Genomic DNA, 55,672 nt, shown 5'->3' on the forward strand with positions numbered 1-55,672 from the left:
AAACTCAAGATCATGGCTCTTCATGAGACAAAGTACGCTTTAGTCGGATGAACCTCTTTTCTGATCGTGAGGTGTTCATGAACGCCCTTCACGCATGGGATGTTTCGCCCTCGGAGGCGATCGAGATTCAGCAATCGCTTGTGAAGCGGATCGTGCGGCGGGGAGATTCAAGCGCCCGCCTGATCGCCGGCATCGATTGTTCGTTCGAAAAAACGACCGGCGAGGCAGCCGATCGCGGAACGATATATGCCGCTATTGTCATCTGGGACAGCAGGACGGGAACGACGGTCGAAGAGGCCTTCTCTGTCATGCCGGCCACGTTCCCGTATGTGCCGGGTCTGCTGACTTTCCGGGAGGGCCCCGCCGTGCTGGATGCCTGGCGCACATTGAAAACGAAGCCGGACGCGGCGATCTTCGACGGCCACGGCATCGCCCACCCCCGAGGCATCGGCATCGCCTCCCACCTGGGCCTCTGGCTCGACCTCCCGAGCATCGGCTGCGCCAAAAGCCGCCTGTGCGGCGAAGCCGAAGAACCTGGCCCCGAAGCCGGCTCGGTGTCGGACCTGCGCCTCGATGACCGCCTCATCGGCAATCTCGTCAGAACCCGATCAAACGTAAAGCCCGTATTCGTCTCAATCGGCCATAAGATTTGCCTGGAAGCCGCCGTCAGGCTCGTTCTTTCATCCTGTCGAGGCTACCGGCTTCCCGAACCCACCCGCCTCGCTCACATTGCCGGAAACCGCTTGCGTTTGGATTGATGGATGGAATAAGCAGCATGCTCCAAAGAAAGGCACAGGCCTCCGAACATATCCGAAGGCCTGTGCGTTGGGGCGAATCTCTTAGAACGTCAGCTCTTCTGAGCGGTAGGGGAGATTCTGGATAATCTTCCAAACCCCTTCTTCTTTGGCCCAGCCAACGACCTTCGTCACAGGTCCCACACTCGCGTTTGCTCCGCTCGTTTTGTTCGTCGCAGTTGCCGAGAAGCTTACCGTCACACTCGCCGTCGTTTCGGTGGTAAAGTTGATGTCCTGAACGCTGAAGGTGTAGGAATTGACAGTCCACTTAGTATACCGATCCTGCATCACCGTCCGGAAATCCTCATATCCATATCCCTGGGGTTTCGGTGAGGCTGTCGAGTCGAGATGTTCAGATATATACATGAGAGCTGTATTCAACGTCTCAGCCGTTTTCAAGTTTTGCTCAACGGCAGTGTTGTTCGTCTTGATAGCGGAATATTCCGTCTGCAGCTTGGTTTTCAGGGCATTAACAAGAGTGGTGATCGCGCTCAGGTCGGTAAGGGTTTTCCCAGCTTCCGGTGCAACCCCGAGCGCGGCTGTGATCGCGGCGACGATTTGCGCCACAACAGCATCGCTCAGCGAAGGCTTATTCGTCTGCTGCCAGGTCAGAAGCGCTTTTGCCGTCGAAATAGAATTCACTTCAATCGTTTTGTCGGCATTGAGCACACCGATATTGTATCGGAAATCAAAGCCATTCTCATTCGTGACCTTGATCAGGACGTCGTCATCAGGAGTGACCGTAAGGGTGAACGAATTTCCGGACAAGGCAACCTGCTCGGAGATCGAGGTTCCCGTTTTTCCATAGGCCCTCGCTTTCAGGCCTGTCGGAATCGCCCCACGAACGGATGCGTTCCAACCTGCAGCAATCGTGTCAGGGCCCGCAACGGTTCCGGTCACCGTATAGGAAGCCGGGGTCGAAGAGCCACCGCCACCGCCGCCACCACAGCCTGTCGAGAGGGTGAGAGCTGCAATAGCAAGAACCAGAAGAAGGAACTTAGAACGCATATTCATACCTCGCTTCAATGGAGTAGTATCCAAATCTGTCGTTTCGAAGGGTGTTGTAGATGGAAGGCAGGGTCTCCGGCGAATACAGGTCCGTCGAGACCGACACGGCGCCGAGGTCCGAGAAGCCCAGGTCGTAGTGACCAACACCGTTCATGAGGACTCCGCCTGCAATACCGACCTGGAGGCGTTTTCCAGCCTTGTAACGGAGAGACCCGGTGAACTCGTGCCGAAGCTGATACAGCTCGGGCTTGCTCGAGCGCCATTCGGCGCCAATGTTGAGGTCTTTATGGTTGAACCAGGACCAGCCCAGCCAGGCCGATTTTGCCTTCTGAACCGTCTGAAAGCTTCTCATGCGCCCATTCGATGCGCCGGCCTGGATGCGTTGCCGATGAGAAACCCAGTGGCGGAGTTCCCAGTATGACTTGTCCGTATCGGCATCAGCAAACTCGATCGTGGCATTTCCGCGAACCGAAGGATACGGGTCGATATAGCGTGTTTCCTTGCCGATCCAGAACTGGGTGCGGGCCGACGAGTCGGCCTGAGCGTGACAGTCCATGCAGGAATTGCGGCTCGGAATATCCGCGCGACTGCGCCAAAGCATTCCTTGAAGCGTATCGACATCGGTGTCGAAATCGAACTTGCTCACGATGCCCTTGAGCCGGGTTTTGATCTCGTCACGCCGGAATTCGATACGGTCGAACAGGGAAATCGCGTGCCCTTCAAGCGTGGCTTTGCCCCGTCTGCCCTGGAACGAGTCCGGGACAACGAGTTTCGAATACTCATGGAATCGCTTGATTCGAATCACCGGTCCATCGTATTCATCGCCATCGTGTGCAACCGTTCCAGAGGCATTTGCCGTCGCAGAAAACAGGCTGCACGCCGCAACGACGAACACCAGCAGAAGCCCTGATAAAATGCGTTTCATCGGGGTCAGATGTTATCACAAAACAGGAGAGAAAGGAAGGTCATCCAGCATCGCACGACAGCGCACTACCGAAGCGACTGTTCTGGTCAGATTTCTCTTGCAGCCCAGGGCGTTCGCCACACAGCTTGAACGTACATGTATATCAATGAATGTACATCACAGATTGAACTGGGACTTGAGGTATGGAAAATCCTGCCAGACCATCCAGCCGTTCGCTTCCTTGCGCCAACCGATCACCCAGTTGACGGGGCCATAAGAGCCCGAGATTCCCTCTGAAGAGGATTTTGGTGATACGCTGAGATACATGCTCACGGTAACCTTTGCCGTCGTCGGTGATGTGAATCTGACGTTCAGCGGGGTAAACGAATAATCTTTGATTGTAAATCGGGTATACCTGTCGTCCGTAACCGAGATGAAATTGCGTTTTGAAATGGTGATTCCTGATTTCGTCGAATGGAGCTGGCTGGAGATATAAACATACACGTCCGAGAGCTTTGCAGGATCTGTGTTTGCAGCAAGAAGAGCCGTTGCAATGCGTGAATTGTTCTCGATGATCGACCGATAGGCGGTTTCATACTCTCCCAGATCGCCTCTGACCTTATCAGCTGCCGCCTGGATAAAGCTTGCCATGCTTCCGATCGATTGCCACCCTAGAGCTTCGGTAATAGAGGCCACGATCGCCTTCAGATGTTCGTCATCGTCAGCAAGGTCCGCGAACCATCCCGTGTGATTCCAATTCAGAAATGCGCGCGCCGTCGAAGATGCGTTGATGACAATGCCACTTTTACTTTCAGAAAAGAATCCCAGGTGGAATCTGAAATCGAATCCTTTCGAGTTCGACGCCTTGATATAGGCGTCGTTGTCCGCCGGCAGGGTAATAGAGAAACGCCCCTGATCATCCAGCCGCTGTTCCTCGGAAATAGGCGACCCGCTTTTTCCAAATGCCCGAACTGTCAAGCCGAGATCCGACCGGCTTGCAAACCCACGAACAGAAGCATTTTTCCATGCATCGCTCACACCATCGGGAACAACCACAGTTCCGGCCACGGTGAACATCTGAGGAGCCGAGGCCCCGCCACCGCCGCCGCCGCACCCCAGGGAAAAAGCGAACATAAAAAGGCCAACGATGACGAGGAAAAGGCGTGATGCAGAGCGCATTTTCAAAACCTCATTTCATTTGAGCAGCACCAACGAAACGTGATACTCAAAATATCATAAACGCCCGCGAAATAAAAGCGCCCCGGCGTTCACCGGGGCGCTCTTAGCAAAGATCAGATCACTGTTCCGTTCTGAAAACCATCGGGTTTGGATAGACGGCAACGTCTGCGCCATTCGCATCCTTGATGGTGCCGCTCAGGAGATAGACTTTGTAGATCCGGTCAGGGGCAAGGGCCTTTCCGGTGGTGACGACGAGCGTGCTCGTTCCAGACAGAGCAACCGTTCCGGCGTTTCCGGAGCCGACATTGCTGGTGACGGCGACGTCGGTCGTGGCTTCCTTGGTGATGCCGTCGTTCGTATACCGTTCGTAGCGGAAAACGGCATTGATAAGCTGGGGGGACTGGAGTGGGCCGCTGAAAATCAGGTTCATCGTCGAGCCGCTCGAACAGGATACCCGGTGTCCGTCGCTTCCCGGCCAGGACATAAGACGGGTGGCATCCGTGGGCAGGGTCTTGAAATAGCCGGTCATCGGGAGCTTGAGCCCCTTCCCGTCGAGATTCACCGTAGCGGAGTTGATCGTCAGGGAATACTGCGTGCCGGCCGTGAGGGCAACGTTCTTCGTGACGGTGATGGTCAGTGTCTTGGTCGGCGAATCATAGGCGAGGGTCAAGCCATCCGCTTGTGTAAGCGTGACGTTGTTGACGGTTACAGAAAGGCCTTCCGTCACACTCGCCAGTCCGGCATCGCTGAAGGTGATCTTGATGATCGCCCCGTTCATGTCGGTAGCCGCAATATTGGTCGGGTTGGCAGCATTGAAAGAAATGCCTTGGAAGGCATTTCCACCGTTATCGGAAATCTGGATACCGGCGATGGACAGGTATTCATAAGCTTCAGTCGGCAGAGAAACCTGGCCCGTCGTCGTTCCCGCACTTGTATTCGTGGTCACCGTTCCACCGGCCACGACGATGAGATTGCCGGAGGTGCTCGTATACACGGTCAAGGAGAGATTGCCTCCGACGGTCGCATTTGCCGTGGCGATTTCAATGAGACACTCGCTCGTCTCCGCAGAAGCCGTAATTACGCCTGCAGAAAACGCGATCACCTTGGCGGGGTTGTATTTGTCCTCGATCATGAACTGAAATTTGCCAGCGCCATCGAGTTCAACCATATCGCTGGTGAGGGAGGTGATATAAAAAACGTATTTATTGCTGATATTATCAAAGGTTGAAGTCAGCTCCTGCCAAATGCCATATTCAGACTTCACTTTGACCTTCACAACGTAGTTCGAAGTCTGCGCAGCGGATCTGATGCTGGCGATATTGAACGCTGCCGGCAAGTTGATCGCCAACCGGAGATTGGCAGGAGCAGAAACCGCCGATGATCCATCGTCATCGTAGCCCCAGAGGCCGTCGATGCGGCAGCCGGTCAGGAAGGGAACGAGGGCGATAACCAGGAAAAGCGCCAGAATCTTTCTCATGGGTGGGTACAATCCTCCTTATGATGTTCCGTGGTCTTTCCGGCCACTTGAGAAACCCGAACAGTGAAGATGAAAGACGTCTCACGTTGTACCGCCGGTTTTTTCATTTTTCCTCTCGGCGGCGTCAGACGGCAATTTACCAAATCCCGGAACGAGGGTCAAGGGAACGGAGAACCGGGGGATGAAACGGTTGTCAATTGCACCATTTCAGATTCTCAGTCCGACCATGAGAAAAATGAACCGCCGGTCCTGACAAGGATCGGCGGTCGGGTACGGAAGATTTCGCGCTCCCGGAAAAGGGAGCTGGTTTATCGCATGGACCAGGGGAAGATGTTGATGAGGCCGGTGGCGTGCATGGCGATCAGGGGGAGGGTGAGGAGGGCGCCGGCGGTGAGGAGGGCGGTCCATTCCTCGAGGGCCATGAAAGCGTCCATGCGAACCGGGTCTTTCGGGAACATTTTCTGGCGGACCGAGTAGGGTACGATGCCGCGCCAGAGGGCGCGGCCGTTCATGCGCCAGAAAATGGCCTGCGTTGCGCAAAGGGCGCCGACAACGAGCAGAAAAGCGAATACATAGCCCGCCACCAACATCTTCGCAACTCCTGAGTGAAATCGATACAGATCATCATTCCTCTTTGTATCGACATTTCTCGGGATTTTCCGTAGGGGGCGGGTCCAAACCCACATTCTTGCCCACATCTTCTCAAAGGCCGTTCAAATGCAGACTTGCAGGGCGGGTCTCCGTTTTTCGAAAATCGCGCCGTGACACCTTTCCGCCAGCTCGAACCGATTGCCTCCCGCTCATCTCCATGGCTTTGCCAGAACCCCTTAGAATCGCCATCCTGGCGATCTGCGGGGTGCCCGTCCTTCCTGGACGGGCATGGCAAGCCATGGGATTCGCTTACGGATCGGTTCGGCCGGCTCCAAGAGTGTCACTCTGCGAATTTCGAAAAACCGTTTCCATCAATAGCCGGTGTGGCGATTGGTGAAGGTACCATTCAAGAGTATCCCGCCGTGGGTAAGAATCAGGGTTCCAAACCCACCCCTACAACCGCCATGACGTTATCCTGCGGCGCACTCGGTGTCGGTGAGATAGCAGGCGGGGTCGGGCATCCAGGGGTCGTTGTGGATGCGGAAGGCGCGGACGCGGAGGGAGCCGCCGCACATGTTCTGAAAGCGGCAGGTTGCGCATTTTCCCTTGAGGAGGGGAAGGCGGTTTTTCAGGCCGGCCATCAGGGGGTCGGTGGTGTCGGGCCAGATCTGCGAGAACGGTCGTTCGCGAACGTTGCCGAAGGTTTTGTCCTGCCAGAACTGGTCGGGGTGGACGTTTCCGAACCAGTCGACGTCGCCGATGCCGACGCCGCTCGAGTGGGCGCCGCCGCCGTTCCATTCGAGAAGTTTTCTCACGGCTTCGGCGCGTTGCGGGTCTTCATTCAATAGCTTCATGTATAGATACGGCCCGTCGACGTGGTTGTCGACGGTCAGCACGTCGAGATCAACGCCTGCCTCGACGGCCTGACGGGTTCGCCGGCAGATGGTGTCGAGGGCGCGACGCGACTCTTCGTGGGTCAGATCTTCACCTTCGATCGTCCGGCCGCGGCCGGAATAGACGAGGTGGTAGAAGCACGCCCGGGGGATCTTCTCTTCGAGAAGAAAGTCGAAGATCGCGTCGAGATCGGCGACGTTCCGGCGGGTGAGCGTCAGACGCAGACCGACGCGCTGTCCGACGGCGCGACAAGTCCTGAAGCCGCGCATCGCCGCTTCGAAGGCGCCTGCGACTCCGCGGAACGAGTCATTCGTAGGCCCGATGCCGTCTAATGATATTCCAACATATATAAAACCGATATTTTTCAACCGGGAGGCGGTCGTTTCGTCGATGAGACTGCCGTTCGTCGAGAGAACGGGGCGAAGACCGCGCCCCACGGCATGTTCCGCGAGTTCGAACACGTCCCTGCGCATGAGAGGTTCGCCGCCCGAGAAGAGCAGCGCAGGGATTTTGAAATCGGCGAGATCGTCGATGAAACGGCGCCCCTCTTCGGTCGTCAGTTCGCCCTCGTAGTCGAGATTGCACGAGTCGGTGTAGCAGTGGACGCATTTGAAGTTGCACCGGCGGGTGCAGTTCCAGACCACGACGGGGCGGCGGTCGGCGGCCGAGGTCGATACCGCATGCCCCTTGAAGTGATGGCCGTGGGAAACCCTAGCGGGGCCGTCTTCGCCGTATCTCAGGGGATCGCCGGTGGTGGATCGCCCGGCATACAGTTTCGTGATGTTGATCATCGCACACCGCCTTCCCGTTCCCGATTCGAGAACAGTTCATCGAGTTTCGCCACGAGCCCCGGAATCGTGTGTTCTTCGGACATGCCGATCAGGTTCACGCCGCGCTCGCGGCAGGTCTGCGCCGTCACGGGGCCGATCGCCACGCCGGGAATCGAGTCGGCCGCGATGCCCGCTCCGTCGATGGCCTCGAGAAATCGCTCGACGGTCGAACTGCTGGTGAAGGTCACGGCATCGACGACGCCGGAGCGGAGCGCATCTATCAGAGCCGTCGTATCGGGTTTTCCATAGACAGTTCGATATAATGAGATCACGTCCACGGCATATCCGAGCTTTTGCAGGGCGACGGGCAGCGTCTCACGAGCCTGCTCGGCACGCAGGATCGCAACGCGGCCGGGCTTTCGCCCCTCGAACAGCGGGATGAGAGATTCGGCCACGTAGGTCTCGGGAATCGCGTCAGGAACGATGCCTCTCGCTCTGAAGGCATCCGCCGTTGCGGGGCCGATGCAGACGATGCATTTCCGGGCAAGAATCCGGAGATCGAGGCCTCGTTCGATCACCCCCGCGATGAATCCTTCGACTCCGTTGACCGATGTGAACACGAGGTCGGCGTATGTTTCATGACGGTCCAGGAAGGCGTCGAATTCCGGGTTCGGCGAAAGGGGTTCTATCTTGATCGCCGGACATTCGATCACTTCCGCGCCACGCTCGCGGAGGGCTTTCGAGAGGTCCGAGGCCTGGGCGCGGGCGCGCGTGACGACGATGGTCCGGCCGAACAGGGGGCGGCGTTCGAACCAGGCGAGATGTTCTCGATACGTCACGACATCCCCCACGACGATCAGCGCAGGAGGCTTGATCCCGGCCTCCCTGGCACGGGATTCGATCGAGCCGAGCGTGCCCGCGACGGTTCGCTGACCGGGAGACGTCGCCCGCTCGATGACGGCAACCGGGGTTTCAGCCGACCTGCCCGCCTCGACAAGGCGCCGGGCGATCGCGCCGAGCGTTTTGACGCCCATCAGGAACACGACGGTTCCGATGCCGGCGAGGGAAGCCCAGGGGATATTGGAAGCCTCCTTCCCATCGGCTTCGTGGCCCGTGACGACCGCAAACGCGGGTGTGCAGGCGCGGTGCGTAATCGGAATCCCGGCATAGGCCGGGCCCGCGATTCCAGACGTGACGCCTGGAACGACCTCGAACTCCACGCCGGCTTTGGCGAGCTCTTCCATCTCCTCGCCGCCGCGGCCGAAGACGAGCGGATCTCCGCCCTTGAGGCGAACGACCATTTTGCCCTCCCGGGCGCGTTCGACGAGGAGGCGATTGATCGCATCCTGCGGCAGGGTGTGGTCGCCCGAGCGTTTGCCGACATCGACGAGTTCGGCGCCTGGCCTGGCCATGCCGAGGAAGGCGGGGGCGCCGAGTTGGTCGTGCACGATGACGTCGGCGGCGCGAACGAGTTCGAGGCCGCGAACGGTGATCAGGCCAGGGTCGCCCGGGCCGGCGCCGACGAGGAATACTTTGCCGCTCGCAGCGCTACATGTATTCTTATTCATATATTTCAGTTTTCCTTCGCGTTGAAGCGGAATGGGCGCATCGCGATGCGCCCCTACGATACCACTGCATATATCACAGCGGGGTGGAGGATACGATGTCGGCGGCGCCGGACTCGAGGAGGGTCTCGGCGATGCTTTGCCCCAGGCGGGCGGCATCGGATAAGGGGCCGGCGAGTTCGGCGCGGCAGTAGGCGACGCCGTCCGGAGATGCGGCGAAGGCGGTGAGTTTCAGGGTGGCTTCAGCCGACGGCTCCGCATAGACGCCCATGGGGGTCTGGCAACCGCCCTGGAGGCGGTGAAGGAAAGCGCGTTCGGACGTGGCGCATGCTCGGGCATGGGGATCTTCGAGGATATCGGCAAGAAGGCGGATGAGATCATGGTCTTCGGTGCGGCACTGGATGCCGAGCATCCCCTGCCCTGCAGCGGGGATCAGCGTTTCCGGGGGAAACGTCTCGACGATCCGGTCGGCCCAACCAAGGCGCCTGAGGCCGGCCGCGGCGAGAACGATCGCGTCGAACTCCCCTTCATCGAGCTTTCGAAGGCGCGTGTCGAGATTTCCGCGGCAGTCGGCGAAGACAAGATCAGGGCGCAGCCGGGCAAGCTGGGCGCGGCGACGCAGGCTCGAGGTTCCGATCTTCGCGCCCGCCGGCAGCTTCGAGAGCGTGAGGGCGTTCTTCGAGAGAAGGGCGTCGCGGCCGTCTTCGCGGGCCGTCACGGCCGCGAGGCACAGGCCTTCGGCTTCGGCGTGCGGAAGGTCCTTGAGGCTATGAACGGCCACGTCGATCCGGCGTTCCTGGAGGGCGCGCTCGATTTCGGCGACGAAGAGGCCCTGGCCGCCGACCTTGAACAGGGGCAGATCCGTAACGCGGTCGCCGAGGGTCTTGATGAGGACCTCCTCAATCGTGATGTCAGGATACCGGTCGCGAAGCAGCTTTGCGACGTGGCGGGTCTGCCAGAGGGCGAGTTTGCTGCCGCGCGTTCCCAGGCGGATGCTGAGCGCAGAGGGCGTCATCACGCTTCTCCCACCTTCGGAACGACATACAGGGGGACCTGCGGAAGCGCCGATTCGGGGAGACCGAACATCGAGGCGATCATCTTCAACTGGTCGCGTTCGACGGCGCCGCGGGCTTTGAGCTCGACGATCGGCTGGTGGAGCCACTTGGCCAGCATCGCCTTCGTGCACTGGTCGAACTGCTCACGCTGTTCCGGCGTCAGTTCAGGATGTTGCGCCAGGAAGCCGTCGAGTTCGGATTTCCGCATCTGATCCATTCGTTCCCGCAGCGATTTGATCAGGGGGACGAGAGTGAACGACTCGAGGACCTGCTTGAAACCCGCGGCCTCTTCGGAAACGATCGTGTCGCCCCGCTCGGCCTCCTGGAGGCGTCTTCCGAGATTTTCATCGACCACGTGCTGGAGGTCGTCGATATCGTAGAGAAAGAGGTTCTCGATCTCACCGGCGTCCGCAACGACGTCGCGCGGCACGGCAATGTCGATGACGAACATGGGACGATTCGGCCGTCTTCGCATGGCCGTTTCGAATGCGGAGCGGGAAAGAATCGGCCGCTGAGCCCCCGTCGAGGTGATCACGACATCGGCGGCAGCGATCAGGTCGCCAAGCTCATCGAACGGCCTCGCAACGGCGTCGAAGCGGGAAGCCAGCTCTTCGGCCTTTTCGAGCGTGCGGTTCGTGCAGACGAGGCGGCCGATTCCCGACGATTTGAGATGCACCAGCGTCAGGGAAGCCATCTCGCCGGCTCCGATGACGAGGGCTCCGCAGTCCCCGAGCGGCCCGAAGATCTGTTTCGCGAGATCGACGGCCGTCGAAGCGATCGAGACGGTGTTTTCGGAAATGCGCGTCTCGGCGCGCACACGCTTCCCGACCTCGAACGCTTTCTGGAACAGCGCATGCAGGCGCTTTCCGACCCATCGCCGGTCGACGGCGTGCTGATAGGATGTCTTGAGCTGGTGCATGATCTGGTTTTCGCCGACGACCATCGAATCGAGGCCGGCGGCGACCCGGAACAGGTGGCGGATCGCATCGAGAGCCGGTTTTCTGTAGAGGAACGGCTCGAACTCGCCGGGCGGCAGACCGGCATCGGCCAGCATGCGCTGGAACGAGTCTTCGACCTCTTCATAGCGCCCGTCGTAATAGAGTTCGACGCGGTTGCAGGTGAAGACCGGGACGGCTTCGAGGCCTGCGCCGTCGGCTCCCGGCACGGAGACGCCGCAGAGGCGGGCCAGCTGCTCGCGGATTTCGACGGGAGCGGACCGATGATTCAACCCGATCATCAGGAGAGGCATCGCATCATCTCCTCCCGCACGGCATCGACGCCGCGTCTGCGAACCTCATCGACAGCCTCCTCGCTGGCCCATCGGCGGAAGAAGTCCGCGCGGCGTTCCGGGGAGAACCGCCGCTCTTTCAGCATCGGTCTGGCGGCTTCAAGAAGTTCCGCAAGTTCGACCAGGGCCGGCTCGATGGTCTTTTCGAAGCGCTCGCGCACCAGGCGCGCCATCGCCGGAACTCCCGAGGCCGTCACGGCCGCGAGAACCGGCCCTCTCTTCACGACGCTTCCGGTCACGAAGTCGCCGTCATCGGGAAGGTCGCACCGGTTGCAGAGAACGCCAAGCTGTCGGCAGAGCCGTGCGATACGCTCCTGCACCGCTGGCTGGTCGGTCGCGAGAACCACGAGGCGGTATTCCCGCGTGATATCGGCATCGGCCACGGGCCTCGAAACGCAGCGCACTCCGGAAAGAGCGGCAAGCCCTGCATGTATTTCTGGAGCTATTATATGCACTTCGGCGCCGGAACCGGCCAGCATCTCCGCTTTTCTGAGAGCGACGTCACCGCCGCCAACGATCAGGACCGGCTTTCCCCGCAGCTGTAAAAATATGGGCATGTATGTATGCATCATCTCAGTTATTTCGGGTACCAGTGCATGCTGCTGTCGATGCCGATCACCACGAGCATCGAGAGGAGAAATCCTCCGATGACGCTCCAGGCGGCACGGGGTCCCGAGAGGGATCCCATCCAGGTTGCGACGGAGACTCCGCCGAAACCGAGAAGCACGAGCGTCGACAGCCCTTTCTTCGGTTCGAGCGGGTCGAACACGGCAAACTGGAGCCACGACCAGGCGAACCCGGCGGCAAGGCCGACGGCGAACAAGGCACAACCGGCGTTCAGGAAGCGCGCCATGAGCTTTTCGAGTCGCAGCAGCGGAGGAAAAAAGGACACGGCCCTGACGCGGTTCTTTTCCTTGAGGCGTTTCAGGGCGAACAGGTAGGTCGCCCCGGCGAGAGCAGCCATGAAGAAGAGGCATTCTCCCGCGATCGAGAAGCCGACGTGAAGAAAAAACCAGGGGCCGCTGAAATGCGAACCGAGCAGGAGCTTCTCGCCGAGGGCCGCGAGGCCGAACAGGGCGGCGGCCACGGGCAGGACGAACAAGCTGAAGAAGATCTCGCCGGACCACCATTCCAGCCATGCGCAGATGCCGGCGAGGATGAAACCGGCGATCTGAACGGCCAGAGGAATCGAGAATCCGGCGGTCGCGGAGGTCTTCTGCCCGTGGGTCAGCATCATCGCCCCCAGGGCCGATACGAGGCCGATCCAGAGGGCGATCGTTCCATGCCACGCAGGGGTCCGGCCGGAGGCCCGTTCGAGGATCCGGAAGAACGCCGCCAGCAGCAGGGAAAGGGCGGCAATACCGAGCGCGATATTCATAACGTCGAGATGCTAACACACATATCCCGGCACGTACAAGCCGCTACCGGGAAGGGGGTTTGCGTTTCAGAGCAGGACGCACCGACTTTCCCGCCTCTCCTGGTGAAGCGGCGTTTCGGGTTCAACCGGATCAGAAGCGGAACTTGTGGTCGTGGATGTCGTAGGCGCCCGAGGCGGTTTTGCGGGGGGCGTGGCAGGAGGTGCAGTTTCTGCCGGGTCTTTCTGAGGGGTGATCGGCGCGGTCTAAGTGGCAGGTCATGCAGTATTCGTCGTGCGTGAGGTATTCGCCGCCCGAGGCGGTCTTGAAGTCGCGGAAGTTCTGGCAGTAGTCGCAGGTGAGGCCCTTCGCGAGGAACAGCCTGTCGCGGAGGAACTGCCACTGGCGCCGCCGGTCGTCCATCGATTCGTCGCCGGCGAAGGTCGTGGAGTCCTGGCCCGGCTTCGGCGTGAGGCCGAAGAAGTGGCTGGCGAGATCGTCTCCCGGGCGATAGCCGACCGGAAAATGGTATTTTCCGCTTTCATCGACGCCGGAAGTGTGGCAGGACATGCACAGCATTTCCGCGCGATCGGCGGGCATCTTCGCGGGATTCGCCACGAGTTCGGGCGCTCCGCTTCGGGCGTGGTCGCGGGCCGGGCCGTGGCAGGCCTCGCAGCCGACGCCGGGCTCGACGAAGGTGTTTCCGTCGGCGGAAAAGCCCGTCGTATGACAGCCGGCGCACTGCTCGAGCCAACGCCGTTTCGTCCAGCCGTAATCGCGCACGGGGAGCCACTTTTTCGTCGCGCGGTCGAGAATCCGGGGCAGGACGACCAGGGTTCCCGTCGCATCGGCGACGAAGCGATGGACGTAATGCGAGCCGAGGACGTATTTCACCCGTTCGGGGGGCCATTCGAGATCGGCTTCGGTCAGTTTCGGCAGGTCTTTCACATCGCCGGGCCTGCGGGTCATCCGAGCGTGGGGCGATATATACCACTGACGATATATTTCCGCGTGACACGGCATGCACGACGTCGAACCGGCGTATCCGCGGCTCTCGAAACTGCGCGGGCGATGGACGGCCCCCTCTCGCATCACCGCGGCGGGGTCGGCATGGCAACGCCTGCACAGCTCGCCCGAGGTATTCCGGAACGGGAGCAGATACGTGAGCCAGAGGCCGTTCCGCTGTCGCTGCCGCTCCCCGACCGTCCAGGGCTCCGATGCGAGGGGCACCTGATGTGGCGAGTGGCAGGTCAAACAGCCGATGCGGTCGCCCGGCTCGAGCGGCAGGCCACATGCCGCTGAAGCGGGGATTCCCATGGGGTGGACATTCGCGGCCTGGTCTCCGTGGCAGGAAACGCACCAGTTCCCGGCCTTGGAGACGAGCAGGGCGGGCGCGGTGGCCGCAGCGACGTGGCAGACGGTGCAGTCGGTGCGGGAAGCAGCCAGTTGATGATCGAAGCCTGGCTCGGCCAAGGCCGGGCAGACAAAAGCCAGAATAATATATACAATAATATAATACAGACCGTCGCGGAACGAGGGTTCATTGCGCTGAACCCCTGCGGACATGCGGGAAGGAACGCTCATACGGGCCGTCAGGCGACGCGGGTGTCGTCGCCGTTTTTGGAGGCCTCGGCGAGGCGGATGTCGCGCAGTGCGTCGTTCAGAGCCTGGGAAATCTGCTCGTCGGGCACCTTGATGCCCATCGCCATCTTTTCCCTGAGCGCGGCCAGGGCCGTGAACCGTTTTTTCAGATCGTCCTGGAGCTCGTTGACGGCGTCGCTGAGCAGGGTCCCCTCGTCCCCGCGGCGCAGCCTGACGGGAGCGAGGTCGAAGCGGCCCTTCGCGAGTTCCTTGAGGCGGCCGGCGATCTTGAACATGGGGCCGACGAGCCTGTGCGTGATGAGAATCGTGACGAGCAGAAACGTCAGCGACACGAGCAGGAAGGACAGGCCGTTGGTGACGACGACGGCGGGCTTGAGAATCTCCCATGTCGAGCGGAGCCGGTTATGGGCGGAGAAGAAGCCCTCCTCGATATTGCGGGCCGTGATCCGGTATAGGAACAGGCCGTGCAGAAGCGATCCGATCAGCATGATCAACACCAGAAACGCGACCAGGCGGATCTGATACGAGGGAAGCACGAGATAATGCGTTCTGGAGACGTTCCTCATACAATACTCCTAGATATATTCATTCTTCACGGCCGCCGCAGCGAGGGATGGACGAACCAGGGGATGTTCGCCCTCGCGTTTTCCATGAACCGGTCGAGGGCACGCTGGCGGCGCTCGGCGCGGATCCTGCCGAGACGGCGGCGGTCTTCCCGGGCGGGGGAGGCGGCCGGTTTCGCCTCGACGAGGAAGAGATGAACGCCGTTTCCGTCGGAGAACGCCCGCGTGAGCGAGCCGACCGGCGTGCTCTCGCACCGTTCGTAGATCCCCGGCGGGAGGTCTTCGGGACCGACCCAGCCCAGGTCGCCGCCGGTGCCGGCATATGGGGAGCGAGACCAACTCGTGTTCAGTTCGGCGAACGGGACGCCGCCGGCCGCGGCGTTCAGCACGGCATCGGCCGCGGCCTCGTCCGGAGTCAGGATGGTTCTGAGATGCAGTCGTGCCGGCCTGGCCTCCTCCGCGGTTTCGGACGCCGTCTGCCCGACGGTTTCGGCATCCGTGAGCAGCTCGGCATCGGCGGCCTCGAGAACGCCCAACCGGGTCCTGCGGGCCAGTTCCTCCAGGAGGAAGAGCGATCTCGAAAGGTCGATCGGCCCCGACGCCGCGGCGATCGCGCGATCGAACGCCTGGACGCGGCTGACGAAATCGGTTTGCCGGTCGAGGCGAAGCCGCCGGCCGGCCTCGGCGAGGAGGAGGGTCTCCAGCAGCTCCTCGGCGAAGGCCCCGTCGCTGATCTTTTCGGTTTTCGGCCCGGAAAGGAGCTTGAGTTCGGCGAAGTCGGCGCGCGTGACGGCCGTTCCGCCGACTTTCATCACGAGGTTGCCGGCGCCGAACACCTCGTCGAGATCGAGATTCAACATGACGAGCATCAGGAAGCCGGTCGCGAGAACGAAAAGAATGGCCGTCGCCCAGACGGCGGCCCGGGAAACCTGAACGAATCCTTCCATGCGCTGTTCCATCACGGTCTCAGGGTTGAACGGCGGAAGATGCCATCCCGGCCGTCGAAGCGGGCTCGGAAGCGGTCATTGTCGCCGGTTCCGCCACGACAGGCGGATCCTGCTCCACCGGGCACGCAGGCGGGGCTTTCAGGGCGGCCCGCAGGGGGCCGAACAGCTTTTCGGGGTCGAAGGGGCCTTCACACGAGTAGGTCACCACCCCTTCGCGGTTCACGAGAAAGACGGCCGGCGTCGGCTTCACCCCCCAGGCATCCGCGGCTTCGTAGCTGGACGAGGCGACGATCCGGTCGAGAGCGACGCAGATATCGAGGTTCCGCTTCTTCAGGAAGTTCCCGAGGCCTTTTTTCATGCGGGCCGTATCGATCGAGACGAAGACGGCCTGCACGGAATCCTGCGGCAGCGCCGCCACTTCCTCGGCGAGCATCGGCAGTTCCTCGATGCAGACGTGACAGAAAAGCGACCAGAAGAAAACGATGGTCCAGCGGCCACGCTCGGGAAACGTCATCTCGCCGCCGTCCAGTCGCTCGAGCGTCAGCACGGGAGCTTTCTGTCCGGCGACGATGAAGGTTCCGGTCGCGAGCTGGTCCGCGCGGACGGCGAGGGCGCTCATCAGCAGGAATGACAGGATGAGAATCGCACGGACACAGGCTCGCGCCGCGCCGTTCCGTTCAGAGTTTCGAGGTGACGGCATGTTCGATCTCGGCCTCCATGGATGTATCGTAGCCGATATGGCTGTAGAGGACGTTGCCGCGCATATCGAGCAGCACCATCTTCGGCAGGACGGTGACTTCATACGCGCGGCTGAGCTGCATCGCATCGTCGATCGCGAGCATGTAGGGAATGGGTTGCGGGAATTTCCGGACGAACTTCTGGACTTTCGAGAGCGGGTAGCCGGGCGGGTGGACGCCGATGACCGAGAGCCTGGCGCCGAGCTTTTCGTGCAGTCTGATGACGAACGGGATCTCCTCGATGCAGGTTCCGCAGGTGATCGACCAGAAGACGAGCAGGAGTTTTTTGCCGGACATCATTCCCGAGAGTTTGAACTTCTGCCCGTTGATGTTCGAAAGCGTGACGCCGTCGAGAGAGCTGATCGTGCCGGGCTTCTGCTCCGGCACGAAAAACCAGAGCAGCGGCAGGGTGAGCAACACCATGCCGATCAGGAGCAGGTGATTTCTGTTCATGTCGTTCCCGGTATGATACCCTCTCCGGCATCAATGGAAAAGAGCGTTGTCGGATGAAGCGAAGATTGAGGTTCAGGCTTTCGCGGGCGCAGGCGATCGTGATGACGGCCTGCTACTGCGCCGCAATTTTTTTCATTTCATCTCGACCGAGGCCGACGGAAGAGTTATTCCTGCCGACGGGCGCGATTCCGCATTTCATCGAGTATCTCGGTCTCGGCACGCTGGTCTGGACGGTCACATGGCTCGGGCGGCCGCTTCCGAGCCGAGTCAGGCGCTTTCATGCAAGCCTGGCATTCTGCGCGCTGTATGCGCTCAGCGACGAGATTCACCAGGCGTTCGTTCCCCTTCGAAGCTGCGAAGCGGCCGACTGGCTGGTCGATGTCGTCGGATCGATGGCGGGAATTCTTCTGATGGAGTGGTTGACCGCCCGGCGACTCCTCTCGCTGAGGCGTGCCTGAGAGGAACCCTCACTCCATGAGAACGATCGTGTCGGCCTGTTTATCCCCCCAGCGCCGGCCTTCGGGGTCTTTCGACATCATGAAGATCTCGAAGCCAAAGGCCGCGAGAACGAACAGAAAGCCGAGTCCGGAGCAGGTATAGACGAGAATGTTCCGGATGAACTCGATCGGAACGAGCCTCATGGCCAGAACGACCACCATCCAGAGATAGGGAACCGCGAACACGAGGTTCCGCTTTATCGACTGTTCGCCCGAGATGGGGTCGGACTTGTTCGCCGACCAGACGCGGATGCCCATGACTTTCTTCCCCGGGGTCTGCCTGTCGAGCAGGTCTGCGATGCGATAGGGCGAGTCTTTCATCAGCATGACAAAGCCGAAAAACGCCATCACGAGCATGACCAGCAGATTGATGACGATTCCGGGGAGGGGAAGAAAAGCCAGGGGAAGCATCGCGAACATGCTGGCAGCGCCCACGCAGACGCAATCGACAAACGCGGCCATCAGGCGCCTCTTGAAGGTCTCCATGGGTTGCTCCTCTTCGGCGGGCGGTGTATGCTGGCGACCCTCGAATTCGGTCGTCATCGTCGAATGTATGCATCGAAGCGGGCGATGTCAAGCGTCTCCCTCGACACTTCCTTTCAGGAGCGGGAACCATGCTGCTGGGAATCATCTCCGACACCCATCTCGAGCCGTCGAACGGGGCCGGGCTGCCGGACTGGATCGTCGAGGCGTTCGCCGGGGTCGACCTGATCCTGCACGCCGGCGACATCGAGTCGGACGCTCTCCTGCTGGAACTCGAGGCGATCGCGCCGGTCCAGGCCGTCAGGGGGAACTGCGATGTCGACCTGCCGGCCCTGCCCGTTACGCGGGCGATTCCGGTGCCCGGGTACGGCATCATCCTGATGGCGCACCGCCCGGAAGACGCCCTCCGTCGTCTGATGACGGGCGTTCGCGGGATCATTCACGGCCACACGCACAAGGCCGAATTCAGAACCCACACCTCCCCCTGGGTGCTGAACCCGGGCAGCCCCACGAAACCCCGCGGCGGAGGCAAGCCCAGCGTCGCCCTCCTGACGGTGATCGGAGAAGAAGTTCAGGCGGCATTCAGGTTTCGGCCCGGATCGGCCGATGAGTAGAGAAGAACTCCACCGAACATAAGGGGCATTGTCATGAAACGTCTGCTGCTTTCCGCGGTTGCAGTAAGCCTCGTGCTGGCCGTCGTCGGCATTCTCGCCAGCCACCCCGGCGACACATCGACGAACGTCTCGGGCGGCACGTTCCGGGCCTATCTGACGAGCGAACCCGGCAATCTCGATCCCGCCAGAGGCGTCGACGTCAACGAAAGCAGCGTCCAGGCCAAACTTTACAACGGTCTCGTGCGGTACGACGAGCAGATGAAGCTGGTCGGCGACCTGGCCGAGTCGTGGGAAGCGCAGAGCGACGGCATGACGTTCCTGTTCAAGCTTCGCCCCAACGTGAAGTTCCATAACGGCCAGACGCTCACCTCGGCCGACGTCATCTTCAGTTTCGAGCGGCTGCTCGATCCGGCGACCAAGTCGCCCCGCACCTGGGTCCTGGAAAAGGTTCTCGGCGCGAAGGAGCGATTGCAGGGCCTCGCCTCGAACGTCGCCGGCCTCTCGGCCCCCGACGAGATGACCGTGAAGATCACTCTCGCCGAGCCGTTTTCCCCCTTCCTGAGCCTGCTCACGATGCCTTCGTGCTATATTCTGCCCTCGGGGTCGGCGGCGGAGATCGCGTCGAAACGGTTCTTCGAGAAGCCGGTCGGAACGGGCCCCTTCCAGATGGTCGGCCGAGAGCGCGACAGCTACGTCAGGCTCGCCGCGTTTCCCGAGTATTTCGCCCAGAAGCCCCAGGTCGGGGTCCTGGAACTGCGGATCATTCCCGAAAGTCTGAAAGCCGAGATGGAGTTCGAGAGCGGCAATCTCGATCTGCTCCAGCTTCACCCCTCGAACTACGAGCGATTCTCGGGCAGGCCCGAGTTCGCGGGCCGGATTCACGACGTCCCCGCGATGAGCGTCGTCTACGTCGGGTTCAACAATCAGAAGCCCCCGTTCAACGATGCGCGCGTTCGGCGGGCCCTGAACATGCTGATCGACCGCCAGGCGATCATCAAGGCCGTCCTGCAGGGCCGCGGGATTCCGGCGCGGGGCAGCATTCCGCCCGGCATTTCCGGCTGGTCCGACAAGCTCGCCGGGTATTCGTACAACCCCAAGAAAGCCTTGGCGCTGCTGGAAGAAGCCGGATACACGCGGAAACGGCCGCTGACCTTCGATCTTTTCCAGAAGTCCTCCCAGGCGGCGTTCGAGATCACCCGTCTGCTCCAGGGCGAACTGAAAAAGCACGGCGTGATCGTAAACCTGCGCCCCATGGAGTGGAGCGCCCTGAAGGACTCGATCGACAAGGGCGAAGCCACCTCGTTCTACCTGAGCTGGTTCGGCGATTACCCGGACGGCGAGAATTTCCTGACCCCGCTGTTCCACTCGAAGAATTGGGGCTCCGGTGGAAATAGAGCTCGCTATAAAAACGAGAACGTCGATTCGATGCTGACCGCCGCGATGCGCATCCAGGATGCCGACAAGCGCGCCCGCGCCTACGAGGAAGTGAACCGCATCGTCGTGGAAGAGGCCCCCTGGCTGTATCTGTGGTATGCGAATGAAAGCTACATTCTCGGGCCGCAGGTCGAGACGATGAGCTTTTCGCCGCTGTTCTCGGTCGACAAGGGTCTGACCATGAAGCTCGCAAGGTAGTCTCCCCGACGCATGCTCGAATACACGCTGCGAAGGCTGGTCGGCACGACCCCGGTCATTTTCGGGATCCTGCTGATCGCGTTCGTCGTGCTGTATCTGGTCCCGGGCGACCCGGCCGCCACCCTCGCGGGGCCCCGGGCATCTCCCGAGGACATCGAACGCATCGCGAAGGAGATGGGACTCGACCGACCGCTTCCCGAGCGGTTCGTGACGTATCTCGGTCGCATGGTGCGCGGCGATCTCGGCACGTCGGTCGTGAACGACCGGCCCGTCCTCGACTCGATCCTCGAAAAACTGCCGTATACCTTGAAACTGGCCCTGATCGCGATGGCGTTCTCGATCCTGATCGGGCTTGCCGCCGGCATCATCAGCGCCACGCATCGGGGCGGCATGATCGACCGCATGACGACGCTGTTCGCCGTGACCGGCATCAGCGTACCCGTCTTTCTGTCGGGGCTGATTCTGCTGTATCTCTTCGCCGGCAAACTCAAATGGTTCCCGACCTCGGCATTCGGGGCGGAACAGTCGCTGTGGCCGATGATGCTGCCGGCATTCACGCTCGGCGTCCGGTCGGGCGCGTTCCTGGCCCGCATCGTACGAAGCAGCCTGATCGAAGTGCTGAACCAGGATTACATCAGAACGGCGCGCGCGAAGGGGCTTTCGCCCGCGCGCATTCTCGTGCGGCACGCCCTGACGAACGCGCTGATCCCGATCATCACCGTCGTCGCGCTCGATTTCTCCAGTTTCTTGAACGGCTCGGTCATCGTCGAGACGATCTTCGAAGTGCCCGGTCTGGGCCGGTTCGCCATGGACGCGATCCTGAAGCGCGACTATCCCGTCATCCAGGGGGTAGTGCTGTTTTCGGCGTTGATCTTCGTCTTCGGCAATCTGCTGATCGACCTCGCCTACGCCTGGATCAACCCCCGGATTCGCGAAGAGATGGCGAGCGGCAAGGCATGATCCGAACGCTTCGGCGGTTCACTCCGGCTGGCTGGTTCTGCCTCGCGGTGATCCTTCTGCTGTTCGGAATCGCGCTGTTCGCGCCGATGCTGGCGCCGCACGACCCGATGGAAACGGACCCGATGCGCCGCCTCCAGTCGCCGGCCGGCTACCCGCTCGGCTGCGATCAGCTCGGCCAGTGCGTCTGGTCGCGGCTAATTCACGGTGCCAGGCTTTCGCTGATGATCGGCTTCGCGGCGCGTCTCGCGGCTCTGCTCATCGGTCTGGGGATCGGCCTCGCGGCGGGGTATTACGGGGGCTGGCTCGACTGGGTGCTGATGCGGATCGTGGACATCTTTCTCGCGTTTCCAAGCCTGCTGCTGGCGATCGCGATCTCGATGGTACTCGGCCACGGGCTGACGACCGTCATCCTCGCCATCGCCGTCGTCGGCTGGGCCGAAACGGCGCGCATCATCCGGAGCGCCGCGATGGAGCTGCGGAGCGCCGAGTTCGTCCTCGCCTCCCGGGCGATGGGCGCGAGCGATCTCAGAATTATACTGACTCATATTCTTCCGAACTGTCTTCCGCTGGTGACGGTGATCTTTGCGATGGGAATGGCGACGGCGATCCTTTCCGAGGCGAGTCTGAGTTTCCTGGGCCTCGGCGCAGATCCGTCCCTTCCCACCTGGGGCGGCATGGTTTCGATGGGCAAGGATTACCTCTGGATCAGGCCGGCGCTGTCCCTCTGGCCGGGCCTGTGCATCGCGCTGACGGTCATCGCGTTCAACGTGCTCGGCGACGAACTTCGCGACGTGTTCGATCCGGGCCGGAAAGGAAACTGGGCATGAGCGGGAAGCGTCCTCTCGTGGGCATGGCCTACTGCGACACCGCCGTTCGCGACAACGAGATGCGAATGCGCACTTACTGCACCCGGAAGTATTTCGGCGCCGTTCAGCGCTCCGGAGCCGACGTGATCCTCCTGCCCCCGGCGGAGGACGCGCAGACGCTCGAGAGGTATCTCGGCCTCGTCGACGGCGTTCTCCTTCCGGGCGGGGAGGACATCGACCCGCGCTGGATGGGCGAGGAGCCGAGCTCGCGGTTGGGCGGCGTGAACCCCCTGCGCGACGCCTACGAACTCGAACTGACGCGCCGATGCCGGGACAGGCGTCTTCCCGTGTTCGGCATCTGCCGCGGACTCCAGGTGCTCGTCGTAGCGCTCGGCGGCAGCCTTCACCAGGACATCGCAGGCGTGACCCAGATGCAGCATTCGCAACAGGCTCCGCGCTGGGCGACGAGCCACCGCGTCACGTTCGACGAAGGCTCGCTCATCCGCCAATGGAGCGGCAGGCCGGATGCGTTCACGAACTCGTTTCACCACCAGGCCGCAAACCGGCTTCCCGCGGCGCTGAAAGCGACCGGGCGAACCGCCGACGGCCTCATCGAAGTCGTCGAAAGCACCGATCCGGCGTGGGTCGCCGTGGGGGTCCAGTGGCACCCCGAAGAAACCCTCGCGGGCGACGAAACCTCGCGCAACCTGTTCACGTCGTTCGTCCGGGTGCTCGGGAAATAATGTATGTATAAATATACTTTACGCGGGAATGACGGGTATTGCGTATTCATGGTGAATCAGCCGGAGGGTGAATGATATGAACCGTATGATATTCTGGACGGGGGTCGCGCTCTGCGGGATTTCCCTGTTTTTCAACGTCGCGTTCGCGAACAAGCCGGTCGTCGAGTGGGCCGATTTCCAGCTCACCGGGCGCGACGTGGCGCTGAAGCTGAAGAACAACGGCACCGCCGACTGGTCACGCTTTTCGGTGACGGTCAAGGTATTCGACGGAGAGAAGGCCGTTTCGAGCGGCATGGTGTCGCAGGCGAAGGGACTACGTCCGTCACAGGAGCGCCAGATCCGTTTCGGGCTGAACAAGCCGGTCGAAGCGGGAAAAACCTACCGGGTCCAGGCCTGGCTCCAGGCCGGGAGTCCGAAACTCGTCAGCCGCACCTGGACGTATTCCGTTCCGGCGGTTTCCACGCCGTAATACCAACCGTCCGGTCGTCCGAGAAAGAGCCGCTTTCGTTTCGTCGTTCAAGCGGGCGAATCATCCCGGGCAGGGCTCCTGGATGACGGTGCCGCGTGTGACATCGCGAGGGAAAGGGCCAGCACGAGCCAGACGTAGCGATTCCTCAGCAGGTTGTGGAACAGTCCCAGGACGTACAAGCCTGCACCGGCGCAAAGCAGGGCATTCACGCGGGTTTTCCAGGGTTCGGCCATCCGGCGGACCCCGGCGGCCAGGGGCAGAAACGCCGCCAGTAGCCCGGCGTGCGCGGCCAGCAAGCCGCCGATACCCGTTTCCACGAGAAGGTTGACGGGGGTATTGTGCAACTCCTCTCCGTATCGGCCCTTGAAGCAGCCGAGGCCGATGCCGGTGATCCAATCGGGAAGATGGTCGAAGGCACGCTCATACTGGCGTTCCCGGGGAACGTCCTTGGCGAACGCCTCCACGCCGGCGACGCCGAGAGAGCGCTGGAACGTGAACTCGGAGGAAAGCACCAGCCCGGCCGAGCAGGCGGCCGTGAAAAACACGCCGAATCGCAGCCATCGCGGGAACAGGGTCCGACTGTCCTGCGCCGTGTTCCATTCCGTCCAGATGACCTGTCCGATCGCGACGATCATGCAGCTCCGCGCGCCGATTCCCGAGATGACGATCAAATACAGGATCTCGTGAACGATCCGGCGTTTGAAGGGGAGGCCGGTCCAGATGACGGCGAAGGGGTATGCGGCCACGAGATACGCGCCCAGAAGGATCGGGAACCGGAACGGCAGATACAGCCTGAAGGAAAACACGCCGCCCGTCCAGTCGTCGAGGCCCATCCAGTGGGCGGCAAGCCCTCCGATGCAGAACAGGACGAGGGGCAGGAAGAGCTTGTTCAGCTCGCGGACGGCCTGATCGATCCCTTCACGGTCTCGCAGGCCATGCCTGACGCACAGGGCGCTGAGGACCACCCACAGGGTCGAGGCGATATCGAACGCGAAGAAATCCGGATGATCCGGAATCAGCACGCCGAGGAAGCAAAAGCCGATCCATGCGAGCAGGAAGGACGCGGGATGGCCGAGCCGTGGTTGTCCGGCATTTTCACGGCGAAAACCCGCGAGCGAAGCTGCTATACCGGCGAGGATACAGAAATCAGACGGAACCAAGTATGTGAGGATCGGGATCCCAAGAGGGAGGAGAAACATATACCACCCGAGCCAGCGCGGAATCGCCCCGGCCCGGTGCCGGGCGCGCAGCGTCACCGTCCTTGACGACATCTTCGGAATCAGGCTCAGTCGCCGGCTCTCCCAGCTGCCGACCGTTCATCATCGCCAGCGCTCTCGAAAAACGTCATTCCGGCGAGGAAAAGGAAGAAGAAGGCGATCGGAATGAAGAGGTGGAGAAGGCCCACGAGAGGCTGGACGAGTCGCGCCGGGGATGCGGGATCGGTGAGCAGCGTCGGCTCACGCGGGGCAAGAACGAGCGGCTGCGTCTCGGTTGCGGTCAGTTCCTTCCAGGCCTGCATCGTCACGGCTTCCTGGAGTCGGGCCGTGTCGATCATCAACATGCCCGCGAGACCGAGAAACGACGAGGAAGCCAGGTCGGCAACGCTGACCCTTTCCGGGTCGGGGCGAAACTCCTGGTCTTCCGGTTCGAAGCCTGACGTCACGAGGGCTCCCGTGCCGAACATGTTCTGCAGGGCGATGCGTTTGCGACTCAACGCCTCGACGTTCACACCCAGTCGGTACCGCCGCTTTTCGAACTCGCGAGCGGAATAGATCCGGAGGTGTTCGAGCAGGCGTTTGGTGAAAGCGGTGAGGAAGGGGCGCACGCCCTCGTAGGTACCCTGCGTGAACTTGATTTCGGCCATGCCGGGGCTGAACATGCGGAACGACATGCCGGGCCGGACCTCGAGGTTGAGGCGGCGCAGGATCTTATCCCGCGGCTCGGAAGCAGGCCCCCAGCCGAGCGCCATCACGTCCGTCATGAAGGCATCGTCGTTGATGAGGCGGTCCCAGACCTTGGCGAATCCGATCAGCGGCTCGCCGGCTGCCTCGCCGACGGTCACGACGTCGGTCGCCTCGTAGCCGCGGGGCGGATGGCGAAAAAACCAGATTTCGAGGATGACGGCCGCGGCAAGACACAGGAGCATCCATTTTCGATGCCTGCCGGCCGCCTCGCGCCAGTCGGCGATCACTGCGTTCATATCCGGATTCATGCTCGCTCCTTCAGTGGGTGGAAATGGTGATCAGGCCGTTCGAATGGATGATCGCGGCGACGGCGAGCGCCCAGAGGAGGATCGTCAGTTGCAGGGGCCTGTCGGCGAGCAGGAGTTCGGAGGGGTTGTCTCCGAGACTGCGGAGGTGGATCAGATACAGGTATCGGAAGATCCCGTAGACGACGATCGGCACGGTCAGCACGAGGCCGTCCGTTCCGAATTTGGCCACGGTTTCCTGGCTCACAGTGTAGAGAGCGTAGCTCACCACGGTCGTCGCCGAAACGATCGAGATCATCTGGTCGATGAACGCGGGGGTGTAGTCGGCAAGCGAGACGCGATGCCGGTCGGCGTTTTCCGTGAGCGTCACGAGCTCCTGGCGGCGTTTGGCGAGCGCGAGGAAGAGGGCCAGCATGAGCGTGCAGAGAAGGAGCCAATGAGATATATATATACCACTATCTATTCCCCGAAGAGAGCCCACGCCGGCCTGGGCGCGAAGAACGAAGCCGACGGCGATGCACAGGACATCGAGCAGAACGACGTGCTTGAGTTTCAGGCTGTAGGCGAGATTCAGGGCGAAGTAGGCGGCGGCCGAGCAGGCGAACAGGCCGGAAAGCGCGAGCGAGCCGCCAAACGCGGCCGTGAGAAGAATCGCCAGCAGGATTTTTGCCTGAAATACCGTTACGAGGCCGGCGGCGATCGGCCGGCGACACTTCTCGGGATGCCGGCGATCGCGCTCGACATCGACGAGGTCGTTGATGATATAGACACACCCCGAGAGCAGGCAGAAGACGAAGAAGCCGCAGGTAGCCCAGAACCACGCGGCCGGCTGGAACAGGAGGGCCTTTTCCGAGAAAAGCAGACCCGCATAGAGAATAAGATTTTTCGACCACTGGCGGGGTCTGACGCATGTGAGGACATCGGCGGCTTTCATAGGCGCACATTCTACCAGCGGTTCTTTTGTTTGGCCAGTTTGATGAACGCCCCTTCACCAGCGGCTATGGAGGCGGACTGAGTTCCGCCCCTGTGAGATATGCGCGCACTCATAGTTTTCCGTGGGCACAGCGTGGCTCCCGGGGGAGTTGACGTTGTGGTACACTGTCGACTCGATGTCAGAGCCGACACTTCTTCTCATTCATACCGCCTCTCGCGCACAGGTGCGATGCGGGTGCCTGGCGCGCGGGGCCGGCCGGCCGGCGCCGCTGGGTCTTTCGTGTCTTGCGGCCTCGTTTCCGGGACGGGCGGTCCTCCTCGATCTCCAGGAGAGGCTTCCCGAGCACACCGACATCCCCGAGTCGGGGGCGGAACCGTTCGCCGCCGTGGTCGTGGCGGCGGCGTTCGCTTGGCAACGGATCGACGCCGAGTTGATGCGGGACCGCCTGAGGGAGGTGCTTCCACAGGCGCGGCTGGTGCTCGGCGGTCCCCGAGCGACGGAACTGGGAACAGGCTGGGACGCCTCGATTCGCGGAACAGGCCGCGTCGCCTGCGAATGGCTCCTCAAGGATCCTCGCGGCCTGAACGGCCCGAACGATACGCTGGAAGCGGATCTGCGAACGCCCCTGGCCGTTCCCGCCGCCCCGCTTGCCCAGGATGCCGGTTATGCGGCCGCCGCCGAAAAGGCCGTCTTCCTGCCGACCGTTTCCGTCCATCAACCCTGGCTCGGCCTGCTCGATCGAAGCGGGGAGTCCGCCGGTTCCCCGACGCGCGGCGACCTGACCGACCTCTTCCGGTGGCTGAGAAACTCCGGGTTCGGCGGCATCTCGCTGGAAACCCCGAACCTTCCCGGCAGCCGCGCGAACCAGATGATCGACATCGGGAGCGAGCAGGGACTTCTGCTTTCTCTTCCGTTCGACCGCCCGGAAGATCTCGTTGCGGCGCGCCTGCGCGGCTCTCCGAACCTTGCGCGGGTCTGGCTTCGTCCCCCGTCCGGGAACCACGGCGTCATCCGTCCCTTCGTCGATGCCGGCAACGATCTTCGCTCGCACGGCATCTCGGTGGGCGTCCGTCTTCCCGTCGACATGCTGCCCGAAGACGCCGTTCCACTGCTGGCTATCGCGGACGACCTCTCCGTCGAGCATCCGGCCGCATGGCAGCAGCACCTGCTCAAGTCCCTCCTGACGACCTTTTACCGGCATCACGGGCGGCTCTGGCGAAACCTGCTGAAGATCAGAAGCGCCCATGATCTCGTTCGCACGCTCCGGGGAATGTACGGTATCCTTGATCTGGTCCTCTCACGCTGACCGGAGGTATATACTGTGAAATATATATTGATCGTGAACGGTCCGAACATGAATCTGCTGGGGAAACGGGAGCCGGAGATCTACGGTTCCGCCGGCCTCGCCGATCTCGAGGCGCGGCTCACCGCCGAAGCGGCGTCCCTCGGCTGCGGCATCGAATCGTTCCAGTCGAACCACGAAGGCGCCATCATCGACAGGCTTCAGGCGGCGATGGAGCCCGGCCGTTTCGCCGGCGTCATTCTCAACCCGGGCGGCCTGACCCACACGAGCGTCTCGATTCGTGACTGCGTCGCCGCACTCCCGGTGCCGACGATCGAAGTCCACCTGAGCAACATCTTCGCCCGCGAGGAGTTCCGGGGCCGGTCGATGATCGCACCGGTCTGCGCCGGGGTCATCACCGGCCTCGGTTTCGACGGGTATCTTCTGGCGCTTCGCCATCTCGCATCGCGGGCATCATGACGTCTCCCGGCCGCATCGAACTTCTCGCCCCCGCCGGCGACCAAAGCTGCCTCAAGGCGGCGCTCCTGGCCGGGGCCGACGCCGTCTACCTCGCCGGAAAGCGGTTCGGCGCGCGCGCGTTCGCCCCGAACTTCGACGATGCGGCCCTGCGGTGGGCGCGCAACGTCACGGCGTCGTTGAAGCGAAAACTCTATATCACATTGAATACGATCGTCTTCGACCACGAGAGGCATCTCCTCGAACAGGCGCTCGACTACTACGAAGTTCTCCAGCCGGACGCCCTGATCATCCAGGATCTCGGCGTTGCGTCGCTCCTGGCGAGGCGAGGCAGCACGATCCCGCGCCATCTGAGCACCCAAGCCGCCTGGAACGGCACGGGCGGGTTCGATCTTCTTCGGCGTCTCGGCATCACCCGCATCATCCTGCCGCGCGAGTCCTCGCTCGAAGAGATCAGGGAGCTGGCGGGCCGCCTTCCCTTCGAGATCGAGACGTTCGTCCACGGGGCGATGTGCTACAGCATCTCGGGGCGCTGCTTCTGGAGCGCCGCTCTCGGAACCCGTTCGGGCAATCGCGGCACCTGCGCCCAGCCCTGCAGGAAGGCCTATGCGGCCGGCGAGGGAAAGCCGGGTGACTGGCTTTTCAGCCCGCGTGACCTGCGACTGCTCGAAGCCATGCCCGAACTCGCCCGCGCCGGCATTGCCTCGCTCAAGATCGAAGGGCGGATGAAAGGGCCGGATTACGTCTACAGCGTCGTTTCTGCGTACCGTCGGGTCCTCGACGGCGAAACACCGGGCGCCGAACACGCCGCCGCCCTTTCGGAGGTGTTCAGCCGGCCGTTCCATCAGGGGTTTCTTCGCGGGGTGCCGTCGAAGGAGTGGAACACCCCCGAGCAGCCCGGCCGCGAAGCCCAGACGGTCGGCCGGATCGTCGGCCCGGCAAAGGGCGGGCTCGTCGAGATTGAACTGTCCGTCGTGATCCGACCCGGCGACGGCCTGTCCTGGGAGACTCCCGACGGCGGCCGGAGCGGCGCACGCATCACCTGGATGGAACCGGGCGGCAAGTCGAGCCACAAGCTCGTCCGAGGTCTCCCCGCCGGGCTTCCGGCCGGCACGATCCTCCGCCGTACCGACGCGGCGCATGACGCCCCCTGGCTCAAAGGCTGGAACAGAGACTGGGAGCGATATCCGATCGACCTCTTCTGGTCGGGGCACGAGGGGCAGCCTCTCGCCGTCGAGACGGTCGTCAACGGCCGTCCCGTCCGGTTTCAGACCGAGTCGCCCCTCACGCACGCCGTGGGGGGGCGCGGGCTCGAATCGGGGCCGCTGCTGCAGAAATTCGGCCTTCTGGGCGAAACGTTCGCGGCGCGACGTCATGTGACCAAAGCCCTCGACCCGGCCATGTTCATCCCCCCGGGCGATCTGAAGCGGCTGAAACGCAGTCTCGTCGAAGCCGTGACGAAACTCGCCTCTCTCCCTCCTCCAACCCATGTCACACGGGCCGGCACGACGGGGGCCATTTCCGTTCCTGCCGAACCGGCCACGCCCTCATCCCCGAAAACGCCCCCGATTCCGCGGGCCCAGCTGATGATCAGGCTGTTCAACCACGCCTTCCCGGTGCATCGCGACATCGGCCCAGACGCCTGGATCCTGCCTTTCGAAGATCGCCACGCCCTGCCGGACTCCCTCGATCCGTCGCGGATTACCTACTGGCTTGCGCCGGCCGCTTCATGGGATCGAGTCGACGCCCTCGAGCGCGAACTCGACCAACTGCCCGATCAGGAAATCCTCTGCATGGGCTGGGAAGCCTTCGAACTGGCGAAACGACTTCCGCGACATGCGTTCCGCCTCGACTGGTGCTTCAACGTTGCCAACACCCCCGGCTCGGAACTGCTCTCGGAGGAACGGATCGGCGTCACGGCGGCGCGGGAATGGCCGATTCAGCATCCGCCCGCGTCTTCCGGCATCACCTGGAGCATCGGGCACAATCCGCTCGTATCGATGAGCCGGTTCCCTCCCCTCGCGGAACGGCACCGCATCGTCACCAACCCGCACCGGGACAGATTTTTCCTTATGGACCTCGCTCCCGGCCTGACAGGGTTATTCCTGGTATCGCCGATCACGACGTGGGTCGCGCCTCCGGGCCTCCGGTACCAGCTGGATATCGCCGTGGCCCCCCACGAAAGCCCCTTTCGCGTCCTCGGGGAAATGGAGCACGTCATCGCGTCGGCGCGCACGAGACTCGTTTCCCCCGTTCCGAAGCAGAGTTGATTCCTTCGAACCGAAAATGCGGAAGCGGGGCTTTCGCGGCCCCGCCTCTTTTTTTATTCCAGTGCGTATAGAATACGTCTCAGACGGTCTCCGGTTGGTCGATGAAGGTTCGCTGGGTGGGCCTGACGGTCAGAACCGGACAGTCCGCCTGCCGGGTGACGGCGTAGGACGTATCGCCGAGCAGGGTCGTCAGGATGCCGGAGCGGCCATGGGCGCCGATGATGATCAGATCGATCCTGTTTTCAGCGGCATACTCAATAATATTCGCCGCTACATTTCCTCCGAGAACGGTCGTGACGATCGACAGATCCTTGTAGCCGTCGCCCACGAACTGACGCATCTGCTCGTGGATGTCCTGCTGGGGAATTCCTCCGGCGGCGGGGAGGGTCATCGGCAGTTCCAGAGGCATCGGCGCCATGAACTCCTCTTCGAAGACGTGGAGGAGATGGACTTCCGCGCCATACTGCCGCGCGAACGACGCGCCGTATTTCAGAGCAAGCCCCGAGCCGTCGGAAAAATCGACGGGAACGAGAATCCGCTTGAGATTGATCACGACCCGCTCACTTCACCCAGAACGGCGTGCGACCCTGGGCGAGAATCTTGATATCGAGACCGTTCGTGCGGGCGATATGCACGTGATCGCCCTTTTCATAGGCGAGCCACCGGTCATCGGGGGCGACGGTCGGATACAGGCCGCTGAGAATCGGGCGATGCAGCTCCTTGGTGGTCAGATCGAGGGATTCAAGCTCGCTGCTGCCGTACCGGTCGGAGATGAAGACGAGATTCTTGCCGTCTTTCGTGAAGCACGGAAACGACTCGTTCACGCCTTTGGTATCGGTGAGGCGGATGATCCCCTGGGCCATCGTCGAGATCATGTACAGGTCGTTCGTGCCGTCGTCCGTAAGGACGGAAACGGCGATCCATTCACCGCTCGGCGACCAGTCGGCGGCCGTCACCCGGAGATCCTGGGAGATCTTGACCGCGGTTTTCTGTTCGATGCTGTAGGTATACAGGGCGGCGACGTTATCGCAGGTCGAGTACATGATGAATTTTCCGTCGGGCGAGAAGCCCTCGAACGCGCTTCCCTCGAACAACTTTCTGATCTTCTTGCCGTCGCGGCTGAGGAGATAGACTTCGGAGCGCATGTCGGGCAGCTTGTTGGTAAAGCCGATCCAGCCGCTCGCTTCGCAGAGTTTTGGGAAAACGATGTTGGAGTAGGCCGGCGTGATGCGTTCTTTCCCCGTTCCGTCCGGGTTGATGAAGGCGAGATAGGTCTTCCCGGCCTCGGACGTATCGACGTACAGAATTTTGCCTTCGGGAGCCGGGCCATCGGCCGCCCACACCCGGGGTGCGACGCAGAGAACCGCAGCGAGCAGCGACACGGCAACGCCGATCAAAAGCCTCTTCATGAACCCCTCCTGTTCCGGTCATCAAAAAAATCGGGCGAGGTTGCCCTCGCCCGTTGAGTATAAACGAATTCTTCCGTGAAGCCAACTGGCTTCTTACATGTTGAACAGTTTCTTCAGGGGCTCGAACGCATCGACCTGTTCCTGCCGGTCCTTGATGATTGCCTTGGCTGTCTTGACGTCCTTCAGGAGCTGCTCGACCTCCTTGGCGTTCTTGGGATCATACTGGTCGATCTTGCCGAGCTTGGCTTCGAGATCCTTGATCTTGTCGTTGTTCGTCTTGATCTCGGCGGCGGCGGTGTCGGCCTTGCTCTTTGCCTGCCCGTAGACGTCCTTGAACTCGCCGTAGGCCTTTTCGAGACGCTCGCGCGCCTGCTCGACGCGTTTCGCGCTGGAGTTGATATCGTCGTCGAAGGGGTTCCACGCGTGGTTCGTGACGTCCTGGGTGCGGACATTCTTTTCATGGGCGGCATGCGCAGTCCTGAGCTCACTCTCGAGATCGTTGAGGTTCTTCAGCGTGAGGAACTGCTCGAAGGGCGATGCCTTGAAGAACGTGGGAGGCATGAGCCTGATGGCGGACATGAGAGCCGAATGATAATCACTGCTCTTCCCGATCAGGTTGGCGATGCCAATTTCCTTGAGGTCTCTTTCGAAGTATTTGTTTGCAGCGACATCGGCGTCCTTCTTCGCCTGCTCGGCCTTCTTGGCCTCTTCAGCCTTTTTGGCCTCCTCAGCCTTCTTGGCTTCCTCGGCTTTTTTGGCCTCTTCGGCCTTCTTCGCCTCTTCGGTTTTCTTGGCATCGGCCGCCTTCTTGGCTTCCTCTGCCTTCTTCGCCTCTTCGGCCTTCTTGGCGTCGGCCGCCTTCTTGGCTTCCTCTCCCTTGGCCGCATCGGTCTTGCCGGCGGTTTCGTTGGTGATCGGCTTGCCGTCGCGCTTCACGAGCTTGACCTTCCCGTTTTCGATCGCCCAGATGTATCCCTCGGGGGGATTCAGGGCCATCCATTCGGGATCCGTCAGCAACTTGTTGTCGATCATCAGGCGAACGGTTTCAGGGGTGAGAGCCGTGACCGTTTTCTTACTGCTGAGGAGCATCCTGTTGAGGCCGTCGACGGCCTTCTGCAGACGGGCGATCTTCTGCTCGGTCGTGTATTCCGGAATGGCGACCGGAGGCTTGCCGGTCTGTCCGCTCTGAGTGGAATTTTGCGAGCCGCTCTGCGAGCCGGTTTGCGTCCCGGTCTGCGAACCGCTCTGCGTGGCGCTCTGGGTACCTCCCGGAGTCGTTGTCGTCGTCGCGGAAGAAGACGCCGTCGCCGGGGCCGGCGGGATAACGATCGTCAGGTTCCAGCCGTCGATGATAAGATCAGGGTTTTTGGCCAGCGACGGGTATTTCGACTTGTTGGCCTCGATGATCTCGCGATACCTGGAGCCATCGCCAAGATATTTTTCAGCAAGTCCCCATAACGTATCACCGGGCTTCACCGTGATCTTGACGGTTTTCGCCTTGGCCGGCTCAGCGGGCGCCTGCGTCTGCGTCGTGGTCGTCACGGCGCTCGTCGTCTGGGTCGGAGCGGCCGCTTCGACGACCGCGGGCTGGGACGGCGCCGCCGAGTCGTCGACGGCAGACCCGTCGATGACGATGGTGCCGCCGGTCAAGGGGTTCGCTGCTCCGCTCGATTCGGCGCTCGCATGACCGCACAACAGGCCACAGAAAAGGACGACAACCAACGGGGAGATTCGTTTCATCGCATACACCTCTCTCTTCCCGGATTACGATAATGTACAGATTATACTGATTTTACGTCAGGTGTGAAGGAAAGTTTTCGACAAAATGCACGAAATTTTCCCTTCCGATTGTGGTATTCTTGTTCCGGCATCCTTCCATGAAAGAATAGAACGGAGAATACGAACATGTGGCCAAAATGGCTGAGGGGTTTAGTCACTCTGTGGGTAGCATGGGACAGCCGTTCCCGAAAAGGCGCCGGCCTGTTCTGGACAGCGACGGTATTCATTCTGGGACCTCTCCTGGTTCCCTTTTACCTTGCCGCCAGACCTCTTCTCCCCGGGGAAACCCGCCGCGGTTCCTTCTGGTGGAACGCCGCCTGGAACTTCGAGCGCCTGTTCGCGGCCCTCGCCGCCCTCGCCGGAATGGCCGTCTGCGCCCAGAACATGCAGATCGCCGAGAACAAAGATCTGGCCGTCGTCAAGCGCGCCGAGATCAAGGCGGGCACGCTCGCAGGCTTGATCGTCACGTTCGTTCTCCTTCTCGTTGAACGTGCGTTCATGAATTCGCTGAAATCCTCCATGGAACAGGATGTTCCGGAAGAGAACTGATCTGAACGGGCACTCGTTCGCACCCTACGCGAGACGCTGCGCGCGGCTTTGGGTCGCTCTGCTGTTCTTCGCAGCATCCCTGCTCCAGGGAGCCGTCACTCTTCCCACCGGCCCGGAACAACCCGTCTCGGGCCCCGGAAGCTGCGATTACGCGCACGGCGGATACCGCATCACGCAGGTCGGCGCCTACGAAGAGCGGTTCGTGCTGTATGAGCCCGCGAACCCCGCGCCGGCGAGCGCGCCCGTCGTCCTGTTCCTTCACGGCTGGATCGCATCCGATCCGGGCTACTACCAGGGCTGGATCGCCCACCTCTGCCGTCGCGGCAACACCGTTGTCTTTCCGATCTACCAAGGCAGCGGCGAGCATCTTTCGAACTACACCGCGAACGCCGTCCGGAGCATGAAGGAGGCCTTCAAGACCCTGTATGCGGGCGGTCACGTCGAACCCGACCGGGATCGCTTCGGCATCATCGGTCACGAATGCGGCGGGGTCATCGCGGCGAACGTCGCCGCATCGGCGAGATATTTCAAGCTGCCCCAGCCGAAGGCCGTCATGGTGCTGCATCCCTCGCGCCGGGGCGGTTTCGGCGCCGCGCTCAGCCTCGACCTCTACGATCTTTCCGGCATCAGGCCCGGGACCCTGCTGGTCGTCGGCGTCGGCGAGGAAGACGACGAAACCGTCCAGGAAACGGCCCGCGAGCTTTTTTATGCCGCCGACGCCATCCCCTCCTCCGACAGGAATTTCATCACCTTCCTGTCGGATATCCGCGGCACGCCGGCGCTCGTCGCCGACAGCGCGTCGGCCTATGCCCCGATCGAGCCTCGCTACGAGCGGTTCGTCGAGCAACGCCGCTGGGAGTTCATCTCGATGATGCGCCAGCACCGGCTTGCGCGACATATCCGATGCCGGGGAATCGACGCGATGGACTGGCTGGGCACCTTCCGGCTCTTCGATTCTCTCTGCACCACCGCCTGGACAGGCCGGGACCGGCGCTCGATCATGGGCGCCGGCGAGCCGGTTCGCTTCATGGGCATCTGGAGCGATGGCAAGCGGATCAACAGCCTTCTGGCAACGGAGCGACCATGAACATCACCCCCGTGCGATTCATTCCGATGTGCGTCCTTCTTCTTCTTACAGCCGCCGTTCCGGCTTTCAGCCAGGATCTGAAAGTGACGGAGGAGATGATCACCCGGTATCTGGCCGTGTACGACACCGTCACCGCCAGCAATCCCGCGATCGCATACAGACTGTTTCATCACGAGACGCTCGATCCCGCGACCCCTGAAGGCGCCATGGCCGAGGCCGCGCTCAAACAGGCCGGCTTCGAGTCTCAGCAGGAATTTTCGGCCGCCGACGTGATCCTCGGAACGGCATGGCTTCAGCTTACGGCCGAGGAAATGGCGAAATCCGCCGAACGGACCAAGCGGGACGCCGTTACGGCAATCGAGGATGCGCTCGCGGATCCGAACCTCGAGGATGCTCAGCGAAACAAACTCGAGCAGGCTCTCGAACGGATGCAGCAAGAGGAACGGCCCACCGCCACGGCTTCCGACACCGATCTCATCGATTCGGACAGCATGGCTCTCGTCCGCTCCTATCGCGACCGGCTCCGCCCGATCATGACGATGGATTCCGACGAGCAACTCAAGGGATTCTGAACCCCATCGTCGCCAGCCCGGCACGGAACTCGTCGGGTTCGCTCCAGAACAGCAGGGGAACCCCGGCAGCGACACATCGGTCGCGAACGCGGGTTTCCCGTATTCCGTCGAACCGGCCGATCCTTCGAAGGATGATGCCGGCGACACGCGCCGTCCGTTCCGCCGCGAAGCCCGAGTAAATCTCGGGGTCCTGCTCGCCCGCATCGCCGATCAGCAGCATCGGCGCCCCGGGAAACAGCGTCGCCAGCCGTCGGAGCCAGCGCGTCTTGTGATCGAACGTCTTCTGTTGGGTGAAACTCACGCCGTCACCCGTGATCAGAAGCCCCGGCGGAAACCGGCGATCGGCGAGGAACCCGCCGATGAAACGTTCCATCGCCGCCGGAGACGCACTCAGATACACGAAAAGAGCGCCCGTGCCCGAAATTGCATATATTTTATCATATATTTCTTGAGTTCCCGGCACCGCCTGCCGACCACTCAGGGTCCGCAGCAGGGAGTTGAAGAGAAGCTTGCGCTTCGCCGGCACATCGCTGACCAGCACGGTGTCGTCGACATCGCTGACGACGAGCAGAGAGGCCGAGGCCGGAAGGGGCTGCTCGACCCTGCGCAGGAGGACATTCCCGTTCGGGTCGGTCACGGAAATCGGGATCGTCCCCGTCCCCGCGGGCACCGGGAACTCGATGCCGAACGCCCCGCTTTCGTCGAGGCTGACGCTCCGTGAGGAGGAGCCGACCGATACGACGACGGTCGCCGAGGCTGCGGGCCGGCTCAGGAGTCCCCGCACCCGGTCCCGCCGGTTCGTTCCCACGCGCGGACGGCCGGCCCGTACGAGGCCCTCCGCGCGGATCTCGCCCGTTCTGGCACCCGGCAGGAGCCTCAGTGACGGGCAGTCGAGGCACAACGCCTGCGAAGCCGCGAAGAGAATCGCCGAAACGGCAAGAGCACCCATCGCCGGCAGGGGAAATGTTTTCCGAAGATTCATGTGACGCCGCCGCTCCTATCGGAGAAAATTCGTTCACCTCGAGAGTGGCATGAATGTCTTCCCTTCCGCAAGTGCATCGGATTTCGCAACCGCTGAATCCCAGAGGTGCGGAATGCGAAACGACGAATACAGCGGCTTCACAAGCCAGGCTGGTTGCGCTACAATGCCCGTCATGCGAAAAAACCTCCTGATTCTGGCCCTCGTTTTCATCCTCCTGATCCTCATTTCCGGCACTCCCGGAACGAATCCACCCGCTGGCTTTCCCGACAGAGACCGGATCTCATCCATCCTCCGGGACTCCCGGCCTGCGGACGTCCAGGAGCGGCTCACCTCCGTGATGGGCCCCGGGGCATCCGGCGCCGGAAGCTTGCGGGCCATGCTCCGGGCCCTCGACGAGATCGAGCGCGCTTCGGCCGAAATCCGGCAGCGCATCCCTGTCGAGATCTATCGCGCATGGCTTCTCGCGGCACACGGGTATGACCAGGCCGCGCTTTCCATCATCCGCCGGCTCACATTCGTTCCGCAGTATCTGACGCTGGAAGCCCAGGCGGATATCGCGCTGATCGAGGCGTCTCTTGAACTTCGCGCCGGGAACGCCTCCGCCGCCGCCGCCGCGGCCGACCGGCTCGCCTCGGCCGACGTCGGCGCGGCCCAGGCGCTTCGCCAGCTTCTCGCCATCGATCCCACGGCGCGATCCTCCGGCGGAGCGGACTCCACGTGGCCGCTGGCGTCGGTTCTCCTGCTGGCCCTGATGGCCGTTCCGGCCTTCGCCATCGACCGGGAACGGCGTCTCTGGCTGAAACGCTTTCCCGAAGGGCAGGATCGCATCGCCCCGTATCATGCGTTCAAACGCTCCCCCCTCGCGATGTTTCTCGTCACGGCGGGCAGTCTTCTGGTTCTGGCGCTCGGCCTGCCCCGGCGGCTCGGCGTCCGCCACGACGTCGCCTTCGCAATTATATACTGGATGATATCTTACACATTCACGCTCATCCCGTTCCACCGGCTGGACCTCGACGTCCGCAAGGGAAACTGGAGCCTACGGGAATACGTGTCCGCCGTGTTCCGTCTCCACCTGCTCAGGGCGCTCCCTCTCGCCGCACCCCTGGCCGCTTTTTTCATCCTCCGGACCATGTCATCCGCCCTCCCGTGGTGGGTCGTGAACGCCCCATGGTCGCCCGCCCTGGGCTTCGCCGTGCTGACGGCCGTCACCCTCCTCGCGATCCCCTTCCTCCTGCCGGCGGTCATGGGGATGCGACGGATCTCATCCGACCAACTTCCCCGCCCGCTCAGAGATCTCCCGTTCAGGTTCTACCGGTGGCCTCTCCCGAAAATCGGCATCGCGAACGCCGTTTCCTTCGGGTATTTCCGGGCATCCCATTCGATCGCCTTCACCGGCGAACTGCTCGACGGCTGTTCCGCGGAAGACGTCGTCGCCGTCGCGACCCATGAAGAGGCGCATCTGTCCGGCGGGCATCTGTTCCTGTATTTCCTGGCGATGGTCGATCTGGCACTCGCGGCCGGCCTGTGGGCGGCCGTGTTCCCGCTCCCTGCCGAGAGACTGCTGATGTTCGGCCCGACGGTCATGCAGGGCATGATCCTGTTCGCCGTCTGGCTCATCACCAACAGGTTGTTCACCGCCATGGGCCGCCGTTTCGAGTTCGAGGCGGACCGCTTCGCGGCGGAGCGGGTCGGGCGGGAACCGTACATCCAGGCCCTGACGCGCCTTGCACGCGCGAACTTCATGCCGGTCCGGTTTCGCGAAGCCGACAACGCCCCCGGCGTCCACCCGTCGCTCACCGAGCGGAAGCATGCCCTGCGAGGATACGATGGCCGCGTGTTCGAACCGGCCGCCGGTCTTCCGTCCGACCTGGTCCTCGCCCTCTGGAGAAGCCGACTCGCCCTCGAGTGGAATCGCGGCGAACAGGAGGCGAAACACATCTGCTCGCTCGACGACGATCCCCCCGGCGATGCCCCGCCGGCGGACAGGCTCGCCGCGATCGCCCGGCGCCAGGCCCGGTTCGGCGCCGAGTGTCTTCTCGAACCCGGCGGCGCCTGGCTCGAGATCATCGAATGCGCCCAGAAACTGACGATCCTGACCTCCGATCCGTCTATTCCGCAGGACCGCGTCTGCGCGCTCTGCAGCGGCGGCATGCGCGAGGCCCTCGCTCCCGACACCGTCGCCTGGGCGTCAACCCCGGCCGGCTGCAGGATTTCACGCCATCCGTCCGAAATGACGCAACCGGCGGTGTCTGACTCCACCCCGCCGGTTGAATTATAGAGTTAGATATATAATTTAGGACATGATGGCTTTCAGCGATTCCTGACGGTCGTTATACCGCTCGAAGGCGAAGTCGATCAGCCTGGTGACGAGGTCGCCGTAGGAGATGCCGGTCGCCTCCCAGAGTTTGGGATACATGCTGATGCTCGTGAAGCCCGGGATGGTGTTGACCTCGTTCAGGACGAGTTCTCCGGTGTCGCGGTCGAGGAAAAAGTCGACGCGGGCCATTCCCGCGCAGTCGAGGGCCCGGTAAGCCCGGACCGCCATTTCCCTGATCTCGGCCGTCTTCGCATCGTCGATCGGGGCGGGGATCCTGAGCTCCGAGCGGTCGTCGACGTATTTCGCCTTGTAATCGTAAAATTCATTGCATGGAACGATCTCGCCGGGGATCGACGCGATCGGCTTGTCGTTGCCGAGCACCGAGACTTCGAGTTCGCGGCCGTTGATCGTGGCCTCGACGAGGATTTTCCGGTCGTATTTCGCGGCAAGGTCGAAGGCGGCGGAAAGCTCGCCCCTGTCGTGCGCCTTGGAGACGCCCACCGAGGAGCCCGAGTTCACGGGTTTGACGAAGCAGGGATACGCGAGATGCGCCTCGAGATCGGCGATCACCTGGTCGGGGGTTTCGCGCCAGTCGCGGCGCAGATACTCCCTGAACGGCGCGATTTTCAGGCCGGCATCGCGGAACAGGCGCTTGGCGGCCGTCTTGTCCATGCCGACCGCCGAGGCCATGACGCCGCACCCGACGTACGGCAGATCGGCCATCTCGAGCAGCCCCTGCAGGGTGCCGTCCTCACCGTAGGTGCCGTGCATGATCGGGAACACCACGTCGAGTTTCACCTGCTGATGGGCGTTCTGCCTGTCGAGCAGGATCATTCCCTGGTGAGACGGATCGCCGATCAGGGCGGTTTTCCCGGCAGCCTCGGCCGGCGCGACGTCGAGCTTCTTCTGCTCCTGCGGCGCGGGCAGGAACTTCTTGGGGTCGGCCCCGACCACCCAGGTCCCCTGCTTTGACACGCCGATCGGAATGACCTCGTATTTGCTGGAATCGAGCGCCTTCATGATCGACTGCGCCGAGACAAGCGAAACCTCATGCTCGCCGGAACGGCCGCCGAAAACGACGCCGACGCGGATCCTGCCGGATGTGCCCATGAAAACAACCTCCTTGCCGCAAACGTTTTTCACAACGTGTATCGGCAGAAAAGCCCCGCGGCCTGAGGAAGCGTTCGCTTCAGGCCGGTTCCCGTATGTTGCAAGGATCCGCAACCGTCTCCGGTACCGGCACCACCGGCTTCTCGTCGTCCGCCGGGGACGGCGGCACGCCGAACCTCGAAAACGTCAGCGTGAAGGTGCTTCCCTCGCCCAGTTTGCTCGCGACCTCGACGGTGCCGCCCATCATCGTCACAAGGTTCTTGACGAGATACAACCCGACGCCGGAACCGCCGTAGCGGCGCCTGATCGTGCCGTCGACCTGTCTGAATCGGTCGAAGATGTATCTCAGATCCTCTTCGGCCATGCCGACCCCGTAATCGACGACCTCGAGAATGAGTTCGTCGTCTTTCGCCGTAGCCACCAGGCGGACGAGGCCGCCCTTTTTGGAGAACTTGACGGCATTGCTCAAAAGGTTGATCAGAACCTGCTTCAGACGGTCGCCATCGATGAGAATCGGGAACAGGTCTCCCTGGATCTTCACCTCGATCCGCACATCCCTGCTGACGGAGAACCCTTCCATGTGCTCGGTCACCTCTTTGAGCAGAGGCGCAATATCGGTCTTCACCGGTTCGATGCGCATCCTCCCCGTGTCGATCGCCTCCATGTCGAGCAGGTCGTTGATGAGCCGAAGCAGGTGCTGAGCGGTTTTTTTGATCTGGGCCGCCCCCGTCATCACGTCCTCTTTGCGGTCGTAATGCTGAAGGATGAGGTCGGGCCAGGCGAGAATCGAGGTGAGCGGGGTACGCAGCTCATGTGACATGTTGCTCAGGAACTCGCTCTTCAGTCGTTCGGACAACTGGGCTTTTTGGGTTTGTATTTCGAGCAGCCTGGTGCGTTCGATGACTTTCTTTTCCAGCGTCAGGTTCAAAATGCGAAGCTCGTTCTGCCGCTCGTTGATCGCCTGAACCATCTCGTTGAAGGTATGGGCCAGGAACTCGATTTCCTGGGCGGCCTCGATCGAAAGAGGAGGAGCGGAGTAGTTCTGCTGAGAGAGCTTCTCGGCAAGATGCTTCAGGGTCTCGATCGGATACGTGATCATCCGGCTGAAACGGCGGGCCACGTAGGCGATCAGCAGGAGGGTCAACAGAACGACCGCCGCGATGACTAAGGTGGTTGAACAACAACTGGGAGTTGATCTGCTTCAGCGAGAATCCCATGTACAGGGTGCCGAGGAACCGCTGGTTGAAGCTCAACCGGTGCCGCAGGTGCAGGATGTTGCCGTCGTCGAAGGACTCGATGGGAACCGCCGAGAACCCGGCCTTCCAGGAGGCGATCGGAGCCTGTTCCGGGTGGAATGCCGCCATCACGACGCCGTTCCGGTCGGCCACGTGAACGTATGCAACCTCCCCGCGCCGCGTCAGGCCGTTCACGACTTCGTTCAGCGCCTGCAGATCCTCGAACTCGACGCCGGGCGCCATGTTGTAGGCGGCCAGATCGACCAGTTCTTCGGCTTTCTGCTGGAAGTTCTTCCGGATGATCGAGTGTTCGCGGACGATCGTGAACGCCCCGAGAATGAGGATGCCGGGAACGAAGGCGGCCAGCAGGAGAATGCGCAACTGGGCATGCAGCGGCGCCCTGTACAGCCATTTCATCGACGTCATCGGATGACCCGGCAGTGCTTCAGGAAGTTCGCATGGAAGTCGGCGCCCACGGTGCGCGCCGTATTCAGGTTGAGGTGGATGACCGGCCTTTCGCCCTCCAGCGTCATGACGACCACGATGCCCGAGTTCAACAACAGCGGGTTGCTGCCGAAGGTGACCACCTGGTGCTCCTTCGCATATCTGCCGACGATCTCGCCGTCTTTCCGCCAGTCGCCGACCAGAACGAGCATTCCGGGAGTCCTTCCGGTCTCCGACAGGACGCCGTTTTTCAGCAACATCTTGATCGGCGCGAGCGGCCGACCGAAAATGGTTTTGCCCGCCAGCGCCTCTTCAACCTGTTTGAACGAACGATCGCACTCGCTCGAGTCGTCATTGCGCATCACGATGCCGACTTCGTAGGGGGTCGAAGCCGTGCTGTCGAACGAGCGGTCGTACGTCACGATCTTGAGAAAGATCTGGATCTGCAGGGGAATCGGGATTTCAGCGGCAGGCGACTCTCGGCTTGCCGCGACGAGGCTGCCGCAGACGAGGAGCTGCATCAGGACGATCCATCCTGCTGCCAGGATGCTGCGCGGTCCGATTCGGTTTTTCCTGCAGTTACTGCCCATACATCCTTAAAACGATCGTATGAAGTCGAACCTGACCAGCGTTCCGGGGGCCCAGGCCTCGAGCATCTCCTGGTAGGAGCTGCGGCCGATGTTCCAGGCCGAGAACTTGATGTGTTCTTTCGAAGAGATGCGGTGCAGGAGGGAGGCTCCCGTCACCGAGTAGCTCGACACGTTCCGCGTTCCGACGCCGGGAACGTCGCGTTTGTTGGTGTCGATGGTATCGCCGACCCAGTGCGTTTCGAGCTGCATGCTCGTTTTGTCGTCGAAGGCATGCCAGAACCCGATCCCGCCCTTCTTCTCGGCGTCGTACTGGAGCTCGCGACCCTGATTGTCTTCCGAGCGGAGCCACATGCCGCTCAGGAACAACCGGTTTCTGGGCGAGAAGTGCTTGCGAAGCTCGAACTCGATCCCGTGAATGTCGGCGCTGTCGCCGGGCTGCTGCGGATGGAACTTCCCGAAGATGCCGTATCGGGCATACGCTGGATCGGCGATGAGCGGATCGAAGTTTTCCCAGATGATGTTCTTGTGGACCATGTTGAACCCGGTCAGACGGGCATAGAGTTCCCTGGGGAACATGTAATCGAGCGAGAGTTCCAGCGTGCGGATTTTTTCGGGTTCCATGTTCTGAGTGCCGCGGCCGCTCGGCTGGTCGATGTACGACTGCCAGTTCGAGGGCTCCTTGAACGCGCTGCCGTATCCGAATCTCGCGTGGCCTTTTGAATCGTCGAAGCTATACATCAGCGACAGGTGCGGGCTGAACACATCCTCGTAATCGGTGTGCGTGTCGTATCGTCCGCCGACGGTCAGCCGCCAGGGAGTGGAAAGCGTGATTTCGTCCTGGAAAAACAAATTGATGTTGTCCTTCGTGAACGACCTGCGCTCCGGAATAAAATCGTCCCCTTTATACGTTTCGGACCGAAGCCCGGTGCCGAACGAGAGCTGGTGACGCCTGCGGATCGCCATGTCGCGCTGAAGGTTGATGTACCATCTATACGAATCGATATTATAATTCAGGTCGGGCACGTCGGCAAAGTTATAGAAATTTTCGTCATACCCGTGCCAGCTCACAACCATCGTGTCGCGTGCGCCATTCCGGCGTTCGGCCGAGGTGTGCCAGTCGATCCACTCCTCGCCGCGCTTCCAGGTATACAGCCGGTACACGCCGAAATCGGCGCCGTCGTATTCCTGGTCGACGCGGCGCATGCCGACGTTTATTCTATTGTTTCCGAATTTATATTTGCCGTACAAATATCCCCAGGCGCGGTCGCTGTGGGCGTCTTCGCCGGGCCGGTTCCGGTCGCGGATGATGCCGGGGCCTTCCGTCGTGTTCATGTGGAGGTCCCAGAGCCAGGAGGTGGCCTTCGTGCGGCCGGCCACGGCCAGTTGGGAACGGGCCGTCTGGAACGTTTCCCAGCCCGCCTGGAATTTCCCCGTCAGATCGCCCTTGAGGTAATCCTCGGGATCGCGGGTGATGATATGCACGACGCCGAGAAACGCGTTCGCGCCGTAGAGGGCCGACCCCGGCCCGGAAAGCACCTCGATGCGCTTGATGTTGGAAAGGGGAAGCGTGATGTCGGTCCAGATACCGCCGTCACGAACGTCGTTGACCGGCACGCCGTCGACCATCCAGAGAATGCGCTCGTTGATGACGGACGCGCCGACCATGCCGCGGATCGACGTGTTCGTGAACTGCGAGAGCCAGGTTTTCGTCTGAAAACCGGGAATGCGCCGGAGAAGGTCGGAAAGCGTCATCGCGGGCGAGTTGAGGATTTCCTCTTCGGTGATGACGTACATCGTCGCCGGCGAGGCATCCATCGCCGCCTCGCGCCTCGTCGCCGTCACGACCGCCTGGCAGAGGAGGTCATCGAGCGATACGTCCGAAATGTCCTTGAATTCCTTCACCGCCGGACCCGCCCAGGCGGCTGCGACGCAGAGCACCCACACGGAGAGCAGGAACGCCCACCGCCTCCGAACGCAAGCATTGACCGCATGTTGTTTTCGAGTTTGCATCAGGAGTCTCCCAAAATGTTCGCCAATGTTTTCTCTTCTCTTTGTTTTGGCGTGTCTTTGTTCCCGACAGTGCCGGGATACATACTGCAATGATCGAATATCCGGAAGGATAGACAAAATTCTCCATCCTGTCCAGTCATTCTCTTGACACCACTCCCATCACGGCTTAGGGTATGCGTTTCAGGATGACCAGCAAACCTTCACGAATCCCCGCCGGCAAGCCGGAACAAAACGGTTCCGGCCCATTGCCGCCTCCTCCGGGATCGTCCGCAGGACGTCTTCACATGACGGCCGAGACGGGAATCCTCGTCGCCCTCGCGCTCGCCCTCGGCCAGTTCAGGCTGTTCGAACTCCCCGCAGGCGGCTCGCTTTCTCTGGGAAGCCTTCCGCTTCTCCTGCTGGCCGCGCGGCAGGGCTGGCGGCGGGGCGTTTCGGCCGGCTTTCTCGCCGGCCTGCTCATCACGCTTCGCCGGCCGACCATCGTTCATCCGGTTCAGTATCTGCTCGATTACCCGCTCGCCCATGCGGTTCTCGGCCTGGCCGGTCTCTGGCGATGGACGCATCCCGGAAAAGCGGCAGCGGCGGTGACATTTGCAAGCAGTCTGAGACTGCTCTGCCATGTCACCGCCGGCGCTGTGTTCTTCGCCTCACCCGGAATCTCTTCCGGCTCGGCGATCGCGACGTCGGTCTTCTACAACCTCGGCCACATGCTTCCGGAAACCGCCGTCAACGCCGCGCTCGCGGCGTGGCTGGCTTCCGGGCACCCCCGGCTGGTCGGAAACCCGCCGGCCGGCGTCAGAGATTGATCGTCCGACGCCGAAAACGCATCAGAAGACCGGGGTCACCTTGTCGCTGCCGAGACACTTGGTGCAGACGTATCCGCGCACCAGCTTGCCGCGAAGCATGACGCGCTTGCGCTGAAGGTTGACGCTCCAGCGCCGCTTCGTGCGCCGATGCGAGTGGCTGAGCTGATAGCTGACCTGGGGGCCGCGTTCACAAACCAGACAATACCGAGACATTTGTGTCACCTCCGAACAAAGGTCGAGTGGTTCTGTATACTACCAGAATTTCACCGACGATGCAACGACATTGTACACCATCATCGTTTTTCATCTCCTTTCATTCGCTGCGGTCCGGTGCCCGGTCTGTGTGTGAATTTGCCTGCCAATCCCCAGATGGCGCTGCTGAAATCCTCTTTCCCAGCGATTGTCCTAAGATGGAGACGCCCGCCTTCCGATAGTTCTACAAAAGGCTTTCATCGGAGGTCGGTTCATGTCACTTCTGCAGAACAGGCGATACGCTCTCTTCCTTGTCGCCGTCATTCTTCTCGCCGCCGCCCTGGGCGGCTGTACGAACGCGAACTCCATCGCCGGCATCGACACGACGGAAACGACCACCACCGCGCTCACAGACACATCCTCGACTCCAACGTCGGCGAACCTCTCCCCCATCCTGCACCTGACCTCCTCGAACGCGATGGTGGGCGTCGAAGGGGAAGTGACGCTGACGGCGGATGCCATCGATCCCGACGGAGATCCGGTCCAGCTCAACTGGACGGCATCAGGCGGCGTGATCATCAGGAACGTTTCGAATATGGCCGTCTGGAAAGCCCCCTCCACCACGGGATGCTTCGAAATCTCCTGTCTCGCTTCCGACGGGAAGGGCGGTGCAACGTCGTCGAAACTGAACGTCTCCGTCGTTGGCGGCCGTGTCTACCGTGTGACGGTTCAGGTGAACAGAGCGTCGCTTCTCGTCAACCAAGCGGGATCGACGGTCGACGGCGAATGGCTTCCGCTCGCCCAGGCCAAGGTGACGATTCCGTCGCTCAACCTCGTCGGAATAACCGATGCGGAAGGAAAAGCGGAGATCGCGCTCGACGGCGGAACCTCCGTGGCCAGTTCAGCCGAAATACACATCGCGTATCTCGACTGGAACCTCCGATACGTGTCGCAGTTCCCCGCCAACGGCAGTTCGATCAACGACACCGTGCAGTTTCACCCGGGATATGAAGAAGCATCGATTGCGGTCGGGCGCGGCGATTCGTTTGCCTCGCGCCGCGGCAGCGTCGAACTCGTCGTGCTTGGCGACGTCGCCGGCGAAGCTCTTCCGCTGAACGAAGTGCTGGTCAACGCCGGTTCGAGCCAGCTCTCGACGAGCAACGGCAGGGCGTTTCTGACCGTCGACGCCGCCCAGGGAGAGACGACGATCTCGGTCTCGAAGAGCGGCTACACCGAGCGGAGAGACCTGGTGCTGCCCGTGGTGCTCGACGGGCTGACGCTGGTTCGGATCAAGCTGCAAAGCCAGAACGCAATTCCGATCACGGATCCGATCATTTCCTGGGCCCGGCCGTATAACGGTCAGAAGGAACTGCCCGTCACAACCGCGTTCGAGGTCGGCTTCGGGCAGGCTATGGACAAAGCGTCGATCTTCGACGAGTTCGAGATGATCGTCGAGGTCGAGGGTGGAATCACGGCCGCGATCACGGGTGCGGCGGTGCCGTCGTATTTCACGACCGAATGGTCGGGCGACACCGTGCTTCGATTCCGACCGAAGACCGCCTTGGCAGCGCAGAAGCGATACAAGGTGATGCTGTCGAAGTGGGCTGCGCGCACGGCGGACGGCAGGGTGCTCCGCAGCTACGGCGGCGTCTTCGCGACGTTCACGACGGCCGCCGACCCGGCTCCCGTCATCGTCTCGACCTCGCCGCGGAACGGCGACACCGGTATATCCCGTATCGGCCCGTTCCTGGTGAAGTTCAGCCGGCCGATGGATCGCTCGAGCCTGACGCGCGGGCTGAAGCTCGATATCACCGACGAGACGGCGAAGGCCAGCGTTTCCATCAGCGGTGCGGCTCTCGAATCCGAATTCAAAATCACCTGGTCGGAAGACGACACCCTGCTGTCGCTCGTTCCCGTCAGGACGCTGAGAGCACGATCTCCCTATCTCGTCCGGATCACGAGCGCGGACCTCCGGTCGAAATCAGGGCTCGCCGTCGCCGGTCTGTCGCAGCTCTGGGTGCGCTTCACGACGGGTAACTGAGGGCTCCGGGGGTCAGATGCCGGTCCGGAACACGAGGGTCGGAATCGTATCGAGCAGGATCATCAGATCGAGCGAGATCGACATGTTCTCGATATAGTAGAGATCGTATTCTATATGCGTATGTATAGGAAGATTCGCCGTTCGGGCGTAGACCTGCCATAGTCCCGTGATGCCGGGACGGACCTTGAGCCGCTTCGCTTCGAGCGGAGTGTATTCCCTGACGATGAACGGCATTTCGGGCCGCGGCCCGACGAGGCTCATGTCGCCGGCCAGCACGTTCCAGAGCTGCGGGAGCTCGTCGAGACCGGAAGAACGGAGGATCGCGCCGATCCGGGTGATCCGCGGGTCGGCCCGGTCCGTCGGCGTCGGAGCGTAGGCGTCGGCGTCGGCGAACATCGTCCGAAACTTGTAGATCGTGAACTCGCGGCCGTCGCGCCCCACCCGCGTCTGCCGGAACAGGATCGGTCCCGGCGAGTCGAGCTTGATCAGCAGGGAAAAGGTGAGCCCGAGCGGGGCGAGAACGACCAGGAACGTCGCCGACACAAGCACGTCGATCGCCCGCTTGGCCGCGAGAACGAGCGTGCGCGACGCGGGAGAGGACACGCTCAGCATCACGGCGCCGTCGAAGAAGCCGCCCGCGATCTGGCGCAGATACAGGTTGCCGAATGACGGCACCAGGTGCAGGAGGATGGCCGGGTTGCGCGACCGCTCGCGGAGCTCCCAGAGCTGTTCGTAGGCGATGCGGTCCCCGAAGATGAACACCTCGTCGATATGCTCGGAGGCGATCACCTCTGGCAACGGCACGCCGGCCCCTGCCGCGATGATGTCGGCACCGAGAGAAGGGTGCTCCCGGAGGCGTTTCTCGAACAGATCGAGCGCCGCTCCCGATCCGGCAAGGATGACCCGCCGGCGGCCCCAGCCGCGCACATGGAGGGTTTCCCGGAGTCTGTGGGCGACCTGTCTGCCGATGCCGCCAACGCAGACGAACGTCAGCCACCAGAAGAAGAGCACGAGTCGCGAGTAGTCGTAGGCATGGTACAGGAACGTGCCCGCCATGAGGAGCAGGAACAGGATGATCGAGGTCTTGAAGTGCAGAAGCAGTTCATCGAGCCTGAACAGCAGGAGTTTCCGCTCGTAGCCCCCCCGCCAGAGGAGCAGAAGGTGCCAGATCAGAACGGCTGCGCCGACGAGAAACGCATACTGACGGGGATTTCGCAGATACGGCTCGACGTGGAACAGGAATTCGGAGGTGCGGAGCAGATAGGCGATCGCCGCCGAAAGACAGATCGTTATCGTGTCAGCTATAAAATTCAGCGCCGACATCGATCAACGGCCGTCGTCCAGGGCACAGAAAAGCCGATACCAGAGGAACCCGACCGCGAGAGAAACAAGCGTGGCGACAGCCGTATAACGCCATCCCGGTCCTTCCCCGAACGCCAGCCTGACGTCCGGCGGGCTTACCGGCTGAGCTCCCGCAGAATCCGGGGATTGGGCGGAAGAGGCTCCGGCGCCGGCGGAACGCCCTGTCTCACGTGTTCCCATCGGTCTCGCGAGGCGCACGTCGGGCACGGTGGCCGGGGCAGCCGGTTCCGCCGGGCCGACGTCCGGGCCGACGTCCGGGCCGCCCGGCGGGGATTGAACGCCCTGGGTCGCCCGTTCGGGATCGCCAACCCGCGGGGAGCCGATCGCCGGGACCGTCGACACGGTCGTGATCGGTGGCGCGGGCGGTGACGGCGGGCGGGCATCGGACGACGGCGCAAGAAGGGGTTCCCCGGGCTTGATCGGGGGATGTCCCTCGGCCTGAAACTCGATCAGGTCGGCGAGTTCCTCGCAGAAGTCTTCGAGAGAATCGCGCTGCTCGCGGGGAAACGAGACGCGGGTGATGTTCTGCGGGGCCGAACGGGGCGTGAACGTGAGCGTATACCCGCGTTTGCTTTGAAAATACAGGATCGAATCGATATCGCGCCGCATCAGAAGGGCGACGACGGCTCCCTTCCCGAACTCCCGGGTATGAAAATACACCGTCCGGTCGGTGAGCACCATCCACAGTTCCCCCATGCGACCGACCACCCCCGAGGCGGAGGAAATGGCCTTCCGGACGGTCTCGCCTTCGGAAAGATACAGTTGCAGGTCTCGCAGAACGGATTCGGGAAGCTGCGGCGTCGTTTCCATGCCGCCATGCTAGCGCAATCGGGGAATAACGGCAAGCCACGCGCGACCATGATATAATCGCTGGCCATGAACGACTCACCTCTTCCGCCAGAAAACCGGGGGGGCTCCCCCGGTCGCGACTCCGTCTGGGAACAGCGGTTCTGGCTCGTTCTCATTTTTTTCTGGCTCGCCAGGCTCGCCATGGCCCTCGTTCTCGATCTCACCCCCGATGAGGCCTACTACTGGGAACTCGCGCGCCGCCCCGACTGGTCGTATTTCGACCATCCGCCTCTCGTCGCCTGGATGATTGCCCTCGCGCGCCTGCCGTTCGGCGACACCCCTCTCGCCGTCCGCCTGCCGGCCCTGCTGAGCATGCCCGTCATCTGCCGGGCCCTCTACCTCATCGGCCGCGACGGCCTCGGAAGCGCGCGGACAGGCTTTTTCGCCGCCCTGATCCCGAACCTGACCCCTGCGGGCTTCACGCTCGGCCTCGTCACGACGCCCGACGTTCCCCTCGCCCTCTTCTGGAGCCTAGGAACCGTGGCCTTCCTCCGGATTCTGGGGAACGACGCCGCGCAGAACTGGGTGTTTCTCGGCGTCTGCCTCGCGTTCGGCGCCCTCGGAAAATACAACATGATATTTTTCGTGCCGGCCGTCGCGATCGTCATTCTCTGGTATTCCGAGTGGCGCAATCGCGTGCTGACCGGCCGCTTCTGGGCGATGGTGGGGCTCGCCGCCCTCGGCACGCTTCCGATCCTCTATTGGAACAGCCAGAACGAATGGGCGTCGTTCAGGTTCCAGTTCGCGCACGGGTTCCGGCCGAGTTCCCGCGGCGTCCTCGCCAATATCGGGGAGTTTCTGGGCGGCCAGCTCGGCACGATCGGGCCGGTGCTGTTCCCCCTGTTCTGGTGGATCGGCGGGAAGGCCGTTCTCGACGGCGTTCGGCGCAGAGAGCCGGCGCGGCTGTTTCTCGGCATTCTCGCGCTTCCGATGATGCTGTTTTTCGTCAAGCGCGGCCTCGCCTCGAAGGTCGAGGCGAACTGGCCGCAGATCGCATATCTGAGCCTCATGCCCCTGACGGCCGAGTGGCTTCTCGCCGCCGAGGGGAAGCTCCGTTCGCGGCTCGGCTGGGTTCTCGGACCATCCGCCCTGCTCACGCTGCTGGTCGTCGTCCAGGCGATGACCCTGGTTCTGCCTCTCCCTCCACGCGCCGACGTCTCCACCCGCCTGCACGGCTGGGAGCAGATGGGAAAAGCTGTCCGCGGGCTCGACGAGCAATTCGGGCGCGCAGCGCTCTTCGTGGGCCAGGGCGGTCCCCTGACCGCGCTGGTCGCCTTCTACGGCCGTATTCCCCCGGAGCGGGTGGCCGAGATTCACGGGCAGGGCCACTGGCAGTTCTGGTGGAAAAACAGACAACCCGCGTCCGGATCGAACGTGGTGTATGTGAGCACCGACGAGCCCGGTTCCGAAGCCCCCCTGTTCGGAGCGGCCTGCGAAACGGTGCTCGCCTCCGAAACTCTTCCGATCCGCTCGCGAGGTCGTCTCGTCCGCACCCTCGTCTTCACCCCGATGGCGGGATATCGCGGCGGCGTGCGTTTCGAGTTTCCCAAGGGATATGAAAAATACTGAACGGAATACGATGATGAACGCCTTTCATACCGATTTCGACTGTCGACATTTTCGCGGGGACAAGCCGTGCGCCTTCTGCGGAGGCCGCCGCTGCGGGCCGCTCACGGGCGGAAACGCCGACTGCGGCAGATACGAGCCGCTGACGCACCGCACGCTGATCGTCAAGCTCGGCGCGCTCGGCGACGTCGTGCGCACGACGACGCTCCTGCCGGCCCTCCACCGGAAACATCCCGGCACGGCGGTGACCTGGCTGACCCAGCCCGGCGCGGTGCCGCTCGTCCAGAACGACCTGGTCTGGAAGACCCTGCCCTGGAACTTCGAGACGGCGCTCTGGGCCGAAGCCGTGAACTGGGACCTGGTCATCTGCCTGGACAAGGAGGAAGGACCGACCGCGCTCGCCACGCGCGTTCCCGCCACGATCCGCCACGGCTATGGGCGAAACGCGAACGGCCTTCTGGCGCCGCTCTCGAGCGCGAGCGAGCACCTGTTCCTGCTCGGCATCGACGACGAGGAGAAGTTCCGCCGCAACACCCTCACGTATCCCCGGCTGATCGCCGACGCCTGCGAACTCGACTGGGGGCCCAACCCCTACGTTCTGCCTCTCACCGATGCCGAGCGAGACTGGGCCGATGGCGCCGCGGAACTGTTCGGCGACAAGCTCGCGGTCGGCCTGCATCTCGGTTCAGGAGAAGGATTCGCCGGAAAGTGCTGGCCGATCGACCGGTATGCGGCTCTGGCGCGCCGGCTTCTCGACGCGGGCGCCGTGCCGGTCTTCCTCGGCGGTCGCCGGGAAGCCGCGATCTACGAGGAAGCCCGCACGATCGCCCCGGCCGGCTCGGTGTTTCCCGGCTGCGAGTTCAGCCTTCGGGAATTCGCCGCGCTTACCTCGAGATTGCGCGTCATGGTGTCCGGAGACTCGCTCGCGATGCACATCGCCATCGGCACGGGCGTTTACTCGGTCGCGCTGTTCGGCTCGACGACCGAGCGGGAGATCGAATACTACGGTCGCGGCGAGTCGATCGTCGGACGGGTTCCCTGCGCGCCCTGCTTCAGGCGCCGCTGCCCGACCCACGAGGAGTGCATGAGGGAGATCTCCGTCGACGCGGTGTTCGAAGCCGTGCAACGGGGCCTGAACGCGAAAGGACGAACAGCATGAGCATCGGGGCATTGCGCGGCCGCAGACTTCTGGTCCTGCTTCCCACCTACAACGAAGCCGGGAACCTTCCCCGGCTGATCGACGAACTGCTCGCGCTCGACCCGGCCGTCGACGTGCTCGTCATGGACGACCAGTCGCCTGACGGCACGGGAAAGATGGCGCAGGAGCTGGCCGCGAAGAATCCCCGAATTCATGCGGTTCTGCGCCCCCCGCCGCGCGGCCGCGGCCTCGCCGGGCGGGATGGCTTCACCTGGTTTCAGCGGCACCCCGAGTATGACATCCTCGTCGAGATGGACGCGGACTTGTCGCACCAGCCGAGATTCATTCCGTCGATGGTGGCGGCACTCGACCACGCCGATGCCGTGACCGGCTCGCGGTTCATCCCGGGCGGCAGCGAAACCGGCCGCACGCTGGGGCGACAGATCACGTCGCTGCTGGCGAACTCGTATCTCCGGTTCGTTTTCCGGACCCGCGTGCGCGACTGCACCTCGGGTTTCAGAGCCTTCACGCAGCGCGCGTTCGCGGGTATAGATTTTACTCGCTATAGATCGGTCGGACCCACAATCGTCACCGAACTGCTGTATGACCTTCAGCGCAGGGGCCGGCGGATCGCCGAGGTGCCGATCCGGTTCGAGGACCGGGTCTGGGGCGAGTCGAAACTCTCGCCGGCGATCCTGGCGCGGAGCCTCTGGTTCCCGCTGGTGCTGAGGTTCGGGCGGCTGCTCGGCCCCCGCGTCAATCCTCGCCCATCTCGTGACTGATCAGCCTGCGGAGCTTGGTGAACAGCAGATACAGCATGAAGAGTAGGCCGAGCTGCATGACGAACAGCGCCATGAACAGCAGGCGGTTCACGAACCGTTCCGTCGTCACGATCGTCAGGAGCATTCCGAGGGCGTCGGCGGTCGGCAACGCCTTCAACGTGGCGTTGTTCAGCATTTCGGAGTAGGACTGGGCCGCCATGATGAAGCTGCCGAACACGAGCACGATGGCAACGACGACGAAAAGGAAGCTGACGATGCGCAGGCGGCGCTCGAGTCGCTCGGAATGGTTCACGTGAAGGCTCCTTGTCCGGTGAGATCAGGTGCGGGTATTATAAACCATGTCCCGGGCATGTCAAACAATGCGTTGAATTCATGCAGGAGGATCCCATGGGAAAAGTCTACGTTTTCATGGCTCACGGCTTCGAGGAGATGGAACTGACGATCACGGTTGACATGCTGCGACGCGCGGAGTTCGACGTTCAGACCGTCTCGCTCGCAGACGACACCGCGCCTGTCACAGGCTCGCGTGGCATCGCGATGGTCCCCGACATTTCGTTCAAACAGATCCAAGAAGGCCTGGCCGACTGGCTGGTTCTGCCGGGCGGACTCGAGGGAACGAAGCGGCTGGCGGAGGACGAGCGCGTGCTCGCCCTGATCAGGCGGCACGTGGACGGCGGAAAACGGGTCGCCGCCATCTGCGCGGCCCCGACCGTTCTGGTCAGGGCCGGCGTCGCCGGCGGCTGGCGCATGACGTCTCATCCCGGCGTCCGGGAAAAGATGGAGGGCGTCGAGTATCTCGAGGACCGCGTCGTGTCGGACGGCCCCTTCATCACCTCGCGGGCGGCGGGCACCACCTTCGACTTCGCGGCGGCGATCATCGCCGCGGAGAAGGGGCGCCCCGCCTTCGACCGCGTGAACGCGGGCGTTCTCGCCGCGGTCTGACCCGCCGGAACGGGGCCGTTCGCCCCGACCGGGTCAGTGCGCGGCTGCGGGAACGTTGTCCTCGAGCTTGAACTGGGGGTTGATGACCAGCTTGAAGAACTTGGCGTTGAGCCGGTCTCCGAGATAGTTGTTCAGGTCCTCCGAACTCTTCACCAGGAGCTCCCATTGCGGCACCTTGATCTGCTTGCCGCAGAGGGTGCAGCTCATGACCCCTTTGAGTTCCTCGATCGACTTGTGGCTGACGTTGAGGATGTTTCGGCAGAGGCCGCATTCGATCGTGAAGTAGAAGGGCAGTTTATCGATTCGTTCGAGCATGTTTCGTTCTCCTTGTCGCGTATTATATACTATATATTAGGCATATTTTTATATCAATATCCAAGATCCGCGTCGACGAGATGGATCGAGATCGGCGTAAGGCGCGGCCGGCGTTCGAGGACGACGGTCGCGTTGCACATGCGCTGAGGCGAGGAGCACCCGTCGGGAGCCGGGCAGGGCCGGTCGTGAGCGCAGGGAGTCTGAACCCCGATCCGGCGTGCGTTTTTCGGACACGCCTCCTGCTTGATCCGGCGAATGGCAGCAGGAACGTCGGGCACGACTTTGTTCCGGCCGGCGACGATCACGACCTTGCCGGGGCCGAAGATCTGGCCTGCGACGCGGTTTCCGACCCCGTCAATGTTGACGAGCTTTCCGTCCAGGGTGACGGCGTTCGTCCCCGTCAGCAGGACGTCGGCCGTCAGGCCGGCCCTCCGGACGCGCGCCCGGGCCTCGTCGTCGAATGTCGGCTCATACGGATCGTTGATCGTGTTCCCTCGGGCCGCCAGCTTCTCGAACAACTCCAGCTGGGCGCAGGTGACGGAACCGCATCGGTTCACCACGGCGTTTGCGGGGATTTCGGCCAGTACGGCGTCGGCAGCGGCGCCGGATGTCGAATGAACGGCGACTTCGAATCCGTGTTCCCGAAGTTTGTCCGCGAGGATGTCGAGCGAGGTCCCCTTCATATATGCTCCTTTATAACATCTTCCGCCGAAACGCATCGCGCTTTTTTTGGACGCCGGCGTCCTGCAAACAGTTCTATTATCCCGCAATCGAGAAATACGTCAATACCCTGAATTTCTCCTTGTGATACTATACTGTCCGGCATCCCCACACTCGCATTTCCACAACGGAGCAGCAGCGTGAAAAGCTATCGCAAGGAACTCTGGTTCGACATCAAGGGCCGTCGCGCCTTCGTGAATATCACCCCCCAGGTCGAAGCCTGCCTGCGGGAAAGCGGCATCAAAGAAGGCCTGTGCCTCGTGAACGCCATGCATATCACGGCAAGCGTCTTCATCAACGACGACGAGAGCGGCCTG

The 55,672-nt window shown here is 62.2% G+C and carries 58 protein-coding genes (1 of these 58 cut by a window edge); 24 read left to right on the forward strand and 34 right to left on the reverse strand.

The features are described 5' to 3' along the window. Positions 1-77: 77 nt before the first annotated feature. Positions 78-758, forward strand: coding sequence for a deoxyribonuclease V (nfi, locus tag PLU72_10815; protein ID HOT28670.1), 681 nt, complete (start codon positions 78-80; stop codon positions 756-758). An 81-nt stretch (positions 759-839) separates the two neighbouring features. Here the strand turns inward: nfi and PLU72_10820 are convergent, their stop codons facing one another. The 16 genes from PLU72_10820 to PLU72_10895 all read right to left on the reverse strand — a co-directional run bounded on the left by PLU72_10820 (position 840) and on the right by PLU72_10895 (position 17,182). Beyond that, the gene (locus PLU72_10820; protein ID HOT28671.1) at positions 840-1,802 is read right to left on the reverse strand and encodes a hypothetical protein; all 963 of its coding nucleotides are present in this window, start codon (positions 1,800-1,802) and stop codon (positions 840-842) included. Then, positions 1,792-2,607: a hypothetical protein gene (locus PLU72_10825; GenBank protein ID HOT28672.1), complete on the reverse strand. Its 816-nt coding sequence runs from the start codon at positions 2,605-2,607 to the stop codon at positions 1,792-1,794. The genes PLU72_10820 and PLU72_10825 overlap by 11 nt, the downstream gene beginning before the upstream one ends. A 276-nt stretch (positions 2,608-2,883) precedes the next feature. Then, positions 2,884-3,885: a hypothetical protein gene (locus PLU72_10830; GenBank protein ID HOT28673.1), complete on the reverse strand. Its 1,002-nt coding sequence runs from the start codon at positions 3,883-3,885 to the stop codon at positions 2,884-2,886. 118 nt (positions 3,886-4,003) lie between these two features. Beyond that, positions 4,004-5,362, reverse strand: a complete 1,359-nt coding sequence (locus tag PLU72_10835) for an Ig-like domain-containing protein (protein HOT28674.1) — start codon at positions 5,360-5,362, stop codon at positions 4,004-4,006. Between the two features lie 308 nt (positions 5,363-5,670). After that, the gene (locus tag PLU72_10840) at positions 5,671-5,952 is read right to left on the reverse strand and encodes a hypothetical protein (GenBank protein ID HOT28675.1); all 282 of its coding nucleotides are present in this window, start codon (positions 5,950-5,952) and stop codon (positions 5,671-5,673) included. 471 nt (positions 5,953-6,423) lie between these two features. Next, positions 6,424-7,638: a radical SAM protein gene (locus PLU72_10845; GenBank protein ID HOT28676.1), complete on the reverse strand. Its 1,215-nt coding sequence runs from the start codon at positions 7,636-7,638 to the stop codon at positions 6,424-6,426. Continuing rightward, positions 7,635-9,185, reverse strand: a complete 1,551-nt coding sequence (gene cobA / locus PLU72_10850; GenBank protein HOT28677.1) for a uroporphyrinogen-III C-methyltransferase — start codon at positions 9,183-9,185, stop codon at positions 7,635-7,637. The genes PLU72_10845 and cobA overlap by 4 nt, the downstream gene beginning before the upstream one ends. A gap of 73 nt (positions 9,186-9,258) precedes the next feature. Next, positions 9,259-10,197 carry a hydroxymethylbilane synthase gene (gene hemC / locus PLU72_10855; GenBank protein HOT28678.1) on the reverse strand — a complete coding sequence of 313 codons (939 nt, stop codon included), beginning with the start codon at positions 10,195-10,197 and terminating at the stop codon, positions 9,259-9,261. Next, complete coding sequence (hemA, locus tag PLU72_10860; GenBank protein ID HOT28679.1) at positions 10,197-11,486, reverse strand: glutamyl-tRNA reductase; 1,290 nt, start codon at positions 11,484-11,486, stop codon at positions 10,197-10,199. Before hemA ends, hemC begins: the two co-directional genes overlap by 1 nt. Further along, positions 11,474-12,082: a bifunctional precorrin-2 dehydrogenase/sirohydrochlorin ferrochelatase gene (locus tag PLU72_10865; GenBank protein ID HOT28680.1), complete on the reverse strand. Its 609-nt coding sequence runs from the start codon at positions 12,080-12,082 to the stop codon at positions 11,474-11,476. Before PLU72_10865 ends, hemA begins: the two co-directional genes overlap by 13 nt. Before the next feature lie 20 nt (positions 12,083-12,102). Continuing rightward, a complete protein-coding gene (ccsA, locus tag PLU72_10870) occupies positions 12,103-12,903 on the reverse strand; it encodes a cytochrome c biogenesis protein CcsA (protein HOT28681.1) in 801 nt (266 codons plus the stop codon). Between the two features lie 130 nt (positions 12,904-13,033). Continuing rightward, positions 13,034-14,464 (reverse strand): cytochrome c3 family protein, encoded by a 1,431-nt coding sequence (locus PLU72_10875; protein ID HOT28682.1) that lies wholly within the window; start codon positions 14,462-14,464, stop codon positions 13,034-13,036. Between the two features lie 8 nt (positions 14,465-14,472). Further along, on the reverse strand, positions 14,473-15,048 hold the full coding sequence (locus PLU72_10880; GenBank protein ID HOT28683.1) for a hypothetical protein: 576 nt from the start codon (positions 15,046-15,048) through the stop codon (positions 14,473-14,475). Positions 15,049-15,074: 26 nt separating this feature from the next. Further along, a complete protein-coding gene (locus tag PLU72_10885; GenBank protein ID HOT28684.1) occupies positions 15,075-16,004 on the reverse strand; it encodes a peptidylprolyl isomerase in 930 nt (309 codons plus the stop codon). Positions 16,005-16,011: 7 nt separating this feature from the next. Beyond that, positions 16,012-16,692 carry a redoxin domain-containing protein gene (locus PLU72_10890; protein HOT28685.1) on the reverse strand — a complete coding sequence of 227 codons (681 nt, stop codon included), beginning with the start codon at positions 16,690-16,692 and terminating at the stop codon, positions 16,012-16,014. Beyond that, the gene (locus PLU72_10895; protein ID HOT28686.1) at positions 16,670-17,182 is read right to left on the reverse strand and encodes a TlpA disulfide reductase family protein; all 513 of its coding nucleotides are present in this window, start codon (positions 17,180-17,182) and stop codon (positions 16,670-16,672) included. The genes PLU72_10890 and PLU72_10895 overlap by 23 nt, the downstream gene beginning before the upstream one ends. Positions 17,183-17,235: 53 nt before the next feature. Between PLU72_10895 and PLU72_10900 the strand changes: the two genes are divergently transcribed. Next, complete coding sequence (locus tag PLU72_10900) at positions 17,236-17,640, forward strand: VanZ family protein (protein HOT28687.1); 405 nt, start codon at positions 17,236-17,238, stop codon at positions 17,638-17,640. 9 nt (positions 17,641-17,649) lie between these two features. Here PLU72_10900 and PLU72_10905 read toward each other — a convergent pair whose 3' ends face one another. Further along, positions 17,650-18,165 carry an RDD family protein gene (locus PLU72_10905; protein HOT28688.1) on the reverse strand — a complete coding sequence of 172 codons (516 nt, stop codon included), beginning with the start codon at positions 18,163-18,165 and terminating at the stop codon, positions 17,650-17,652. A 128-nt stretch (positions 18,166-18,293) separates the two neighbouring features. Here PLU72_10905 and PLU72_10910 point away from each other — a divergent pair, with 128 nt between their 5' ends. From PLU72_10910 to PLU72_10935, 6 genes are all read left to right on the forward strand, one after another. Next, complete coding sequence (locus tag PLU72_10910) at positions 18,294-18,776, forward strand: metallophosphoesterase family protein (GenBank protein HOT28689.1); 483 nt, start codon at positions 18,294-18,296, stop codon at positions 18,774-18,776. A 33-nt stretch (positions 18,777-18,809) separates the two neighbouring features. Continuing rightward, complete coding sequence (locus PLU72_10915; protein ID HOT28690.1) at positions 18,810-20,408, forward strand: ABC transporter substrate-binding protein; 1,599 nt, start codon at positions 18,810-18,812, stop codon at positions 20,406-20,408. A gap of 12 nt (positions 20,409-20,420) precedes the next feature. Beyond that, the gene (locus tag PLU72_10920; GenBank protein ID HOT28691.1) at positions 20,421-21,368 is read left to right on the forward strand and encodes an ABC transporter permease; all 948 of its coding nucleotides are present in this window, start codon (positions 20,421-20,423) and stop codon (positions 21,366-21,368) included. Next, complete coding sequence (locus PLU72_10925) at positions 21,365-22,195, forward strand: ABC transporter permease (protein HOT28692.1); 831 nt, start codon at positions 21,365-21,367, stop codon at positions 22,193-22,195. Before PLU72_10920 ends, PLU72_10925 begins: the two co-directional genes overlap by 4 nt. Further along, entirely contained in the window at positions 22,192-22,917 is a 726-nt protein-coding gene (locus PLU72_10930; protein HOT28693.1) for a gamma-glutamyl-gamma-aminobutyrate hydrolase family protein, read from the forward strand. The genes PLU72_10925 and PLU72_10930 overlap by 4 nt, the downstream gene beginning before the upstream one ends. 76 nt (positions 22,918-22,993) lie before the next feature. Next, on the forward strand, positions 22,994-23,386 hold the full coding sequence (locus PLU72_10935) for a hypothetical protein (GenBank protein ID HOT28694.1): 393 nt from the start codon (positions 22,994-22,996) through the stop codon (positions 23,384-23,386). 47 nt (positions 23,387-23,433) lie between these two features. On the opposite strand, the gene PLU72_10940 is transcribed toward PLU72_10935, so the two are convergent. The 3 genes from PLU72_10940 to PLU72_10950 are packed head-to-tail and all read right to left on the reverse strand — an operon-like array spanning position 23,434 to position 26,529. After that, a complete protein-coding gene (locus PLU72_10940; GenBank protein ID HOT28695.1) occupies positions 23,434-24,657 on the reverse strand; it encodes a hypothetical protein in 1,224 nt (407 codons plus the stop codon). A gap of 14 nt (positions 24,658-24,671) precedes the next feature. After that, the gene (locus tag PLU72_10945; protein ID HOT28696.1) at positions 24,672-25,586 is read right to left on the reverse strand and encodes a hypothetical protein; all 915 of its coding nucleotides are present in this window, start codon (positions 25,584-25,586) and stop codon (positions 24,672-24,674) included. 22 nt (positions 25,587-25,608) lie between these two features. Beyond that, complete coding sequence (locus PLU72_10950) at positions 25,609-26,529, reverse strand: decaprenyl-phosphate phosphoribosyltransferase (protein ID HOT28697.1); 921 nt, start codon at positions 26,527-26,529, stop codon at positions 25,609-25,611. A 154-nt stretch (positions 26,530-26,683) separates the two neighbouring features. Here PLU72_10950 and PLU72_10955 point away from each other — a divergent pair, with 154 nt between their 5' ends. The 3 genes from PLU72_10955 to PLU72_10965 are packed head-to-tail and all read left to right on the forward strand — an operon-like array spanning position 26,684 to position 30,558. Next, entirely contained in the window at positions 26,684-27,835 is a 1,152-nt protein-coding gene (locus PLU72_10955; protein ID HOT28698.1) for a hypothetical protein, read from the forward strand. Between the two features lie 15 nt (positions 27,836-27,850). Continuing rightward, positions 27,851-28,291 carry a type II 3-dehydroquinate dehydratase gene (gene aroQ / locus PLU72_10960; protein ID HOT28699.1) on the forward strand — a complete coding sequence of 147 codons (441 nt, stop codon included), beginning with the start codon at positions 27,851-27,853 and terminating at the stop codon, positions 28,289-28,291. Next, a complete protein-coding gene (locus PLU72_10965; protein ID HOT28700.1) occupies positions 28,288-30,558 on the forward strand; it encodes a U32 family peptidase in 2,271 nt (756 codons plus the stop codon). Before aroQ ends, PLU72_10965 begins: the two co-directional genes overlap by 4 nt. Before the next feature lie 79 nt (positions 30,559-30,637). Here PLU72_10965 and PLU72_10970 read toward each other — a convergent pair whose 3' ends face one another. The 3 genes from PLU72_10970 to PLU72_10980 form a co-directional block, all read right to left on the reverse strand. Next, entirely contained in the window at positions 30,638-31,111 is a 474-nt protein-coding gene (locus PLU72_10970; protein HOT28701.1) for a universal stress protein, read from the reverse strand. A gap of 7 nt (positions 31,112-31,118) precedes the next feature. Next, positions 31,119-31,967, reverse strand: coding sequence for a DUF5050 domain-containing protein (locus PLU72_10975; GenBank protein HOT28702.1), 849 nt, complete (start codon positions 31,965-31,967; stop codon positions 31,119-31,121). 93 nt (positions 31,968-32,060) lie between these two features. Further along, positions 32,061-33,707 carry a LysM peptidoglycan-binding domain-containing protein gene (locus tag PLU72_10980; protein ID HOT28703.1) on the reverse strand — a complete coding sequence of 549 codons (1,647 nt, stop codon included), beginning with the start codon at positions 33,705-33,707 and terminating at the stop codon, positions 32,061-32,063. A gap of 165 nt (positions 33,708-33,872) precedes the next feature. Here PLU72_10980 and PLU72_10985 point away from each other — a divergent pair, with 165 nt between their 5' ends. Genes PLU72_10985 through PLU72_10995 form a run of 3 tightly spaced genes read left to right on the forward strand, consistent with a single transcriptional unit; the run spans position 33,873 to position 35,954 of the window. Next, positions 33,873-34,295: a hypothetical protein gene (locus PLU72_10985; GenBank protein ID HOT28704.1), complete on the forward strand. Its 423-nt coding sequence runs from the start codon at positions 33,873-33,875 to the stop codon at positions 34,293-34,295. Beyond that, positions 34,276-35,382, forward strand: coding sequence for an alpha/beta hydrolase fold domain-containing protein (locus tag PLU72_10990; GenBank protein HOT28705.1), 1,107 nt, complete (start codon positions 34,276-34,278; stop codon positions 35,380-35,382). Before PLU72_10985 ends, PLU72_10990 begins: the two co-directional genes overlap by 20 nt. Next, positions 35,379-35,954, forward strand: a complete 576-nt coding sequence (locus tag PLU72_10995; GenBank protein ID HOT28706.1) for a hypothetical protein — start codon at positions 35,379-35,381, stop codon at positions 35,952-35,954. The genes PLU72_10990 and PLU72_10995 overlap by 4 nt, the downstream gene beginning before the upstream one ends. On the opposite strand, the gene PLU72_11000 is transcribed toward PLU72_10995, so the two are convergent. Then, positions 35,941-36,936: a DUF2183 domain-containing protein gene (locus tag PLU72_11000; protein ID HOT28707.1), complete on the reverse strand. Its 996-nt coding sequence runs from the start codon at positions 36,934-36,936 to the stop codon at positions 35,941-35,943. The genes PLU72_10995 and PLU72_11000 overlap by 14 nt on opposite strands. A gap of 112 nt (positions 36,937-37,048) precedes the next feature. Between PLU72_11000 and PLU72_11005 the strand changes: the two genes are divergently transcribed. After that, the gene (locus PLU72_11005; GenBank protein ID HOT28708.1) at positions 37,049-39,214 is read left to right on the forward strand and encodes a M48 family metalloprotease; all 2,166 of its coding nucleotides are present in this window, start codon (positions 37,049-37,051) and stop codon (positions 39,212-39,214) included. 15 nt (positions 39,215-39,229) lie between these two features. On the opposite strand, the gene PLU72_11010 is transcribed toward PLU72_11005, so the two are convergent. Both PLU72_11010 and PLU72_11015 read right to left on the reverse strand, forming a co-directional pair. Continuing rightward, a complete protein-coding gene (locus PLU72_11010; protein ID HOT28709.1) occupies positions 39,230-40,363 on the reverse strand; it encodes a D-alanine--D-alanine ligase family protein in 1,134 nt (377 codons plus the stop codon). Between the two features lie 79 nt (positions 40,364-40,442). Further along, positions 40,443-41,507, reverse strand: coding sequence for a HAMP domain-containing sensor histidine kinase (locus PLU72_11015; protein ID HOT28710.1), 1,065 nt, complete (start codon positions 41,505-41,507; stop codon positions 40,443-40,445). A 29-nt stretch (positions 41,508-41,536) separates the two neighbouring features. Here PLU72_11015 and PLU72_11020 point away from each other — a divergent pair, with 29 nt between their 5' ends. Then, a complete protein-coding gene (locus PLU72_11020; GenBank protein HOT28711.1) occupies positions 41,537-41,755 on the forward strand; it encodes a hypothetical protein in 219 nt (72 codons plus the stop codon). Positions 41,756-41,896: 141 nt separating this feature from the next. Beyond that, the gene (locus PLU72_11025) at positions 41,897-42,031 is read left to right on the forward strand and encodes a hypothetical protein (GenBank protein HOT28712.1); all 135 of its coding nucleotides are present in this window, start codon (positions 41,897-41,899) and stop codon (positions 42,029-42,031) included. On the opposite strand, the gene PLU72_11030 is transcribed toward PLU72_11025, so the two are convergent. Both PLU72_11030 and PLU72_11035 read right to left on the reverse strand, forming a co-directional pair. Continuing rightward, positions 42,021-42,632, reverse strand: coding sequence for a YfiR/HmsC family protein (locus PLU72_11030; protein HOT28713.1), 612 nt, complete (start codon positions 42,630-42,632; stop codon positions 42,021-42,023). The genes PLU72_11025 and PLU72_11030 overlap by 11 nt on opposite strands. Positions 42,633-42,638: 6 nt before the next feature. After that, a complete protein-coding gene (locus PLU72_11035; protein HOT28714.1) occupies positions 42,639-44,642 on the reverse strand; it encodes a TonB-dependent receptor in 2,004 nt (667 codons plus the stop codon). Positions 44,643-44,926: 284 nt separating this feature from the next. Here PLU72_11035 and PLU72_11040 point away from each other — a divergent pair, with 284 nt between their 5' ends. Next, positions 44,927-45,448, forward strand: coding sequence for an energy-coupled thiamine transporter ThiT (locus tag PLU72_11040; protein HOT28715.1), 522 nt, complete (start codon positions 44,927-44,929; stop codon positions 45,446-45,448). A 21-nt stretch (positions 45,449-45,469) separates the two neighbouring features. Here the strand turns inward: PLU72_11040 and rpmB are convergent, their stop codons facing one another. Beyond that, on the reverse strand, positions 45,470-45,661 hold the full coding sequence (rpmB, locus tag PLU72_11045; protein HOT28716.1) for a 50S ribosomal protein L28: 192 nt from the start codon (positions 45,659-45,661) through the stop codon (positions 45,470-45,472). A gap of 253 nt (positions 45,662-45,914) precedes the next feature. Between rpmB and PLU72_11050 the strand changes: the two genes are divergently transcribed. Next, on the forward strand, positions 45,915-47,681 hold the full coding sequence (locus PLU72_11050) for an Ig-like domain-containing protein (protein HOT28717.1): 1,767 nt from the start codon (positions 45,915-45,917) through the stop codon (positions 47,679-47,681). Between the two features lie 12 nt (positions 47,682-47,693). Here the strand turns inward: PLU72_11050 and PLU72_11055 are convergent, their stop codons facing one another. Both PLU72_11055 and PLU72_11060 read right to left on the reverse strand, forming a co-directional pair. Beyond that, complete coding sequence (locus PLU72_11055) at positions 47,694-49,004, reverse strand: sugar transferase (GenBank protein HOT28718.1); 1,311 nt, start codon at positions 49,002-49,004, stop codon at positions 47,694-47,696. A 3-nt stretch (positions 49,005-49,007) separates the two neighbouring features. Next, on the reverse strand, positions 49,008-49,853 hold the full coding sequence (locus PLU72_11060) for a hypothetical protein (protein HOT28719.1): 846 nt from the start codon (positions 49,851-49,853) through the stop codon (positions 49,008-49,010). 66 nt (positions 49,854-49,919) lie between these two features. Between PLU72_11060 and PLU72_11065 the strand changes: the two genes are divergently transcribed. Genes PLU72_11065 through PLU72_11075 form a run of 3 tightly spaced genes read left to right on the forward strand, consistent with a single transcriptional unit; the run spans position 49,920 to position 53,378 of the window. Next, complete coding sequence (locus tag PLU72_11065) at positions 49,920-51,461, forward strand: glycosyltransferase family 39 protein (protein HOT28720.1); 1,542 nt, start codon at positions 49,920-49,922, stop codon at positions 51,459-51,461. A gap of 13 nt (positions 51,462-51,474) precedes the next feature. After that, a complete protein-coding gene (locus tag PLU72_11070; GenBank protein ID HOT28721.1) occupies positions 51,475-52,617 on the forward strand; it encodes a glycosyltransferase family 9 protein in 1,143 nt (380 codons plus the stop codon). Further along, a complete protein-coding gene (locus PLU72_11075; GenBank protein HOT28722.1) occupies positions 52,614-53,378 on the forward strand; it encodes a polyprenol monophosphomannose synthase in 765 nt (254 codons plus the stop codon). The genes PLU72_11070 and PLU72_11075 overlap by 4 nt, the downstream gene beginning before the upstream one ends. Here PLU72_11075 and PLU72_11080 read toward each other — a convergent pair. After that, positions 53,353-53,670, reverse strand: coding sequence for a hypothetical protein (locus PLU72_11080; GenBank protein ID HOT28723.1), 318 nt, complete (start codon positions 53,668-53,670; stop codon positions 53,353-53,355). The genes PLU72_11075 and PLU72_11080 overlap by 26 nt on opposite strands. A gap of 95 nt (positions 53,671-53,765) precedes the next feature. Between PLU72_11080 and PLU72_11085 the strand changes: the two genes are divergently transcribed. Beyond that, on the forward strand, positions 53,766-54,320 hold the full coding sequence (locus PLU72_11085) for a DJ-1/PfpI family protein (protein ID HOT28724.1): 555 nt from the start codon (positions 53,766-53,768) through the stop codon (positions 54,318-54,320). A gap of 33 nt (positions 54,321-54,353) precedes the next feature. Here the strand turns inward: PLU72_11085 and PLU72_11090 are convergent, their stop codons facing one another. Further along, on the reverse strand, positions 54,354-54,635 hold the full coding sequence (locus PLU72_11090; GenBank protein HOT28725.1) for a hypothetical protein: 282 nt from the start codon (positions 54,633-54,635) through the stop codon (positions 54,354-54,356). Positions 54,636-54,688: 53 nt separating this feature from the next. Beyond that, entirely contained in the window at positions 54,689-55,318 is a 630-nt protein-coding gene (locus tag PLU72_11095) for a lactate utilization protein (protein ID HOT28726.1), read from the reverse strand. Between the two features lie 177 nt (positions 55,319-55,495). Between PLU72_11095 and PLU72_11100 the strand changes: the two genes are divergently transcribed. After that, positions 55,496-55,672, forward strand: partial view of a secondary thiamine-phosphate synthase enzyme YjbQ gene (locus tag PLU72_11100; protein HOT28727.1) — the beginning only. 240 nt of this gene lie beyond the right edge of the window; only the first 177 of its 417 coding nucleotides appear in the window; it begins with the start codon at positions 55,496-55,498; the stop codon falls past the right edge of the window.

This window comes from Candidatus Ozemobacteraceae bacterium, from assembly GCA_035373905.1.
In the GTDB taxonomy this organism is placed as follows: Bacteria; Muiribacteriota; Ozemobacteria; order Ozemobacterales; family Ozemobacteraceae; genus MWAR01.

Coding starts and splice junctions, on each gene's coding strand:
- nfi (HOT28670.1), top strand. CDS start 78: ATGAACGCCCTTCACGCATGGGATGTTTCGCCCTCGGAGGCGATCGAG.
- PLU72_10820 (HOT28671.1), bottom strand. CDS start 1,802: ATGCGTTCTAAGTTCCTTCTTCTGGTTCTTGCTATTGCAGCTCTCACC.
- PLU72_10830 (HOT28673.1), bottom strand. CDS start 3,885: ATGCGCTCTGCATCACGCCTTTTCCTCGTCATCGTTGGCCTTTTTATG.
- PLU72_10835 (HOT28674.1), bottom strand. CDS start 5,362: ATGAGAAAGATTCTGGCGCTTTTCCTGGTTATCGCCCTCGTTCCCTTC.
- PLU72_10840 (HOT28675.1), bottom strand. CDS start 5,952: ATGTTGGTGGCGGGCTATGTATTCGCTTTTCTGCTCGTTGTCGGCGCC.
- PLU72_10845 (HOT28676.1), bottom strand. CDS start 7,638: ATGATCAACATCACGAAACTGTATGCCGGGCGATCCACCACCGGCGAT.
- cobA (HOT28677.1), bottom strand. CDS start 9,185: ATGAATAAGAATACATGTAGCGCTGCGAGCGGCAAAGTATTCCTCGTC.
- hemC (HOT28678.1), bottom strand. CDS start 10,197: ATGACGCCCTCTGCGCTCAGCATCCGCCTGGGAACGCGCGGCAGCAAA.
- hemA (HOT28679.1), bottom strand. CDS start 11,486: ATGCCTCTCCTGATGATCGGGTTGAATCATCGGTCCGCTCCCGTCGAA.
- PLU72_10865 (HOT28680.1), bottom strand. CDS start 12,082: ATGCCCATATTTTTACAGCTGCGGGGAAAGCCGGTCCTGATCGTTGGC.
- ccsA (HOT28681.1), bottom strand. CDS start 12,903: ATGAATATCGCGCTCGGTATTGCCGCCCTTTCCCTGCTGCTGGCGGCG.
- PLU72_10875 (HOT28682.1), bottom strand. CDS start 14,464: ATGAGCGTTCCTTCCCGCATGTCCGCAGGGGTTCAGCGCAATGAACCC.
- PLU72_10880 (HOT28683.1), bottom strand. CDS start 15,048: ATGAGGAACGTCTCCAGAACGCATTATCTCGTGCTTCCCTCGTATCAG.
- PLU72_10885 (HOT28684.1), bottom strand. CDS start 16,004: ATGGAACAGCGCATGGAAGGATTCGTTCAGGTTTCCCGGGCCGCCGTC.
- PLU72_10890 (HOT28685.1), bottom strand. CDS start 16,692: ATGCCGTCACCTCGAAACTCTGAACGGAACGGCGCGGCGCGAGCCTGT.
- PLU72_10895 (HOT28686.1), bottom strand. CDS start 17,182: ATGAACAGAAATCACCTGCTCCTGATCGGCATGGTGTTGCTCACCCTG.
- PLU72_10900 (HOT28687.1), top strand. CDS start 17,236: ATGAAGCGAAGATTGAGGTTCAGGCTTTCGCGGGCGCAGGCGATCGTG.
- PLU72_10905 (HOT28688.1), bottom strand. CDS start 18,165: ATGGAGACCTTCAAGAGGCGCCTGATGGCCGCGTTTGTCGATTGCGTC.
- PLU72_10910 (HOT28689.1), top strand. CDS start 18,294: ATGCTGCTGGGAATCATCTCCGACACCCATCTCGAGCCGTCGAACGGG.
- PLU72_10915 (HOT28690.1), top strand. CDS start 18,810: ATGAAACGTCTGCTGCTTTCCGCGGTTGCAGTAAGCCTCGTGCTGGCC.
- PLU72_10920 (HOT28691.1), top strand. CDS start 20,421: ATGCTCGAATACACGCTGCGAAGGCTGGTCGGCACGACCCCGGTCATT.
- PLU72_10925 (HOT28692.1), top strand. CDS start 21,365: ATGATCCGAACGCTTCGGCGGTTCACTCCGGCTGGCTGGTTCTGCCTC.
- PLU72_10930 (HOT28693.1), top strand. CDS start 22,192: ATGAGCGGGAAGCGTCCTCTCGTGGGCATGGCCTACTGCGACACCGCC.
- PLU72_10935 (HOT28694.1), top strand. CDS start 22,994: ATGAACCGTATGATATTCTGGACGGGGGTCGCGCTCTGCGGGATTTCC.
- PLU72_10940 (HOT28695.1), bottom strand. CDS start 24,657: ATGTCGTCAAGGACGGTGACGCTGCGCGCCCGGCACCGGGCCGGGGCG.
- PLU72_10945 (HOT28696.1), bottom strand. CDS start 25,586: ATGAACGCAGTGATCGCCGACTGGCGCGAGGCGGCCGGCAGGCATCGA.
- PLU72_10950 (HOT28697.1), bottom strand. CDS start 26,529: ATGAAAGCCGCCGATGTCCTCACATGCGTCAGACCCCGCCAGTGGTCG.
- PLU72_10965 (HOT28700.1), top strand. CDS start 28,288: ATGACGTCTCCCGGCCGCATCGAACTTCTCGCCCCCGCCGGCGACCAA.
- PLU72_10975 (HOT28702.1), bottom strand. CDS start 31,967: ATGAAGAGGCTTTTGATCGGCGTTGCCGTGTCGCTGCTCGCTGCGGTT.
- PLU72_10980 (HOT28703.1), bottom strand. CDS start 33,707: ATGAAACGAATCTCCCCGTTGGTTGTCGTCCTTTTCTGTGGCCTGTTG.
- PLU72_10985 (HOT28704.1), top strand. CDS start 33,873: ATGTGGCCAAAATGGCTGAGGGGTTTAGTCACTCTGTGGGTAGCATGG.
- PLU72_10990 (HOT28705.1), top strand. CDS start 34,276: ATGTTCCGGAAGAGAACTGATCTGAACGGGCACTCGTTCGCACCCTAC.
- PLU72_10995 (HOT28706.1), top strand. CDS start 35,379: ATGAACATCACCCCCGTGCGATTCATTCCGATGTGCGTCCTTCTTCTT.
- PLU72_11000 (HOT28707.1), bottom strand. CDS start 36,936: ATGAATCTTCGGAAAACATTTCCCCTGCCGGCGATGGGTGCTCTTGCC.
- PLU72_11005 (HOT28708.1), top strand. CDS start 37,049: ATGCGAAACGACGAATACAGCGGCTTCACAAGCCAGGCTGGTTGCGCT.
- PLU72_11010 (HOT28709.1), bottom strand. CDS start 40,363: ATGGGCACATCCGGCAGGATCCGCGTCGGCGTCGTTTTCGGCGGCCGT.
- PLU72_11025 (HOT28712.1), top strand. CDS start 41,897: ATGATCGAGTGTTCGCGGACGATCGTGAACGCCCCGAGAATGAGGATG.
- PLU72_11030 (HOT28713.1), bottom strand. CDS start 42,632: ATGGGCAGTAACTGCAGGAAAAACCGAATCGGACCGCGCAGCATCCTG.
- PLU72_11035 (HOT28714.1), bottom strand. CDS start 44,642: ATGCAAACTCGAAAACAACATGCGGTCAATGCTTGCGTTCGGAGGCGG.
- PLU72_11040 (HOT28715.1), top strand. CDS start 44,927: ATGACGGCCGAGACGGGAATCCTCGTCGCCCTCGCGCTCGCCCTCGGC.
- rpmB (HOT28716.1), bottom strand. CDS start 45,661: ATGTCTCGGTATTGTCTGGTTTGTGAACGCGGCCCCCAGGTCAGCTAT.
- PLU72_11050 (HOT28717.1), top strand. CDS start 45,915: ATGTCACTTCTGCAGAACAGGCGATACGCTCTCTTCCTTGTCGCCGTC.
- PLU72_11055 (HOT28718.1), bottom strand. CDS start 49,004: ATGTCGGCGCTGAATTTTATAGCTGACACGATAACGATCTGTCTTTCG.
- PLU72_11060 (HOT28719.1), bottom strand. CDS start 49,853: ATGGAAACGACGCCGCAGCTTCCCGAATCCGTTCTGCGAGACCTGCAA.
- PLU72_11065 (HOT28720.1), top strand. CDS start 49,920: ATGAACGACTCACCTCTTCCGCCAGAAAACCGGGGGGGCTCCCCCGGT.
- PLU72_11070 (HOT28721.1), top strand. CDS start 51,475: ATGAACGCCTTTCATACCGATTTCGACTGTCGACATTTTCGCGGGGAC.
- PLU72_11075 (HOT28722.1), top strand. CDS start 52,614: ATGAGCATCGGGGCATTGCGCGGCCGCAGACTTCTGGTCCTGCTTCCC.
- PLU72_11085 (HOT28724.1), top strand. CDS start 53,766: ATGGGAAAAGTCTACGTTTTCATGGCTCACGGCTTCGAGGAGATGGAA.
- PLU72_11090 (HOT28725.1), bottom strand. CDS start 54,635: ATGCTCGAACGAATCGATAAACTGCCCTTCTACTTCACGATCGAATGC.
- PLU72_11095 (HOT28726.1), bottom strand. CDS start 55,318: ATGAAGGGGACCTCGCTCGACATCCTCGCGGACAAACTTCGGGAACAC.